We start from the raw sequence: 55,797 nt of genomic DNA, 5'->3' as shown, positions 1-55,797 counted from the left end.
CTCTTTGTACATGTTAAGCCGGAAACACTTGATTTAGACCTGTTTTCAGTCAGCGACAAGACCATTTACGCTCCGGCAACCGTAGAAGATCAAAAAGCCACAGAGGAAAAAAAGCAAGCCGCTGAGGACGCGGTTGAAGATCAATATACATTAAAAAAAGAATATACAGACAATCGGATTGACCTTGTGTCATCAATATTCGACAGTATTAGTGAAGTGAAAAAATCATCGGAAGAAGGCAGTAAATCACCATCGGAAAAATCAATGGTCAAATCTGTAAAGGACAAATTGACATCAGATGTGAATGATTCTATATCGGAGGATTCCATCAAGACATTGCTGAAAGCAGACAGTGAAGACTTTTCTTTTGTCAGAGATACGGTCATTACCGCAGTAAATACGGTGATGAGCAGTGAAATCCCTTCGGATAAACTATCTGATGCAAAGGATAAGGTAGAAAAAGAGCTAAAGAGCAATTCTATTCCGTCTAAATACTTGGGAGCCGCGACAGAAATCGGACGTTTTGCTATTATTCCGAATTACGTCTTCGATCCGAAAGCAACAGAGGCAAAACGGCAGGAAGCCTCAGATAATGTCCAGCAGGTTCAAATCAAACAGGGGCAAGTGCTCGTGGAAGAAAATGACCTCATTGATCGGGAAGTGTACAGGAAACTTGAGCTGACCGGGTTATTAAATAACTCAAATCTCTTTAAACCGATCAGCGGGCTATTGATTATGATCGGACTTTTCATTGCAACACTTGTATATTATTTTGAAAAACAGAAACAAAATCTGAAGTTTAAAAATCAATCCATTCTGTTATTCTCGATTATCACAACACTTTTGCTTGTGATCATGGAGGTTGTCAGTTTGTTTCAGAAGATGGAGTATAATAATATCGGCTATCTGGTCCCCATTGCGGCCGGCGCCATCTTAATCAAACTGCTGATGAATGAACGCATTGCCATTTTGGGAAGTATCATTCTTGCGATTTGCGGAAGTATGATGTTTAATCAGGGTGTGACAGGAACATTCAATTATGTCATAGGGATTTATTATTTGATCAGCGGCATTTCAGGTGTATTATTTTTAGGAAAGCACAATGCCAGATCAAAGATTTTGCAGACCGGGCTTTTCGTAGCGTTTATCAATATGGTTGTCGTTCTTTCTTTATTATTGATCCAAAACACTGCACTGTCGAGTCTTGAAATCGGAACATTAATGCTGATGGGGGTTGTATCAGGATTTGCTTCGTCTGTACTGATCATCGGCTTGATGCCGTTTTTTGAGACGGGCTTTGGCATTTTATCCACAATGAGGCTGCTTGAGCTGTCTAATCCTAACCATCCGCTTTTGCGCAAAATACTGACAGAAACACCAGGTACATATCATCACAGTGTAATGGTTGCCAATTTATCAGAGGCAGCCTGTGAAGCGGTTGGGGCTAATGGTTTGCTTGCAAGAGTCGGCGCATATTATCACGATCTCGGAAAAACAAAGCGCCCGCAATATTTTATTGAAAACCAAATGAATATTGACAATCCGCATGACAAGCTGTCACCTCAGTTGAGTAAAAATATTATTATCTCGCATACGACAGACGGTGCGAATATGCTGAGAAGCTATAAATTTCCGAAAGAGCTTGTCGATATTGCTGAGCAGCATCATGGAACCTCGCTTTTAAAGTTTTTTTACTATAAAGCGAAGGAAAAAGGCGACCAGATTACAGAGGAAGAGTTCCGTTATCCGGGGCCGAAGCCGCAGTCAAAGGAAGCCGCAATTATATCAGTGGCCGACAGTGTTGAAGCGGCCGTCAGATCCATGCACAATCCAAATCCTGAACGAATTGAAAAGCTTGTCCGGGGTATTATATCCGATAAGCTTCAGGACGGACAGTTCAGTGAATGCGATTTGACATTTAAAGAGCTGGATACAATCGCAAAAACGCTCTGTGCAACATTAAAAGGAATTTTCCACTCCCGGATTGAATATCCGGAGGCTACTAAGAAGGTGAAATAGATGAGTTTACTGATTGATATCGTTGATGAAACGGGAAGCGTCTCAGAAGAGATGCTCAAAGAAGTAGAAAATCTGCTTCAATTTGCCGCTGAGCGTGAAGGCGTTCAGGATCAGGCTGAAGTTTCTGTCACGATTGTTTCCAATGATGACATACATCAGATTAACAAAGAATACCGGGGAAAGGATGCTCCGACAGATGTCATCTCATTTGCTCTTGAAGAAGAGGGAGAAGGCGAGATCGAAATCGTGGGCGCCGAAATGCCTCCGGTTTTAGGCGATATTATCATCAGTGCCGATCGCACAAGAGAGCAGGCAGAGGAGTATAATCATTCTTTTAAAAGAGAGCTCGGATTTCTAGCTGTACACGGATTTCTGCACCTTTTAGGATATGACCATATGACGAAAGAGGAAGAAGAGGAGATGTTTACTAAGCAAAAGGAATTGCTGGACGCTTATGGACTCAAAAGATCATAGAAATGAGCTGAAGCGGTTCTTCAAAAGCTTCGTGCATGCAGGCCGGGGCATCTGGGAAACAGCGCGGACGGAGCGGAATTTCCAATTTCATGCCGCAGCCGCCTGCGCTGTTCTCATTTGCGGCTTCCTTGTAGAGCTCAGCATGATTGAGTGGATGATTATATTCCTTTTGATAGGCGGTATGTTTTCGCTTGAGCTTTTAAATACAGCCATTGAACATACGGTTGATTTAATAACTGACAAACATCACCCTCTTGCTAAAGCGGCCAAGGACGCTGCCGCCGGGGCTGTTTGCGTTTTTGCCGTGATTTCGTGTATCATTGGTTTACTTATTTTTTTGCCAAAGCTGTAATGGCTGAAAATTCTTACATTTATTTTACATTTTTAGAAATGGGCGTGAAAAAAAGCGCGCGATTATGTAAAATATAAAGTGATAGCGGTACCATTATAGGTAAGAGAGGAATGTACACATGAACAGACAAGAATTAATAACAGAAGCTTTAAAAGCGCGTGATATGGCATATGCGCCGTATTCCAAATTCCAAGTAGGAGCCGCTCTTCTTACCAAGGATGGAAAAGTGTACAGAGGCTGCAACATTGAGAACGCGGCATACAGCATGTGCAATTGCGCCGAGCGTACCGCTTTATTTAAAGCTGTTTCTGAAGGGGATACAGAGTTTCAGATGCTGGCCGTTGCGGCTGACACCCCTGGACCGGTATCTCCGTGCGGAGCCTGCCGCCAGGTGATTTCTGAGCTTTGCACAAAAGACGTTATTGTCGTACTGACTAATTTACAAGGACAAATAAAAGAAATGACTGTGGAAGAATTATTGCCAGGCGCATTTTCATCGGAGGATTTACATGACGAACGAAAGCTTTAAATCAGGATTTGTATCCATTATTGGAAGACCAAACGTAGGAAAATCTACATTTTTGAACAGAGTCATTGGACAAAAAATCGCGATCATGAGCGATAAGCCCCAAACGACGAGAAACAAGGTGCAAGGAGTACTGACGACAGGCACATCACAAACAATTTTTATTGACACACCAGGGATTCATAAACCTAAGCATAAGCTTGGGGACTTTATGATGAAAGTGGCGCAAAATACATTAAAAGAAGTCGATTTGATCTTGTTTATGATCAATGCTGAGGAAGGCTACGGGAAGGGCGACGAATTCATCATTGAGAAATTGCAGACGATGTCTACGCCTGTATTCTTAATCGTAAACAAAATCGATAAAATTCATCCCGACCAATTGCTTCTGCTAATTGACGAATACCGCAAACGTTATCCTTTTAAGGAAATTGTTCCGATTTCTGCTTTAGAAGGAAATAACATCGAAACCTTGCTCGCTCAGATTGAAGCGTATTTGCCGGAAGGGCCGCAATTCTATCCGAGTGACCAGGTAACTGACCACCCTGAGCGATTTATCATTTCTGAATTAATCAGGGAAAAGGTGCTGCATTTGACGAGAGAAGAAATCCCGCACAGCATTGCGGTGGCCATCGAATCCATCAAAGGGCAGGACAACGGTTCTGTGCACGTAGCGGCAACGATTGTGGTCGAGCGGGATTCTCAGAAAGGCATCGTGATCGGTAAAAAAGGAAGCCTTCTAAAAGAGGTTGGAAAAAGAGCGAGAGCGGATATTGAAGCACTTTTGGGCTCCCGTGTCTACCTTGAATTGTGGGTGAAAGTGCAGAAGGACTGGCGTAATAAAATGTCCCAGCTTCGCGATTTTGGCTTTAAAGAGGACGAATATTAATCTCTTCCCGTGTGTGTCATTATCTCACAGGAACAGGGATACATTAGCAAATTTTGTTTAACATGAAATGGAGGACATCTGGTCAAGATAAAGGTAAGAATTTGGAGTTTAGGTAAGCTAGTTTAACTACAGAAAGGTGGGTTTCTTGTGTTGAATTTTACCTGGAACGTATTTTCTCAAACAGGAAATGTTGATACGTATCTTCTTTTTAAAGAACTGGAAAAAGAGAACATGGAAAGACCCGAAGAACTAGAAGATGAGCTAGCCCGATTTGATTATCCAATTTTATAAACCTCTTGGCCGCTCCTGCTTGAGGAAGGTGCGGAAATGCTGACAAAATGTGAAGGAATCGTTCTTCGCACAAATGATTACGGAGAGACGAATAAAATCGTAACATTACTGACAAGAGAACACGGAAAAATAGGTGTTATGGCACGAGGCGCCAAAAAACCGAACAGCCGTTTATCAGCAGTCAGCCAGCCCTTTTTGTATGGTGCTTTCTTAATGCAAAAAACATCGGGCCTCGGAACGCTTCAGCAGGGGGAAATGATCCTCAGCATGAGAGGCATCAGGGAAGATTTGTTTTTAACAGCATATGCTGCCTATATTGCTGAGTTAGTCGACAGAGGCACAGAAGAAAAAAAGCCAAATCCTTATTTATTTGAATTCATATTAGAATCATTAAAACAGCTGAATGAAGGAACAGATCCGGATGTTATCACCTTCATTGTTCAAATGAAGATGCTCGGTGTCATGGGCCTGTATCCTGAGCTAAATCATTGTGTTCATTGTAAAAGCCAAGACGGAACCTTTCATTTCTCTGTTCGTGATAATGGTTTTATATGCCACCGCTGTTTTGAAAAAGATCCTTACAGGATACCGATTAAACCGCAAACGGCAAGGCTGTTAAGACTCTTTTACTATTTTGATCTGTCGAGGCTCGGCAATGTGTCCTTAAAAGAGGAAACAAAAGCTGAATTAAAGCAAGTGATTGATTTATATTACGAAGAATATTCGGGATTGTATTTAAAATCAAAGCGCTTTTTAGATCAAATGGAAAGCATGAAACATCTTATGGGTGAAAACAAAAGTTGACATTTGGTCCATCTTTTTATATGATCATTTATTATAAAATATGTTGCAGTGAGAGAAAGAAGTACTTGCGTTTACCTCATGAAAGCGACCTTAGGGCGGTGTAAGCTAAGGATGAGCACGCAACGAAAGGCATTCTTGAGCAATTTTAAAAAAAGAGGCTGGGATTTTGTTCTCAGCAACTAGGGTGGAACCGCGGGAGAACTCTCGTCCCTATGTTTGCGGCTGGCAAGCATAGAGACGGGAGTTTTTTGGTTGCTGCCGCAGTAACTTATGAAAGAAAAGTGGAGGTGCTTGAAATGAATATTCAAGACATGATTCTAACCTTGCAAAAGCATTGGTCCAGTCAGGGCTGTGTGCTTATGCAGGCTTACGATGTAGAAAAAGGAGCCGGCACGATGAGCCCGTATACATTTTTGCGCAGTATCGGTCCTGAGCCGTGGAAAGTGGCTTATGTAGAGCCTTCCAGACGTCCTGCAGACGGCCGCTACGGGGAGAACCCGAACAGACTGTATCAGCATCATCAGTTCCAGGTCATTATTAAACCGTCTCCTGATAACATTCAAGAACTGTATTTAGATTCCTTGCGTGCTCTTGGAATTGATCCACTTGAGCACGATATTCGCTTTGTTGAAGACAACTGGGAGAATCCGTCTTTAGGCTGTGCGGGTCTAGGCTGGGAAGTTTGGCTTGACGGAATGGAAATAACTCAATTTACGTATTTCCAGCAGGTCGGGGGATTAGAGTGTAAACCCGTTTCTGTAGAGATTACGTATGGAATTGAGCGTCTCGCGTCTTATATCCAAGATAAAGAAAACGTGTTTGACTTGGAATGGACGTCAGGGTTTACAGTAAAAGATTTATTCATGATGGCTGAATATGAGCATTCTGTTTATACGTTTGAAACATCAGACGTCGATATGCTGTTCCAATTGTTCAGCACATATGAAAAAGAAGCGATCAAGCAAATGGACAACGGACTTGTTCATCCAGCATATGACTATGTGCTGAAATGCTCGCACACTTTCAACCTGCTTGATGCCAAAGGTGCGATCTCTGTTACCGAGCGGACGGGCTATATCGCAAGAGTGCGGAATTTAGCTAGAAAAGTAGCAAAAACCTACTATGAGGAACGAGAAAAACTAGGGTTCCCAATGCTTAAAGGGGAGGGTTCTTCTCATGAGTAAACAGGATTTACTTTTAGAGATCGGATTAGAGGAAATGCCGGCGCGCTTTTTGAATGAAAGCATGGTTCAGCTTGGCGACAAGCTGACAGGCTGGCTTAAAGAAAAAAATATTACTCACGGTGAAGTGAAACTCTTCAATACACCGAGACGTCTTGCTGTGTTCGTTAAGGATGTCGCAGAAAAGCAGGATGATATAAAAGAAGAAGCAAAAGGGCCTGCGAAAAAAATTGCCCTTGATGCGGACGGGAACTGGACAAAAGCGGCAATCGGCTTTTCAAAAGGCCAAGGCGCGAATGTGGAAGACCTGTACATCAAAGAAGTAAAAGGCATAGAGTATGTATTCGTGCAAAAATTCCAAGCCGGCCAAGAAACGAAGTCGCTTCTGCCAGAATTGAGTGGTTTAATTACAAGCTTGCATTTCCCGAAAAACATGCGCTGGGGAAATGAAGATTTGCGTTATATCCGACCGATCAAATGGATTGTCGCATTATTTGGACAGGATGTCATTCCATTTTCGATCACAAACGTTGAGTCTGGACGGACAACACAGGGACATCGTTTCCTCGGACATGAAGTGTCAATTGAATCACCTTCAGCTTATGAAGAGCAGCTCAAAGGACAGCATGTTATTGCTGATCCTAGCGTCCGAAAGCAAATGATTCAATCTCAGCTGGAAGCAATGGCTGCTGAAAACAATTGGAGCATTCCAGTTGACGAAGACCTTCTTGATGAAGTGAATCATTTAGTAGAATACCCGACAGCTCTTTACGGTTCATTTGAATCCGAGTTTCTGTCAATTCCTGAAGAAGTGCTTGTCACAACAATGAAAGAGCATCAGCGCTACTTCCCTGTCAAAGACAAAAACGGTGACCTGCTGCCTCACTTTATCACAGTCCGAAACGGCAACAGCCACGCGATTGAAAATGTGGCCCGAGGTAATGAAAAAGTGCTGCGCGCACGTTTATCTGATGCTTCATTCTTCTACAAAGAAGATCAGAAACTAAACATTGATGCAAATGTGAAGAAGCTTGAAAATATCGTTTTCCATGAAGAGCTTGGTTCTCTTGCTGATAAGGTTAGAAGAGTCACATCAATCGCAGAGAAACTTGCCGTTCGTCTTCAGGCTGATGAAGATACATTAAAACATGTGAAGCGGGCTGCTGAAATTTCTAAATTCGACCTTGTGACGCATATGATATATGAATTCCCTGAACTTCAAGGAATTATGGGCGAAAAGTATGCGAGAATGCTTGGCGAAGATGAAGCTGTGGCGGCGGCAGTTAATGAACATTATATGCCTAGATCAGCGGGCGGAGAAACGCCTTCTACTTTCACCGGAGCTGTTGTAGCAATGGCGGATAAGCTTGACACAATCGCTTCATTCTTCTCTATCGGCGTAATTCCGACCGGTTCCCAGGACCCTTACGGACTGCGCCGCCAAGCAAGCGGTATTGTTGCGATTCTTCTTGACCGCAACTGGGGAATTTCATTTGAAGAGCTGCTTACTTTCGTTCAAACCGATAAAGAAAATGAACTGCTGGATTTCTTCACTCAGCGCTTGAAATATGTCTTGAATGCTGAACAAATCAGACATGATGTCATTGACGCCGTGCTGGAAAGCTCTGAGCTTGAGCCGTACTCTGCGCTGCATAAAGCACAAGTACTGGAGCAAAAGCTTGGTGCACCTGGCTTTAAGGAAACAGCCGAAGCGTTAGGCCGAGTGATCTCTATCAGCAAAAAAGGAGTCCGCGGAGACATTCAGCCTGATCTGTTTGAAAATGAATACGAAGCAAAACTGTTTGATGCCTACCAAACAGCGAAGAAAAATCTGCAGGAAAACTTCAGCAAAAAAGATTATGAGGCGGCGCTTGCTTCACTTGCAGCCTTAAAAGAACCGATCGATGCTTACTTCGATCATACAATGGTTATAGCGGATAATGAGTCATTAAAGGCAAATCGTTTAGCGCAAATGGTAAGCTTGGCGGATGAGATCAAGTCCTTTGCGAATATGAATGCCCTTATTGTAAAATAAAGAGAGAAAAGGCGGTTGCTGTGTGATCGGTAATCGTCTTTTCCCCATTTATAAGTTTTTTGTTTGATTACAAGATATTTACGTTATAATATGGATTATTATTTCTTTACATAGCTATGAAGTGAAAAGGTGGTGAGTACGATCGAACTAAATAAACGGCAAGAACATATTTTGCAGATTGTAAAAGAAAACGGGCCGATTACAGGGGAGCATATTGCAGAAAAGCTGAACCTAACCAGGGCGACATTGCGCCCGGATTTAGCCATACTCACCATGTCAGGATTCCTCGAGGCGCGCCCGAGAGTCGGTTATTTCTATACGGGAAAAACCGGCACGCAGCTTTTGGCGGATAAACTCAAAAAGCTTCAGGTGAAAGACTTTCAATCTATCCCCGTAGTGATTCACGAAAACGTTTCTGTGTACGATGCGATTTGCACCATGTTTTTAGAAGATGTAGGTACTCTGTTTGTGGTGGACCGCGATGCTGTTTTAGTCGGGGTGCTTTCACGAAAAGACTTGCTCAGAGCGAGCATTGGCCAGCAGGAGCTTACATCGGTCCCTGTTCACATCATCATGACAAGGATGCCGAACATTACGGTGTGCAGACGCGAGGATTATGTGATGGACATTGCAAAGCACTTAATAGAAAAACAAATTGATGCACTTCCTGTCATCAAAGACACCGATAAAGGCTTTGAAGTGATCGGCAGAGTGACAAAAACAAATATGACCAAAATACTTGTCAGTTTATCTGAAAATGAAATCCTATAAGATTGCAAACTAACGGGGGGATAATATGAATAACCGCATCATCTATGTTGTATCGGATTCCGTCGGTGAAACGGCTGAATTGGTAGTAAAAGCAGCACTCAGCCAATTTAACGGATCAGCGGATGATACTCATGTAAGAAGAATTCCTTATGTTGAAGATATAGGCACTATCAATGAAGTGATTTCACTTGCAAAGGCAGACGGCGGCATTATCTGTTTTACACTCGTGGTGCCGGAAATCAGAGAATATTTGATAGCCGAAGCGGAAAAAGCAAATGTTTTATATTATGATATTATCGGCCCGTTGATTGATAAAATGGAAACAGCCTACGGTTTAACAGCGAAATACGAACCGGGGCGGGTGCGCCAGCTTGATGAAGATTATTTCAAAAAAGTGGAGGCCATCGAGTTTGCAGTTAAATACGATGATGGACGTGATCCAAGAGGAATTTTAAAAGCTGATATCGTTTTGATCGGCGTGTCAAGAACGTCTAAAACACCGCTGTCTCAATATCTCGCACACAAACGCCTGAAGGTTGCCAATGTTCCGATTGTACCGGAGGTTGATCCGCCGGAAGAACTCTTTAACGTTGATCCGAAAAAATGCATCGGTTTAAAGATTAGCCCTGATAAACTGAATCATATCAGAAAAGAACGTTTAAAATCACTCGGGCTTAATGATAAAGCGATTTATGCAAATATCAACAGAATCAAAGAGGAACTCGAGTATTTCGAAAAGATTGTGGATCGGATCGGCTGCCAGGTTGTTGATGTTTCAAATAAAGCGGTTGAGGAAACAGCAAATATTATCCATCATCTCAAAACAAAAAACATATAACTCAGGACGCTCTATCCTGGGTTTTTGGCTGTGCCAAAAGGGAATAATGAAAAACAATAGCATCTTTGTGAAGTTTGTATTATAATAAAAAATTGTGATAAAATGATTAATTTTAGGTTTAAGGATCGTGTGATACGAATAAACTATTATGGGTAAGATGTCAAGAATTTCTCCCGGAAATTTTTCGACAAATTCATATACATCCACAATAATAAAGGATGTGCGATTTTGCTTGCTTTTATGCAGGAGTTTAATGGAGGGATGGAGAATTACTCTTCTTAATGAACAAGAAAAGACGATTTTTGTCGATGCTGATGCTTGTCCGGTAAAAGATGAAATTTTACAAACAGCATCCGAGTATGAAGTTCAAGTTCTTTTTGTCGCTTCATTTGAACATTATCAGCTTTCCAGAAGCAATGAAGAAAAATGGAAGTATGTTGATCCTCATAAAGAAGCTGCTGATTTATATATCGCAAATCACGTGAAACCGGGAGATATTGTTGTGACGCAGGACATCGGATTAGCATCTCTGCTGTTGAACAGAAATGTCTCCGTTATGTCGGAAAGAGGTCGTCTTTACAAAGAAGACACGATTGATTTTGCTCTAGAGGGCCGTCATTTTTCCGGCAAACAAAGAAGAAAAGGCGTATATGCCAAAGGGCCTAAAAAATTGAATAAAGAAGATCGAGATCGATTTATTACACTGCTGCAAAAAATCCTGTCGAACGATGAAGGGATTTTGCACTAAAGCATCGAATAATGTACGACGGAGTGTTATAAGATGGGAAATCGGATACCAGATGAAATTGTGGATCAGGTGCAAAAGTCGGCAGATATCGTTGAAGTCATAGGTGATTATGTTCAATTAAAGAAGCAAGGCCGAAACTACTTTGGACTCTGTCCTTTTCATGGAGAAAGCACACCTTCGTTTTCCGTATCGCCCGACAAACAGATTTTTCATTGCTTTGGCTGCGGAGCGGGCGGCAATGTTTTCTCTTTTTTAAGGCAGATGGAAGGCTACTCATTTGCCGAGTCGGTTTCTCACCTTGCTGACAAATACCAAATTGATTTTCCAGATGATATAACAGTCCATTCCGGAGCCCGGCCAGAGTCTTCTGGAGAACAAAAAATGGCTGAGGCACATGAGCTCCTGAAGAAATTTTACCATCATTTGTTAATAAATACAAAAGAAGGTCAAGAGGCACTGGATTATCTGCTTTCTAGGGGCTTTACGAAAGAGCTGATTGATGAATTTCAGATTGGCTATGCTCTTGATTCTTGGGACTTTATCACGAAATTCCTTGTAAAGAGGGGATTTAGTGAGGCACAAATGGAAAAAGCGGGTCTCCTGATCAGACGCGAAGACGGAAGCGGATATTTCGACCGCTTCAGAAACCGTGTCATGTTTCCGATCCATGATCATCACGGGGCTGTTGTTGCTTTCTCGGGCAGGGCTCTTGGCAGTCAGCAGCCTAAGTATATGAACAGTCCTGAAACCCCGCTCTTTCATAAAAGTAAACTGCTTTACAATTTTTATAAGGCCCGCCTTCATATCAGAAAGCAGGAAAGAGCAGTCTTATTTGAAGGGTTTGCTGATGTCATATCGGCTGTAAGCTCGGGTGTAAAAGAAAGCATAGCCACGATGGGAACGTCTCTTACAGATGATCATGTCAAGATCCTGAGAAGAAACGTCGAAGAAATCATTCTTTGCTATGACTCTGATAAAGCCGGTTATGAAGCCACCTTAAAAGCTTCGGAGCTTCTGCAAAAAAAAGGCTGCAAAGTCAGAGTTGCAATGATTCCTGACGGATTGGACCCTGATGATTACATCAAAAAATTCGGCGGGGAAAAATTTAAAAACGACATTATTGACGCCAGTGTCACCGTAATGGCGTTCAAAATGCAATATTTCCGAAAAGGAAAGAACCTGTCCGATGAAGGCGACCGCCTGGCTTACATTAAAGACGTACTGAAAGAAATCAGCACGCTTTCAGGGTCTCTAGAGCAGGAAGTCTATGTAAAGCAGCTTGCTTCAGAGTTTTCGCTTTCACAGGAGTCTTTAACTGAGCAGCTGTCTGTTTTCAGCAAGCAAAACAAACCTGCTGACAATAGCGGTGAAACAAAAACGCGGCGAGCGCATCTGACGACAAAAGCAAGGCAAAAACGTTTGCGTCCGGCGTATGAAAATGCAGAAAGGCTGTTACTCGCTCACATGCTTCGAGATCGGAGCGTCATCAAAAAAGTGATTGACCGGGTAGGGTTTCAATTTAATATTGATGAGCACCGGGCATTAGCCGCCTATCTTTATGCTTTTTATGAAGAGGGAGCCGAGCTGACGCCTCAGCATCTGATGGCCAGGGTGACGGATGATCATATAAGCCAGCTCTTGTCTGATATATTAATGCTTCAGGTTAATCAAGAGCTTAGCGAAGCCGAGTTATCAGATTATGTAAAAAAAGTGTTGAATCAAAGAAATTGGTCAATGATAAAAGAAAAAGAGGCGGAAAGAGCCGAAGCCGAAAGGCAAAAAGATTTTTTAAGAGCTGCTTCTCTGGCTCAAGAAATCGTTACATTGAACCGATCTTTAAAATAACTGGAGAACTGATGAGGAGCATTTATTGGCAATGATTCCTTGCGGAGGAGCAAATAGATCGCTTAACCTCATCATGAATTGTCATTTCATTATTCGCACATTGTTAAAGGCAGTTCACATAGAAAACGCCTGAATGGACCGAATAAGAATCATACCGCTTATAGAATTCGTTGCAAGCTTTGGAAGGAGGGATCCATAATGGCTGATAAACAAACCCACGAGACAGAATTAACATTCGACCAAGTAAAAGAGCAATTAACAGAGTCTGGTAAAAAACGTGGCGTTTTGACATATGAAGAAATTGCTGAGCGTATGTCCAGCTTTGAAATTGAATCAGACCAAATGGATGAGTATTATGAATTTTTAGGTGAACAAGGTGTTGAATTAATTAGTGAGAATGAAGAAACAGAAGATCCTAATATTCAGCAGCTTGCCAAAGCCGAAGAAGAATTTGACCTTAATGACCTAAGTGTACCGCCTGGCGTTAAAATCAATGACCCAGTTCGTATGTATTTAAAGGAAATCGGTCGGGTTAACCTTCTTTCTGCAAAAGAAGAAATCGCCTACGCTCAAAAGATTGAAGAAGGTGACGAAGAATCTAAACGCAGATTGGCTGAAGCGAACCTGCGGCTTGTTGTCAGTATCGCAAAACGGTATGTCGGACGCGGTATGCTGTTCCTTGATCTGATTCAGGAAGGAAACATGGGCCTGATGAAAGCCGTTGAAAAATTTGATTATCGCAAAGGTTATAAATTCAGTACGTATGCTACGTGGTGGATCAGACAGGCGATTACACGCGCCATTGCCGATCAGGCGAGAACGATCCGGATTCCCGTTCATATGGTTGAAACCATTAATAAATTAATTCGTGTGCAGCGTCAATTACTGCAAGACTTAGGCAGAGAACCAACACCTGAAGAAATTGCGGAAGATATGGATTTAACGCCTGAAAAAGTACGCGAAATCTTAAAGATTGCTCAAGAGCCGGTATCTCTGGAAACACCGATCGGTGAAGAGGATGACTCGCACCTTGGTGATTTCATTGAAGACCAAGAAGCAACTTCACCTTCTGACCACGCCGCATACGAGCTATTGAAAGAGCAGCTGGAAGATGTGCTTGATACGTTAACTGATCGTGAAGAAAATGTATTGCGTCTTCGATTCGGTCTTGATGACGGGCGTACAAGAACATTAGAAGAGGTCGGCAAAGTATTTGGAGTAACGAGAGAGCGTATTCGACAAATCGAAGCCAAAGCGTTGCGGAAACTAAGACATCCTAGCAGAAGTAAACGTTTGAAAGATTTCCTCGAATAAGATGGAACGGGTCTTGAAGATCCGTTCTTCTTTTTTTAAAAAGATATATGGATAATATGCCTTTATTTTACTGAAAAATGATGTCATTTGCAAATGAACATTGTGGTGAAAAATTTCAAAATCTAATTCCATATTTTCTATTGTAAGCGTATACAATACATTATACAATAGAATAAAAAGGATATTAGAGATTTAGGCATGTTTCTATTCAATTTTGTATAAAGTGTGAATAAAAAACTTTTGTATAGCAATCCATTTACTTTTTGTAAAAATAAGTTAGAATTAGAAGTGTTTACATAGGGGGAAGGATCAAAAAGGGGGAAGGGAAATGAAATGGAACCCGCTTATTCCATTTTTGCTGATCGCTGTTTTAGGAATTGGTCTAACTTTCTTTTTATCAGTAAAAGGACTTGATGACTCTCGGGAGATTGCGAGCGGAGGAGAAAGCAAATCTGCTGAAAAGAAAGATGCGAACGCTTCACCAGAAGAAATTTACAAGGCAAACTGCATCGCATGCCACGGAGAAAATTATGAAGGTGTTTCGGGTCCGAGCTTAAAAGGTGTAGGGGATAAGAAAGATGTCGCTGAAATTAAAACAAAGATCGAAAAAGGCGGTAATGGAATGCCTTCCGGTCTTGTTCCGGCCGATAAGCTGGATGATATGGCAGAGTGGGTGTCAAAAATTAAATAAAAGAACTATTTTTCTCTTTATACATTCACAGGCCGCCGAGATGTTCTCGACAGCCTTTTATTTTTGACTGCCGCGTGCAGACCCGCATCAAAAGAAATAATTTCAAAATCATTTGCTTCAGCTTGGATTCCGGGCTGATTTTTTATATGATAGTAAAGGAAAAAATGATTGAGAAAAGTTGTGATGACAAGTGAACGAATTAAAATTATCTAAACGATTGCAAACAGTAGCGGAGTACATACCGAATGGAGCGGTGATGGCCGATATCGGCTCTGACCACGCCTACCTTCCTTGTTATGCGGTGCTGAATCATAAAGCCAGCGGGGCGATTGTCGGAGAAATAACAGACGGCCCATTTTTGTCTGCAAAGCGGCAGGTTGAAAAATCAGGCTTAAACTCGCACATTTCTGTAAGGCAGGGAGACGGACTGGAAGTGATTAAAAAAGGTGAAGCTGATGCCATTACGATTGCCGGAATGGGCGGGGCTTTGATCGCTCACATTTTAGAAGCGGGCAAAGACAAATTAACGGGGAAGGAACGGCTCATTTTACAGCCGAATATTCATGCTGTTCATATCAGGGAGTGGCTTTATAAAGAAGGATATGCGCTGATAGATGAGGTAATCCTTGAAGAGGACGGAAAGTGCTATGAGGTGCTGGTAGCAGAAGAGGGAGACAGGGATGCGGCTTATGACGGTATTTCTTTATCAGCCGGGATGCTCGTCGGCCCTTTCTTGGCAAAAGAAAAAAATGCTGTCTTTTTGAAAAAGTGGACACAAGAGCTTCAGCACACTCAAAGCATCTATGAACAGATCAGCCAAGCGGCAGATACAGAGCAAAACAAACAAAAATTAAAGGAGCTCGCCGATCGAATGGAGCTGTTAAAGGAGGTAATCGATCATGGTTAAAAGTGTAAATGGGCAGCAGATCATCCAGCTGTTTGAACAATTTTCCCCGAAAGCCTATGCGGTTGAAGGAGATAAAATCGGCCTGCAAATCGGCACTTTAAACAAACCAATTAAAAATGTGATGGTTACACTTGATGTGTTAGAGAGCGTTATCGATGAAGCGATTGAAAAAGAGGTTGACTTGATTATTGCACACCATCCTCCTATTTTCAGGCCGCTAAAGCATATTTCAACAGATCAGCCTGCCGGAAGGTTAATTGAAAAGTGTTTGAAGCATGATATTGCTGTTTATGCAGCTCATACAAATTTAGACGTTGCGGACGGCGGCGTGAATGATTTGCTTGCTGAAGCATTAGAGCTGAGGGAGACGGAAGTGCTGGCACCTACTTATACGGATCCTCTGAAAAAGCTGGCAGTTTACGTGCCGAAGGAATATGAAGAGCAGGTCAGAGCCGCGCTCGGAAATGCGGGGGCCGGCCATATCGGTGAATACAGCCATTGCGCGTTTTCATCTGAAGGAATCGGCAGCTTTAAGCCATTAGACGGAGCTAAGCCTTTTATCGGTGAAGTGGGAGAGCTTGAGCTTGTTCATGAAGTAAGGCTTGAGACTGTATTTCCTAAAAGCGTCGAAAAGGCTGTTATCAATGCAATGATAAAAAGCCATCCATATGAAGAAGTTGCTTACGATATCTATCCTGTCGAACAGACTCCCGCCGAAAAAGGACTCGGCCGTGTCGGAACCCTTAAAAATGAGATGACGCTCAAGGAATTCGCTTTATTTGTGAAAGACAAGCTTGACGTCAATGGTGTCAGAATGGTGGGGGATGCTGACAGCATGGTGAAAAAGGTAGCTGTTCTTGGAGGAGATGGAAACAAGTATATTCATCATGCAAAACGAAAGGGAGCCGATGTTTACGTCACAGGAGATTTATACTTCCATGTGGCCCATGATGCCATGATGCTTGGCCTAAATGTGGTTGATCCGGGACACTATGCGGAAAAAATCATGAAAGAAGGCGTCACGAGAAAGCTGACATCAATGTGTAATGATAAAAAGTTTGACGTGAATATCTTTGTTTCTGAAACAGATACAAATCCATTTACATTTCTATAAAAAAACTGAGGCTTTTACAGCCTCAGTTTTTTGCTTTTACTTTTGGAAGTATTTTTTTGAGCGGTATATTATGTTCAGTTGTCCAAGTTGATGGATCTTCGTGATCAAACTGCTCTAAAAAGCGAATGACTTCTTTTGTGATCGGCGTCGGTGTGGAAGCTCCCGCTGTAACTGCAACGGTATTAACGCCTTTCAGCCATTCGAGCTTCAATTCGCTTAAGTCGCCGATCCGGTATGCTTTTGTCCCGGCTATTTCCTCTGACACTTGAGCAAGCCTATTTGAATTGTTGCTTTTCGGGTCTCCGACAACGATTGTTAAGTCCGCTTTTTTTGCCTGCTCTGATACAGCTTCCTGCCGCACTTGAGTAGCGAGGCAAATCTCTTGGTGATATTCGACATGAGGATATTTTTCTTTGACAAGCTCCATAATGTCGTGGACATCCCATTGAGACATTGTTGTTTGATTCGTCACGATTAACTTCTCTGCTTGGATATCAAGGTTCTTTACATCTTCTTCTGTTTCAACTAAGTGAACGATCTCCGGCGCTACGCCAACGGCTCCCTCAGGCTCTGGATGCCCTTTTTTGCCGATATAGATTACGTGATATCCTTTTTCTTTCATCTCTAAGATTAGATTATGAGTTTTCGTCACATCCGGACATGTAGCATCAATTGCGACTAACCCTTTTTCTTCTGCGATTCTTCTGACTTCGGGAGAAACACCGTGCGCAGTGAAAATGACAGTTCCTTTGTCAACCTGCTTTAAGATGTCCAGACGGTTAGAGCCGTCCAATGTAAAAATCCCTTCCTCTTCAAACGCATCAGTGACGTGTTTATTATGAACAATCATCCCGAGTATATAGATGGGTCTTGGCAAGCTTTTATCTAGTGACGCATTTTTGGCAATGACCATAGCATCAACAACACCATAGCAATAGCCGCGCGGTGAAATTTTAATTACGTCCATTTTCGGTTGTCCTCCAATACTGAAGTGAGTAAAGGCAATATAAAAAGCCGTAATCAAACGGCTCTATTCTTGCATTCTTCTGATCTCATTATAGCCAATCTCACTTCAGATATCAAAGAATGTTAAATATATAATCTCGGTTTTGAACTGCCTGATGTTCTTTTCGGAGCAGGAGAGGCAGCTTCCTTTTTCTTCGAGGCAGATGTTTTTGATTCTTGTTCTTTATTGTCAGTTGTTTTAGATTTTTTTGGGAGAGAAGAACTTTTTGGTTTTGATTTTTTGTTCCCATCTGAGGTTTTTGTTTCAGTCTCTTTTTCTTTTTCTGATGATTCTTCTGAAACGGATTGTTTTTCACTTTCCTCATTGGCCTCTGTCTCAGTATCATCACTTTTACTTAATTGGCTGTACAGCTTCATCATTGCTGGCAGATTGCGGACTAATGGGCCGTACTGCTGGATCATAGGGGTGACTTGCTGCGCCATGCCGAGTACTTTTTGCACATTTCCAAGCATACTGGATAATGATGCAGGATTGGCGATATTTTGAATGCCTTGCAGGCCAGCACCTCCGCTCGCTGCGGCACCTGCTCCTGGAACTCCTGGAACTCCGGCACTGCCAGCGCCTCCTCCGCCGGGTAGGAACCTTGACAGCATTCCTTTTAAGCCTCCGCCTGCACCTGCACCATTTCTCGCTCCGGCATTTGCCTGAGGAAGAAATTGTCCGGCTTGCTGAAAACCTTGCTGCTGTGCTCCAAATGAAGGTCCTCGCATATTAGGCGGTCTTCTGCCCATCATTCGCTGATTTGGCATGGGGCGGGGCGGTCCGGGCTGTGGGGAATTTCTCATTGGCTGCTGCGGTGAAAACATACTTGTACCTCCTTTCAGCTCTCTCTGCTATTAGAATATGCATGGGCTGCGGTATTTGCTTTACATAACTGAATAAAACAAACGCCTTGCAAACGTGGTGTTTTTAAGCAAAATCGGGTATAATGTGATGATGGACACATAATGTGCCGCTTTAAGGAGCTGGGAAAAATGAAAGAAACGAAATTTGAACTTTATGAATTGAAACCATTTATTATAGATGCAGTACATCGCCTTGGTTTTTACGAACCGACTGATATCCAGAAAAGGCTGATTCCTGCAGTGTTAAAAAAAGAAAGCGTCATCGGCCAGTCTCAGACGGGTACCGGAAAGACTCACGCTTATTTACTGCCTTTATTAAACAAAATCGATCCTGCTAAGGATGTCGTTCAGGTAGTCATTACGGCTCCGACAAGAGAGCTAGCCAACCAGATTTATCAGGAAGCGCTTAAAATCACGCAGGGTGAGGAAGGCAGTCAGATTCGCTCGAAATGTTTTATCGGAGGCACTGATAAACAAAAATCAATTGATAAATTGAAAATACAGCCGCATCTAGTTGTCGGTACACCCGGACGGATTGCTGACTTAATCAAAGAACAGGCGTTAAGTGTTCATAAAGCGGAATCTCTTGTTATTGATGAAGCGGATTTAATGCTGGACATGGGATTTCTTTCAGATGTAGATTACATCGGTTCCCGCATGCCTGAGGATCTGCAAATGCTTGTGTTCTCAGCGACCATACCGGAAAAGCTGAAACCATTCTTGAAGAAATACATGGAAAATCCGAAATACGCCCATGTGGAGCCAAAACAGGTGACTGCTGCGAAAATCGAGCATATCCTCATTCCTTCGAAACATCGTGACAAGGACAAGCTCCTTTTTGACATCATGTCGCATCTGAATCCATACCTGGGGATTGTGTTTGCCAACACGAAAAATACGGCTGACCATATTGCCCAGTATCTGACTGGCAAAGGCATGAAAATCGGCTTGCTGCACGGCGGATTAACACCACGTGAGCGGAAAAAAGTCATGAAGCAGATCAATGATTTGGAATTCACATATATCATTGCAACTGACCTTGCCGCAAGAGGTATTGATATTAAAGGTGTCAGCCATGTTATCAACTATGAGCTGCCGGATGATCTCGATTTCTATGTTCACCGTGTGGGCAGAACGGCTCGTGCCGGCTCATCAGGACAAGCGATGACCATTTATGAGCTTACTGATGAGGATGCATTAGTAAGACTTGAAAAAATGGGCATCGAATTTGATTACTTAGAGCTTGAAAAGGGCGAATGGAAAAAAGGCGATGACCGTCAGCGCCGCAAAAAGCGTAAAAAAACGCCGAATGAAGCGGATGAAATTGCTCATCGTCTCGTGAAAAAGCCGAAGAAGGTTAAGCCTGGGTATAAAAAGAAAATGAGCTATGAGATGGAGAAAATCAAGAAAAAACAGAGAAGAAACCAATCTAAGAAAAGAAAGTAGGGGAACCTGTTGCTGAGAATAGGCTCACACGTCTCTATGAGCGGAAAACATATGCTTCTGGCTGCAAGCCAGGAAGCAGTCTCTTATGGGGCGAATACGTTTATGATCTATACAGGCGCACCGCAAAATACGCGCCGAAAGAAAATTGAAGACTTAAATATAGAAGCAGGCCGGGCACATATGCAAGAAAATGGCATTGACGAGATTATCGTACACGCGCCTTATATTATTAATATTGGCAACACGACAAATCCGTCCACTTTTGAGCTGGGTGTTGATTTTCTTCGTTCAGAAATTGAACGGACAGCGGCCATCGGAGCGAAGCAAATTGTCCTTCATCCTGGCGCTCACGTAGGGGCAGGAGCTGAAGCTGGCATCAAAAAAATTATTGAAGGCTTAAATGAAGTGATTGATCCGAATCAAAATGTCCAGATTGCATTAGAAACAATGGCTGGAAAAGGATCAGAATGCGGCAGAAGCTTTGAGGAGCTTGCGCAGATTATCGAAGGCGTTACACACAATGAGCAGCTGTCAGTTTGCTTTGACACGTGCCATACACATGATGCCGGGTATAACATTGTCGAAGACTTTGACGGAGTGCTAAATGAGTTCGATAAAATCATTGGCATTGACCGTATTAAAGTGCTTCATATCAATGACAGCAAAAATGTCAAAGGTGCGAGAAAAGACCGCCATGAAAATATTGGCTTTGGTGAAATAGGTTTTGACGCACTGCAATATGTTGTTCACCATGAGCAGTTAAAAGACATTCCAAAAATTCTTGAAACACCATACGTCGGTGAAGATAAAAAGAACAAAAAACCGCCATACCGTTTTGAGATTGAAATGCTGAAAGAAAAACAATTTGATGATACATTGCTCGAAAAGATTTTACAGCAATAAAAAATGGGGGATAACACCCCCATTTTTTAGCTTGTAAATTGTTTGAATAGTTCATTAACTGTTTGAGCTGTTTCTTTCGATGTAATCGTCTCTACTTGTTTCAGCAGCCGCATTCGTTCACTCTCATTAAAGATGTTTACATTTTTCCCGTATAACAGGTTCGCTACTTCAACGGCCTGCGATCTTGTTAAGCTGATTCCGTATTGTTTTGAGTACTTCAGCAAATCATCAGCAGTAGCCTGATTAAGCCGCTGTAAAATAATTCTTTGAAATAAAATCATCGGTCAATCCACCTCCAGACTTAATGTATGGGCAAATCAGTAAAATGTGTCAGTGTTTAATGGTAAAATAGATTTATAATGTATTTAAAATAGTTATTGCAGGAAAGGAGATTTTATGACCCCAACAAAACAACATAAGAAAGAAACATTTACCCATTTTATTTTCAGGGTCTTTATGATTCTGGTAGGAGCTGCATCTGCGGCTGTAAGTATTGAATTATTTTTAATCCCCAATGATTTTATTGATGGCGGGATTATCGGTGTATCACTTATTTTAGACCACCTCTTTATGTCAAACCCCTTTCTGAATTTCGCTTTTTTCGTTGTCATATTAAATATTCCTTTTATGATCTTCGGATATAAATATATCGGTAAGACCTTTCTAGTCTCTACGTTTATAGGGATTGTCGGGCTTGCCGTTATTGAATCCTCACTTCACCATGTAGAAGCCATTACAACCCAGCCTATTTTGGCTACTGTGTTCGGAGGTCTTTTACTCGGCTTTGGCGTCGGGCTTGTTATTCGAAACGGAGGTTCAATGGATGGTACAGAAATTCTCGGTATTTTGCTGACCAAAAAACTCCCGTTTTCAGTAGGTGAGTTCGTTATGTTCATCAATGTGTTCATTTTCATTTGGGCAGTTTTTGTGTTCGGTCCTGAGCAAGCGATGTACTCATTCATGACTTATTATATTGCGATGAAAACGATTGATGCCGTGATCCAAGGGCTTGATGAAACAAAAGCTGTCATTATTGTGTCTGAGCAGTATGATGAGATCTCCGACGCGATTTTGCACCGTCTCGGTCGGGGCACAACGAAGCTGAAGGGGAAAGGCGGATATACGGACGAAGAAAAAGACGTAATTTACGCGGTTGTCACAAGGCTGGAAGTGACAAAGCTCAAATCGATCGTGTTTGAAGTTGACCAAAATGCATTCATAACAATTATGAATACTCATGAAACGAGAGGCGGAAAATTCAAAAACGCAATCCACTAGGCTTTCATTTACTTTTATTCATTTTATGGGTATAATTTTATCTGCAGTAAAGAAAATGGCTTGCTGGACAGACAGCTGCCATTTTCTTTTTCATACATGTGATACGTTCTTAAGCAAAGCGAAAAGGGGGACCCTTCATGAACGTACAAGAAGCGTTGAACCTACTAAAAGAAAACGGATATAAATATACAAACAAACGGGAGGATATGCTGCAGCTTTTTGCTGATTCAGACAGATATCTTACCGCTAAAAACGTACTGTCTGCACTGAATAATGATTATCCAGGCTTAAGCTTTGATACAATCTACAGAAATCTTTCTTTATATGAAGAACTTGGGATTTTGGAAACAACTGAGCTGTCCGGTGAAAAGCTCTTCCGATTTAAGTGTTCATTCACCCATCACCACCATCATTTTATTTGTCTTGCCTGCGGCAAAACAAAGGAAATTGAATCATGTCCGATGGACAAGCTTTGTGATGATTTGGATGGCTATCAGGTCAGCGGGCATAAATTTGAGATTTATGGCACATGCCCTGATTGTACAGCGGAAAACCAAGAAAACACTACTGCGTAAAATGCGTATATATGAAAAAGGGGCCCGGTTTGGGCTCCTTTTTCAGTTATTGATGCGTATTAAATGATGCTTGTTGTTGTTCATCCATTGAACGGCTTCTAGCCAGTTGTTTACTCTGATGATGTTTGAATCAATCGGAAGCTGATTATAAGGGGAATTGAACAAAATCACCGGTATCCCGGCTTCTTTCGCAATCATCATGGCGTTCCCGTGATGATCCTCAAAAAACAGGTCGATGTTATGATTCTTGACCGCTTCAACTTTGTGATGACCGCCAACGAGTTCGATGTAGTCATAATGAATGTTTTGTCTCTCAAACCATTCATAGGTAATATCAGTTAAATGAGTCCGTCTCGCTGTAATATAAATAAGCTTGTGCTCCTCTTTGAGAAGATCAAGTGACTGTTTCGCATGCTGTGCAAGCAATGCTTCCTTATATATGATCGCTTCATTTTGATTCATCCAATCCCAAAATTCTTCCTGGGTAATGTTTAACAGCTTTGTTAAATCATAATCCGTCATATCGTTTAATGAAATGGAAAGATTAAACGAACGGTTCAAATAAGGGACGAATGTATCCTGAGCCGTGATTGTGCCGTCAATATCTATTCCTAAGCGTAACATGCCCACACTCCTTCAGTTTCATCCCTTCAAGTGTAACATAAACAATTGACATTAACAGAAAAGTTTAGCAAACATGAATCAGGCAAAATGGATCAAACTATAAAAGCTCCTTTAATAAAACAGAAGGGGGAATTGAAGGTGGCAAACGATTACGAAAAGCGTGATAACAACAGTTACTATGTTGATCATGGATCTGAAGGGACAAATATTACCCGCGACAATGACGGTTTTTTTGAGGAAACAGCTGCTGAAATCGCAGAGCCTTATCGTGCTGCTGACCGCAGCAATGACCAAGACAATGATCGCAGCGGCGGCAATGTCAATGAAGGACGGGGAATAGGGTACATCGCTTTAGCCTTGTCCATCATTTCATTGTTTGTACTGCCTGTTTTATTGGGAGCTGCCGGTATTATTGTCGGCTATATCGCAAGAAGAAGAGGTGCTCAAGGCCTTGGAGCCTGGGCAATGGGTATCGGTGTCGTTTCATTAGTGCTTGGAATATTTATTATTCCATTTTTCTAACACAAAAAAGCTTGACGGGTTCCCGTCAAGCTTTTTGTGTTTCTTCTTTTAATTTTGCTTTTTCAGCTTCAAGTTTTGCGTAGTGTTCCTCAGCAAGAATGTCAATTTCTTTTTTGAGTTCTTCTACCATCGTTTCCTCTGGAACCTTACGGACAATTTTCCCTTTCCGGAACAGCAGTCCTTCACCGCGTGCGCCGGCGATTCCGATATCAGCTTCTCTCGCTTCACCAGGTCCGTTTACAGCGCAGCCGAGAACAGCAACTTTAATCGGCGCTTTTATCTTAGAAATATACTCTTCCACTTCATTGGCAATGCTGATTAGATCAATCTCAATACGGCCGCAAGTCGGACATGAGATGAGCGTGGCAGCATTGGAGGCTAAGCCGAAAGATTTCAGAAGCTCCCTTGCTACTTTTACCTCTTCTACAGGGTCTGCGCTTAGTGAAATGCGCATGGTGTTCCCGATGCCTTTGCTTAAAATGGCGCCGAGTCCTGCTGCGCTCTTTACTGTGCCGGCAAACAGCGTTCCTGACTCGGTGATCCCGAGGTGAAGCGGGTAGTCAAACGCTTTCGCCGCTTTTTCATAAGCCTCGATTGCAAGGTTCACGTCAGAGGCCTTCATGCTGACAATAATATCGTGAAAATCAAGATCCTCAAGAATTTTAATGTGATGAAGTGCGCTTTCTACCATTCCATCGGCAGTCGGATAACCGTATTTTTCTAAAATACGTTTTTCCAATGAACCGGCGTTTACTCCGATTCTGATCGGAATGCCTTTGTCTTTGGCCGCTTTAACAACCGCTTCAACTTTTTCGCGTCGGCCGATGTTGCCGGGGTTGATGCGGATTTTATCTGCGCCGCCTTCAATGGCTTTCAACGCAAGTTTATAATCGAAATGTATGTCAACAACGAGAGGAATGGAAATGCGCTTTTTAATATCCGCAATGGCGTTTGCTGCTCGTTCATCCGGACATGCTACCCGAACGATTTGGCATCCGGCTTCAGCCAAACGGTTAATTTCCGCAACCGTTGCTTCTACATCATGTGTTTTTGTTGTTGTCATGCTTTGGATGACAACTTCATTGTTGCCGCCTATTGTTAAAGGTCCCACTTTGACGGGACGCGTTTTTGTACGATGTGTGATTTCACTCACTTGCAATCGCTCCTTAATTGTAGTTGCCGCTTCTAGATATAACAATTCTAGTATGGTTTATGTGAATTTATTTTACAAATTACATTGTAACAGTGTCTTCGCCGAACTGACAAGAAATTAACGTTAAATTAAGGGTAGACCGGGAATTTATACGCTGTTCCCGCTTGAATGTCATTGGCTTTCACATTTGGATTCAGTGCTTCAAAATCCTTTACAATGTCATCCGGAGAACCTGCTGATCCGACTATCGACATAACCGTATCACCCGGCTTTACCTTCACCGTTTTATAAGCCGGTTCTTGTGCAGCCGTTTTTGCTGATGCTTCATAGACAGGGAGGTCCTGAATGGGTATTGTTCCAATTTTAAGGTCATAAAAAAGAATAAAAAGTATAAAAACAATGCTGCATACTAAGGTGAGACGCTTCATCGCTTTTCCTCCCGCATACGAAATTTTATATCATAGTATGCTTGTCCATTTCGATTCATGACAAAAGAAAAGAGACTGCGAATGCAGCCTCGGTTTATACAGCAGCTTTTTTGGACGGAATCTCTTTTAAAACGAGAAACAGGATGACAAAATTGACAAACCAGTTTAGTAAAAATTCACTTGGTACGGTTGCTTCTAATGCCCGCATGATTGTAAAGAATACAGTTGAAAGGGTGATGGAATAAGCAGAAAGCTTCCAGAGCTGATGATAGGATAAATGTTTTTTCTGCGAATTCTTAATGATTAACCCGATAAGCGCTAAAAACGATACTTCAATAAATTTTCCCGCTGCTGTTACGAGAAAAATAAGAGCTGAGAGAACAGTTACAATCATCGCTTTATTTTGGTTTAACCCTGCAATGACATCTTTTTTCTGTAACTCTGACGGCATCATTGAGTAAGACATTTCTTGGGCTTGTCCGTCAATGGCCAAAACAAATTTGTTCTGAAGGATGCCGATCGCGTTTTGCTTTGCTTCAATTTGTTCAGTGCCATAGGAGTCTGTCGGATCGAACACGATAACGAAACCATTTGCTTGAGATTCCGTGGCTTTTTTCTCATCCGTTTGAAGTTTGCCGTTTGAAATTGTGAAATCAGGGAAATCTTTGTTTAAAACAGTTTTAAAGCCGTTCATTGATTTTACGGTCCCTGTACTTACATAATAAGCGGTAGGGATTGCAAACAGGACAGAGAGCAAAAATACATAAAGAATCGCTTTTCCGATTCCTTGAAATCTTGTTTTTGCAATATCACGGGGAGAGTATGTACTTTTAATGAAAAGCTGAAACACATTCACTATCTTCACTTCCTAGCTAAACTAATATATGTTGCTTATTGTATCGTTGCATGCGTGTGAATACAAGGAAGACATGAAGAAGACAGAGTAAAATGGGAGGATGGAAGCTATGGATATGTTGTATTGGCTGTTGATTGCAGCGGTTTTTATCATTGCCTTTATCGGGCTGGTGTATCCTGTTATTCCGAGCGTAGTATTTATTGTTGCCGGATTTGTATTGTACGGATTTTTATTTTCATTCAGTCCGTATTCATATATGTTCTGGCTTGTTGAGGCAGTTTTTGCCGCAGTATTATTCGCAGCAGATTACGTGTCGAATCTGCTTGGAGTAAAAAGGTTCGGAGGAAGCAAAGCTGCCATATGGGGAAGCACGATCGGTTTATTAATCGGGCCTTTTGTCATTCCGGTTGCAGGGATCATATTGGGGCCGTTTATCGGGGCTGTTTGCGCAGAACTTATCGTCCATCAGAAGGACTTAAAGTCAGCGTTTAAAATTGGCCTCGGCTCACTCATTGGTTTTTTAACAGGAGTTATTGCAAAGGGCATCATACAGCTTTTGATGATCGGATACTTTTTATGGACAGTCCTATAAGAAATGCTGGCGGCAGGTTTAATGGGGCGGATTATCGGTTAAAGTGAAATATGTCCGCTGAAATGAGCCAAATCGTGAGCTTTTTCATTGATTACAAAGCATTCTTTTGTTACATTGAATGAAGAAAGGCTCGCTGTGAAGCGGCATTTCAGTACATATATACTAAGGAGGAATTATCATGGCTTACGAACTTCCAGAATTACCTTATGCGTACGATGCTTTAGAACCGCATATCGACAAGGAAACTATGACTATTCACCATACGAAACACCACAACACATACGTGACAAATTTAAACAAAGCGGTTGAAGGAAACACTGCTCTTGCCAACAAATCAGTTGAAGAGCTTGTTGCAGATCTTGATTCTGTTCCTGAAAACATCCGCACTGCAGTCCGCAACAACGGCGGCGGGCACGCGAACCACAAATTATTCTGGACACTTTTATCTCCAAACGGCGGAGGCGAACCGACTGGCGCGCTTGCTGAAGAGATCAACAGTGTATTTGGAAGCTTTGACAAATTCAAAGAGCAATTCGCAGCAGCAGCAGCTGGACGCTTCGGTTCTGGCTGGGCATGGCTTGTTGTGAACAACGGGAAACTTGAAATCACAAGCACGCCAAACCAAGATTCTCCGCTTTCAGAAGGCAAAACGCCTATCTTAGGTCTTGACGTTTGGGAGCATGCTTACTACCTTAACTATCAAAACCGCCGTCCTGATTACATTTCAGCTTTCTGGAATGTTGTAAACTGGGACGAAGTGGCTCGTCTATACAGCGAAGCAAAATAATGGCACAAACAAGGTCCTCATTATGGGGCCTTGTTTTTTTATGTCTTCTTTTTACATATCTCGGTTTGAGTGAGACAGACTAAGGGATAGTAAAGGGGAGTCAGTAATGAGCAAACTAAAAAAAGTGATAGGCGATGTAGACGTAAACAAAGGGTTACTCTTTCTGCTGACCATTGGCGGGCTTTACTCGCTGGGAATTGCACTGTCCAATACATTTGTTAATGTGTATCTTTGGAAGCAGTCAGGGAAATTTATTGATTTGGCGATATATAATTTATCCATTGTGACAATGCAGCCGATAACCTTTTATTTGGCTGGACGGTTAGCCAAAAAAATAGACAGGGTATTCATTTTAAGGTTCGGCGTCATTTTTTTAGCTGCCTTTTATTTAAGTGTGCTTTTAGCCGGAGAAACGGCGGCCAGCCGTCTCGTGCTAATCGGCACGGTGCTCGGAGTTGGCTATGGCTTTTATTGGCTAGCGTTTAACGTACTGACCTTTGAAATAACAGAGCCGGATACACGAGACTTTTTCAACGGGTTTATGGGCATTCTGTCTTCCTCTGCAGGAATGATCGGCCCGATTGTAGCCGGATTCGTGATCTCAAGGCTTGAAAATAATACGGGTTATACAGTGATTTTCAGTCTCTCCCTCAGTTTATTTGCCCTGGCTGTCGTGATGAGCTTTTTCTTAAAACGGAGAGAATCAAAGGGCCGTTTTATGCTGAGCAAAGTATTTGGAGAGCGCCATAGCAATATGAATTGGCGGAGAATTACGAATGCGCATTTTTTTCAGGGTTTGAGAGAAGGGATTTTTGTCTTTTTAATCAGTGTGTTTGTATTTATTGAGACAAACAGCGAACTTGCTCTCGGTACATTCGGTCTTGTCAATTCAGCTGTTTCCTTCTTTGCCTACTACTTTGCATCCAGGCTGATTAAGAAAAAGGCGAGAAAAAAATCGATTTTGCTGGGCGGACTTATTTTGTATGGGGCGCTGTTTTTGATTCTGTTTCATATGAGCTTTTCGACATTATTAACGTACGGCGTTTTTATTGCCATCGGCTATCCTCTGTTGCTTGTGCCATATGTATCACTTACATATGATGTGATAGGGCGGGCGAGGCATGCCAGAAAAGCAAGAATTGAATATATCGTGCTTAGAGAAATGTTCTTGAACGCCGGCAGAATTGTTTCCATTTTGTGCTTTCTCCTGATTGTGGCCCTTCTGAAAGAGGATGTGGGAATTCCTTTGTCACTTGCGATATTGGGTATAGGACATCCTTTGATTTATTACTTTGTCAAGGATATCCGTTTTAAGGAGAAAGAAGGGGAAAATGAAACCATGGAAGAAGATGGCCAAAAACGGGTAACAGAACCTACCCTGTTAAAAGGCGAGAGATAATTTTTTTGCCAAAAAGGGGTTATCTGTAGAAAAAAGTCGAAAAAACCTTTAAAATGAAAACTGGCACTCTTACTTGAGTGTCTTTTCTTTCTGTAAATAGAAAAGGTGATGTTATGAGGAGAAATAAACCAAAAAAGCAAAATCATAAAGAGAAAAAGAAGTCGCTTCCGATCCGGCTGAATATTTTATTTTTAGCTGCCTTTGTTATATTTACCTGGATTATTGTGGAACTGGGCATCAAGCAGATCGTGCAAGGCGATGATTACAAAAACCAAGCGAATAAGCAGGAACAAAGTGAAGTCAGCTCAGCGGTACCACGCGGGAAAATTTATGATCGAAACTTTAATGCCATTGTGACAAATAAGGCTTTAAATGCAATCACATACACGAGATCTAAATCGACCACGCAAGAACAGCGCTTAAAGATCGCAAAAAAGCTGTCTGACATGATCAAAGTCGATACAAAAAAAGTAACAGAACGGGATAAAAAAGATTATTGGATTTTGACTAGACCGAAAGAAGCGAAAAAGCTCATTAGCTCTAAAGAAAGACAGCAGGTTGAAGACAAAAAAATATCCGATGACGATTTATACCAGCTTCAGCTAAAACGGATTACTGATAAGCAGCTGAATGAATTGACGGATAAAGATATGCAGATCCTCGCTATCAAAAGACAGATGGATTCGGGCTATGCATTGACCCCTCAATATATCAAAAACGAAGATGTATCAGCGAAGGAAATGGCAGTGGTAAGTGAACATTTAGACGAACTGCCAGGTGTTGATGTCACGTCCGATTGGGAACGTGAATATCCGTATAAAAACCTTCTTCGCTCAGTGCTCGGAAGTGTGTCCAGCTCTAATGAAGGATTGCCGTCCAACTTGCTCGACCATTATCTGTCGCTTGGCTACAGCCGAAATGACAGGGTCGGAAAAAGTTATCTGGAATACCAATACGAAAGCCTTCTGCAGGGCCAAAAAGCCAAAGTCGAAAATATCACAGATTCAAACGGCAATGTCACGGGAACAAAAACGGTATCTGAAGGCAAAGCCGGTAAAGATCTCGTCCTTACGATTGACATTGATTTGCAAAAAGAAGTGGAAAAAATCATTGAGAAGAACCTCAAATCTGCTAAAGCAAGACCAAGCACGCAATTGTTAGACCGGGCATTCGTTGTCATGATGGACCCAAGAAACGGTGAAGTGCTTTCAATGGCGGGCAAGCAGATTAAACAAGAAAATGGGAAATATAAAATTGATGATTACGCTTTAGGTACAATGACGTCATCTTACGCCATGGGTTCAGCAGTCAAAGGCGCAACAGTCTTGACAGGCCTTCAAACCGGAGCCATCAATCTGAATACTGTTTTTCAAGATGAACCTTTATATATTGGTCAGGATAAACGCGGTAAAAAGTCATGGACTAACTTAGGACCGGTCAATATTCAAAGAGCCTTAGAGCAGTCTTCTAACGTATTTATGTTTAAAACAGCGATCGCGCTCGGAAAAGGTGAATATAAACCGCACCAAGCTTTACCGATTGATACGACGGCCTTTGATACGTTCCGTAATTATTTCAGCCAATTTGGATTAGGTGTCAAAACTGGAATTGATCTTCCGAATGAAATGACAGGCTATAAAGGAACAGACAGATTGACGGGATTCTTGCTTGACTATGCAATCGGCCAATACGACACATATACACCGCTGGAACTGGCGCAATACGTATCAACGATTGCAAACGGCGGGTATCGCTTAAAACCTCAGCTTGTGAAAGAAGTCAGGGATCCTAATCCTGAAAAAGGAATCGGTGCTGTCGTACAATCCGTTCAGCCGGAAGTGCTGAATAAAATTGACATGAAGAGTGAATATATTAAAGAGGTTCAGGCCGGATTCAGACGGGTGATGACAAAAGGGACAGCTGCCAGCCAATTTGCTTCAGCGTCATATCAGCCTGCCGGTAAAACAGGAACAGCACAATCGTTCTATGATGGACCTGATAAATCAAAAACAGGAACAGCGACTTATAATACGACACTTGTTGCCTATGCACCGGCTGATAATCCTGAGATTGCGATCTCTGTAGTAGTCCCTTGGGCTTATATTGATTACAGCGCTAAATATACCATTACAAACGAAATCGGCAGGGAAGTAATGGATAAATATTTTGAGCTGAAATCGAAGCAGGACAAAGAAGATACTCAGCAAAAGAATAAAGACAAAATTGAAGAAAATGCAGAAAACACAACGTCTTCTGATAACTAAAAAGATACGCTCACATGATGTGGGCGTTTTTTTTATACAAAAAAACGCACTGATTTACAAAACCTTAACATTCGGTTCAAACCCTTTTTACATAGAACCTTTACTCTATACGTGTAGGACAAATTACACATTATACGCAGGGGGAATTCAGGAAATGAAAAAAAACAAATTGATGCTTATGCTTCTGATGGCTGCTTTTATGATGATTGCAGCTGCATGCGGAAATGCAGGAGAAAGTAAAAAATCGAATAGCGATTCTGCAAAAGGAGAAGAAAAGGCATCAGGTTCTTTAACCATTTCTGGTTCATCGGCAATGCAGCCACTAGTACTTGCAGCCGCGGAAAAATTTATGGAAGAAAACCCTGATGCTGATATACAGGTACAAGCTGGCGGTTCTGGAACAGGGCTTTCTCAAGTCTCTGAAGGAGCTGTTCAGATCGGGAATTCAGACGTTTTTGCTGAAGAAAAAGAAGGCATCGATGCAAAAGCGCTTGTCGATCATCAAGTCGCTGTAGTTGGTATGGCAGCAGCTGTAAACCCTGATGCTGGTGTGAAGGATATTTCAAAAGATGAATTGAAAAAAATCTTCACTGGCAAAATTAAAAACTGGAAAGAGCTCGGCGGCAAAGACCAAAAGATTACACTTGTAAACCGTCCTGATTCTTCCGGCACACGTGCTACATTTGTGAAATATGCGCTTGACGGAGAAGAACCTGCAGAAGGCATTACTGAAGATTCCTCCAACACGGTGAAAAAAATTATTGCTGATACTCCTGGAGCGATTGGATATCTTGCATTCTCATATTTAACAGATGACAAAGTAACTGCTCTATCAATTGATGGTGTAAAACCTGAAGCGAAAAATGTCACAACTGGCGAGTATCCGATCTGGGCTTATCAGCATTCTTATACAAAAGGTGAAGCGACAGGTTTAGCTAAAGAATTTCTTGATTATCTAAAGAGTGAAGACATTCAAAAAAGCATTGTTACTGACCAAGGCTACATTCCAGTTACTGATATGAAAGTGACACGTGATGCCAACGGGAAGCAAAGCTGATCTTAATAAAAAGAGGAGTGCGGGGACAACCGTTTCTCCTCTTAACACATTCATAGGAGTGTAAAACAATGATAAACAATAGAGAAAATATGTCTGTGAGCGAGCGCTTAATCAGCTCTAGGCAAAATCGGCAATTGGATGAAGTTCGGGGAAGAATGATAGTCACAGCTTGTGCACTGATTATGATTGCGGCATCTGTTGCAATCACCATTTTCCTCGGCGTGAAGGGGCTGCAATCTTTTCTTGTAAATGGTGTAAGCCCAATTGAATTCTTAACGAGCTTAAATTGGAATCCTACAGATAGTGATCCAAAATACGGAGTGCTGCCATTTATTTTTGGCTCATTTGCAGTAACGATTCTTTCTGCTCTAATCGCTGCGCCGCTTGGCATTGCAGGTGCGATTTTTATGACAGAGATTGCCCCGAATTGGGGAAAGAAAGTGCTGCAGCCGGTGATTGAGCTTTTAGTCGGTATTCCATCTGTTGTTTATGGATTCATAGGTCTTACAGTATTGGTGCCGTTTATCGCCCAGTTCAAATCGAGCGGAACAGGGCACAGTTTATTGGCGGGAACGATTGTCCTTTCCGTCATGATTCTGCCGACGATCACATCGATTTCTGCTGATGCAATGGCTTCTCTTCCGAAGAGTTTACGAGAGGGTTCTTACGCGCTCGGTGCGACAAGATGGCAGACGATCAGAAAAGTACTTGTGCCTGCAGCTTTTCCAACATTGATGACAGCTGTTGTGTTAGGCATGGCTCGGGCGTTCGGTGAAGCTTTGGCTGTTCAGATGGTCATTGGAAATACAAGAGTATTGCCGGAAAGCCTGTTTGACACTGCGGGAACGCTGACAACGATCATCACGCTGAATATGGGCCACACCACATACGGAAGTGTTGAAAACAATACGCTGTGGTCAATGGGGCTTGTGCTTCTGGTGATGTCATTCTTGTTCATCCTGCTTATTCGCTACTTGTCATCTAGGAGGAAAGTGTAATGAACCGCAAAATAACAGATAAACTGGCGACCGGAATGTTTGGTTTGTGTGCAGCCATTATCGCTGCCATTTTAGTAGGTTTGTTTTCCTATATTATTATAAACGGTGTTTCTCAGCTCAGTTTGCAATTTATTACAACAAAATCGAGCGCCATTGCAGCTGGAGGAGGCATACGAGATCAGCTGTTTAACTCCTTTTATATTTTGTTTATTACAATGCTGATTACAATCCCGCTCGGTGTGGGCGGCGGAGTCTTCATGGCTGAATACGCGCCTAATAACAAAGTAACTGACTTCATCAGAACATGTATAGAGGTGCTTTCATCTCTTCCGTCTATTGTCATTGGGATGTTTGGATTATTGATGTTTGTCAACTTAACAGGCTGGGGATATACGATCATAGGCGGGGCGCTTGCGTTAACTGTTTTTAACCTTCCTGTCATGGTGCGTGTGACAGAAGACGCGATCCGTTCAGTCCCTAAAGATCTGAAGGAAGCCTCTCTCGCTTTAGGTGTATCACGCTGGCATACCGTAAAAACGGTTTTAATTCCAAGTGCGATTCCTTCTATTATCACAGGAGCAATTTTAGCGTCAGGAAGGGTGTTCGGGGAAGCGGCCGCATTATTATTTACGGCAGGCCTGACAACACCGCGTCTTAATTTTACGGAGTGGAACCCGTTTTCGGAAACATCACCGCTTAATATTTTCAGGCCCGCTGAAACACTTGCGGTCCACATTTGGAACGTCAATACACAAGGAATGATTCCGGATGCTGAAGCGATTGCCAACGGTGGTTCTGCCGTGCTGGTGATTTCTGTTCTTGTGTTTAATCTCGCAGCGAGATGGCTTGGCACGATGATCTACAAAAAGCTTACGGCAAATTAGAACGGAAAGAGGCGAAAAACATGTCTGAACAAATGGTAAAAGAAAAACCTGAGCGAGCTGTTATTGTTCCGAAGCAGAACCACGTGCTTGAGGTCAAAGATCTGTCTATTTTTTACGGAAATAAACAAGCCGTTCATCATGTAAACATGGATATTGAAAAAAATGCGGTGACTGCTTTAATTGGGCCGTCGGGATGCGGAAAATCTACTTTTTTGAGAAATATTAACCGAATGAACGATTTAATTCCATCTGCAAGAGCGGAAGGTGAAATCCTTTATGAAGGATTAAATATATTGGGCGGCAATATTAACGTTGTCAGCTTGAGAAGAGAAATCGGAATGGTTTTTCAAAAACCAAATCCATTTCCGAAATCGATCTATGCGAATATCACACATGCATTGAAATATGCCGGAGAGCGGAATAAAGCTGTTTTAGATGAAATTGTGGAAGAAAGTTTAACAAAAGCGGCTCTCTGGGATGAGGTGAAGGATCGTTTACATTCATCCGCACTCTCGTTATCCGGCGGCCAGCAGCAGCGTTTATGCATCGCGAGAACGCTTGCGATGAAGCCGGCTGTTCTTCTGCTTGATGAACCAGCTTCAGCGCTTGATCCGATTTCAAATGCGAAAATAGAGGAATTAATTACAGGATTGAAAAGAGAATACTCAATTATTATTGTCACGCACAATATGCAGCAGGCTCTGCGGGTTTCTGACCGGACGGCATTCTTTTTAAACGGCGAGCTTGTAGAATACGGACAGACCGAACAGATTTTCACGAGTCCGAAAAAGCAAAAGACAGAGGATTATATTAATGGGAAATTCGGATAGGAGGGCGGCAATGAGTATTGCTACCGAAGCTGTAATGAAACAGGAAGTCTATCAAGTCAATGGAATGAACTTATGGTATGGACAGCATCATGCTTTAAAAAATATCAATTTGAGCATTTATGAAAATGAGGTTACGGCGATTATCGGTCCATCCGGATGCGGGAAATCGACCTTTATCAAGACATTGAATTTAATGATTCAAATGACGCCAAATGTAAAGCTTGCAGGTGAGCTGAACTATAATGGCAGCAACATTTTAAAGGATAAAGTGGACATCGTGGATTTACGGAAAAATATCGGCATGGTATTCCAAAAAGGGAACCCGTTTCCGCAATCTATTTTTGATAATGTGGCTTACGGACCGAGAGTCCACGGCACCAAAAATAAGAAGAAGCTTCAGGAAATTGTGGAAAAGTCATTAAAAGACGTGGCGTTATGGGATGAGGTGAAGGATCGATTGCATACGTCCGCTCTTTCGCTGTCAGGGGGCCAGCAGCAGCGTCTTTGCATCGCCAGAGCACTTGCGACCAATCCTGATATTTTGCTGATGGATGAACCGACATCTGCACTAGATCCAATCTCAACGAGAAAAATTGAAGAACTCATTCTAGAGCTGAAAAATAAATATACAATTGTCATTGTCACGCATAACATGCAGCAGGCAGCAAGGGTTTCTGATCAAACCGCCTTTTTCTACATGGGCGAGCTTGTTGAATGCGACAATACGAATAAAATGTTCTCTAACCCGAAGGACCAAAGAACGCTCGATTACATTTCAGGAAAGTTTGGATGAAAAAAACAGGCTGAGTCAGCCTGTTTTTTATCGTGTTAACGTTTTTACGATCTTTTTGAAACTCATGTCTGATTTTACTTTAAACTCGCCGGCACGAATTTCTTTGTGATAGCCGGCATCAATGACATAGTCATTAAAGTCTTGAGCCGAAGAGATAATGCCCTCTTTTTCAAGAATAGCAGATACATCCGCAGTGCTCATGCCATCTTTAATTTTGAGCTTGTACGTTTTGACTTTGTCTGTTTTCGTGTCTGAGCTGCTGTCATCGGTCAACGATTTCTCTTTTGAATCAAGAAGTTTTTGATATTCATCACGGTTCACAGAAACCATTTTTTTAGAATCAAGGTAATTGTTCACGTCTTGTTCAGTTACTGTTTTATTATCTTTTACAGCAGCGGCCTGGTCTTCGTCAGTCAGATAAAAAACAGCTGCAAGAACGGCTGTCGCTAAAATGATGCCGCCAGCAAATGCCTGAATGCCCCGTTTTGTCATACGAGCACCTTCTCATTATCTTTGATAATCGTATTCACGTCTTCCACTGATACATGCTCAGCTTTAGCAATTGCTTCAGCTGACATACCGTTATTATATTTAGAAAGTATTTGTTTAGCGATTTTTTGATTGATGTCGTTCTGCTTTGATTTGCGAATGACAAGGTTTGTTTCCAGTAATTCTTCCTCAAGCACTGTCATTTTCTTTTTGAGCTTGTAAATTTCCTGCATCGCAGAAAGCTGCAGTGTTTCGAGCTCCTGTTCTACATCTTTCATCGGGTCTCTTTGAGAATATGAGAATGCAATTAGCGCTATACTGACGATAAACAACGCAATAATAGCAATTTCCACGTTTCATCACCTTCTATTCTTTTTTTATCCTTCTTTTTTATACCATAAAACCAATAGTTTCTAAAGGAATTCGCGAAAAAAACGAGATTTTGTCGAGAAATCTTTCTTTGCTTCTTCTTTATGTAATGGTTTAATAGGAACACGAAGTGAACGATTGGAAAGGAGAATGTTAGGAGTCCATGGATAAACACCCATTTCCCTATAATATACGACATAAGCTTTCCTTTTTTAGGGACACATTCGACATAATCATTCAAAACGCCCACACCTTGACCGTAAGCTGGGAAATCTCAGAAGAAACAATGCGGCTGGCTGAAGCGGTCCTTTTCGAAAAAACGCAGGATATGATAAAAGAATTGCGCATTGTCATCAAAAGAAAAGACATTGAAGCTGTCAGGACAAAACGCACAACGTATGATAAAGGCGAATGGACGATTAGACAGGCGGCTGGTGATGCTGTATATCGGGCTGAATACAGAATTGTGAATTCAATGAATGTCTCTCTCAAGCTTGCCGGTACAGACGACATCTATCTTGATGAAAATGGGATTCGTCATATAAACAGTTTTCAGATTGAAGAAGCGCACACCGGTTGGGAGGCGCAATTTTCTGCATACACCTGTTATGGGAGAGGGGAAAAAGAACGGTGAACATTCTCATGCTTTCACCCGAACATCCCGATGAGCCGAAAAGCGGGCTCGGTGTCCATTTAAACCGCCTCAATTCCTATTTAAACCCTCATATCAACATTACAGTTTGTACTCCGAGCGGGCAGCTGTTTTCGTATGCGAAGTTTGAAGATTACATAGCTGATGCTAACTTTACAATGGTTCGCCATGTGTTATCACACAATAAACGCTTTGATCTGATTCATGCCCATGATGACACAACTGCCCCTGCCGCCCAGTATTTGAAACAACGGCTTGGCCTTCCGCTTACTGCGACAATCCACGGTCTTGAAAGAGAAAGGAAGAAGGTGTGCCGAGAAGCCCCACACCCATACAGGCTCAAGACCGAACGGCTCCTTATAGAATCCGCTGATGCTTTGGTCGTATTAAGCACATTTATGAAGCGGTCTCTTAATAAGGCAGCACATAAAAAAATAACCGTTATCCCAAGCCCTGCATCTATGGAGGAAGAGAAGGGGAAAATCCAAAGAAGCATAAATAGAAGATTCCTCTTTTCATATGGAAGGTTCGTTCCGGAAAAAGGATTTTCGCAGCTGTTAAAGGTATTTGCCATCTTGAAGCAGCGTCAGCCTGACCTCTATCTAGTGCTGGCTGGGGAGGGACCGTCTCTGTCCTCCTATGAGAAATTGGCTGCGGCATATAACCTGAAGGATCGTGTCATGTTCCTGCCGTTTCTCAATAGGAAAGACATCAGAACGTTACTGTCTCAATGTGAAATGGCTGTTTTCCCTAGTTCTTATGAACCGTTTGGGCTTGCCGCGCAAGAAAGCATGGAACAAGGTGTGCTGACTGTCGTTTCTCAGTCGGGTGGTTTTTGTGATTATGCCGTTCATGACAAAACGGCAATCATCGCTAATTTTACGCTCGTACAGGAAGCGGCTGATCTGCTGGACAGCTTTTTAAAAGACCGGGAAAAAGCCCGCCGGATAAAAGAAGCTGGCAGACAGCAAGTGTTCAAGCTCCACCACCCCCGACTCATTATGTCATCATATTTGCAGCTTTATGAGCGTATCTTCAATAATTCAGCAATTCATTGAAAAACAGCCTAGCATTCCGTCCATTATAGTGGTATTATATATAAGTCTGAATAAGTAAATGATTTTAGTTTGGAGGGAAAATAATGCGCGTTAATATTACTTTGGCTTGCACTGAATGTGGTGAGCGTAACTATATTTCTAAAAAGAACAAACGCAACAATCCAGACCGCGTTGAATTTAAAAAATATTGCCCACGTGATAAAAAATCTACGTTACACCGTGAAACAAAATAACAGCTTTGCTGTTTGAGGTGTAAGAAAAAAGCCAGAGCTTTGAAAAAGGTTCTGGCTTTTTTTCTATTCCGAGGGGGATGAGAGATGAAATCACAATTAAGAAAAAAGACGCTGGAGGCACTGTCTGCTTTATCAAATGAAGATATTCTTCAAAAAACGGAACGTATGTATAAGTACTTGTTTTCTCTGCCGGAGTGGCAAAATGCCGGCACCATTGCCGTCACTATTTCCAGAGGATTAGAGATACCGACGCGTCCTGTCATTGAGCAGGCTTGGGAAGAAGGGAAACAAGTTTGCATCCCAAAATGCCATCCGGACACGAAGAAAATGCAATTTCGCACATATCAGACTGATGATCAGCTCGAAACCGTTTACGCCGGACTGCTCGAGCCGGTAATTGAAAAAACAAAAGTAGTAAACCCATCACAAATTGACTTGATGATCGTTCCAGGTGTTTGTTTTGATGTTAACGGGTTTAGGGTCGGCTTTGGAGGCGGCTATTATGATCGCTATTTAAGTGAATATGAAGGGAAGACAGTCTCATTGCTTTTGGAGTGCCAGTTGTATGCGCACGTACCCAGTCTGCCACATGACATCCCGGTACAAAAGCTGATAACAGAGGATCGGATTATTTCTTGTTTTTCATAACTTTCCTGTCCCTTATTCGAGAATAAATAAGGTAGAATAACAAACCCTATTGGCAGGAGGGATATCATGAAAAAACTTTTGATTTATGCCATTTTCGCGGTTTCTGCCGTCATGTTTTATCAAAATCGCTACCGTCTTATGAATACTGTACTCAGCCAGCCAGGAATCAGGCGGTCTTTTATCCATTTGTTTTTAAGAATTCCATTTATCCGCAATAAGTTTATACAGCAAGCTTTCTAAAATCCCGTGAAAAACGGGATTTTTTGCTTTCAGTAGGCGTTTCGGAGCGCCAGCTGTTATAATGAAAAAAAACTATTGGAGCGGTAAACATGTTTTTGCTGGAGTATACATATTGGAAAATTGCGGCGCACCTGGTGAATAGCGGGTATGGCGTCATACAAGCCGGTGAGTCAGATGAGATATGGCTGGAAGCTCCGGACAAGTCCTCTCATGATCTAGTTCGTCTTTATAAGCACGATCTTGATTTCCGTCAAGAAATGGTTAGAGACATCGAAGAGCAGGCCGAACGAGTAGAACGAGTCAGACATCAATTGGGCAGACGAAGGATGAAGCTGCTGAATGTGTTTTTTTCAACGGAAGCCCCTGTTGATGACTGGGAAGAGATTGCAAAAAAAACGTTTGAGAAGGGAACTGTGTCAGTTGAGCCGGCGATCGTTAGAGGAACGATGCTTCGAGATGATCTTCAAGCGGTTTTTCCATCATTTCGTACAGAAAATTGTAGAGAGGAACACGCTTCGTTTGAAGACGTGCAAATGGCGCGAGAACGCTTCCTTTCGCTAGTGCTGAAACAAGAAGAACAGAGAAAAACTGAAGCGGCGGTTTTTCAAAATGGAAAACCGATTTTTACATATTTATTTATTGCGCTTCAGATCCTAATGTTTTTCTTGCTCGAAATAAACGGGGGCAGCACAAATACGGAGACGCTGGTCGCTTTTGGAGCAAAAGAAAACAGCCTGATTGCACAAGGAGAATGGTGGCGGCTTCTGACACCGATCGTGCTTCACATCGGCATAGCGCATTTAGCTTTTAATACGCTGGCTTTATGGTCGGTTGGTACAGCGGTTGAGCGGATGTATGGATCGGGGAGATTTTTGCTGATTTATCTGGCTGCTGGCATTACGGGTTCGATTGCGAGTTTTGTGTTCAGCCCGTATCCTTCGGCAGGGGCATCAGGAGCCATATTCGGATGCTTAGGTGCATTACTGTATGTTGCTTTATCTAATCGAAAAATGTTTTTAAGAACCATAGGAACCAATATTATTGTCATTATTATCATCAATCTGGGCTTTGGTTTTGCAGTTTCAAATATTGATAATTCAGGACATATCGGCGGCTTGATTGGCGGCTTTTTCGCTGCAGCGGCATTGGGGTTGCCCAAAGCCAGAGCCTTTGGAAAAAGAGTGTTGTCAGCGGTTTTGCTGATTGCTTTGGCTGCCGGTTTTTTATATTACGGATTGCATTCGCCTTCACACCAGGAGTCAGCGCTGATTCAGCAGGCAAGCGAGTTATATCAGGAAGGAAAGTATGAAGAAGTAACAGAATTGCTGAACGGAGAAGCAGAGCAAAAAGATGCCTCTGCCGATCTTTTGAAAATTCTTGCTGTATCTGATATTCAAATCGGCGAATATGATCAGGCGGTTTCCCTTTTGGAACGAGCAGTGAAAAAAGAACCTAAAGACCATGCTTCCTATTACAATTTAGCCTTATTGTATGCGGAAAAAAATGAGCTTGCACAAGCAGAAAAGGCCATCAGGCTGGCTTTAAAATTGGAGCCGAAGGAGCAGCGCTACAAGGAGCTGCAGCAACAAATTGAAAACAATAAAGAATCATAAAGGTGGAATATGGAAAGGAGGCTGGTTTTTTTGTCAGCGTTTTCTTCTTGACTGACCGCTTTCATATGAATACGCTTATGATAGTTAAGTTCAAGAAATGGTGAGGAAAATGAATACATTTTATGATGTGCAACAGCTGTTAAAAAGGTTTGGCCACATTGTTTATTTTGGAGACAGAGAGCTTGAAATTGAGTTTATGCTGGATGAATTAAAGGAATTATACATGAACCACATGATTGAAAAGGAGCAGTGGGCCAGAGCGGCAGCTGTCCTTCGAAAAGAATTGGAACAAACAAAAAACGGAAGAGATTTCTATAAAGGCTAAGGTGATAAAAATGGACGAGATATGGTTTGCGGGCATTGACCTGGGAGGAACGACGATTAAACTCGCTTTTATTAATCAATATGGTGAAATTCAGCATAAGTGGGAAGTTCCGACTGATAAAACCGGCGACACGATTACTGTCACAATTGCAAAAACAATCGACAGCAAGCTGGATGAGCTGCAAAAACCGAAGCACATCATCAAATACATCGGAATGGGTGCACCAGGCCCTGTAGATATGGCGTCAGGAGTTGTTTATGAAACAGTAAATCTAGGGTGGAAAAATTATGCTTTGAAAAACCATCTGGAGACAGAAACCGGCATCCCAGCTGTTATAGAAAATGACGCGAATATTGCTGCGCTGGGGGAAATGTGGAAGGGAGCGGGTGATGGCGCAAAAGACGTCATTCTCGTGACGCTTGGCACAGGAGTTGGCGGCGGTATCATTGCAAATGGTGAAATTGTACATGGCATAAATGGCGCCGGCGGAGAAATCGGCCATATTTGCAGCATCCCTGAAGGCGGAGCGCCCTGCAACTGCGGCAAAACGGGCTGTATCGAAACAATTGCGTCAGCAACCGGAATTGTAAGAATTGCAAAAGAAAAAATAGCAAATGCTAAAAAGACGACACGTTTACAAGCAACCGAACAATTGTCAGCGCGGGATGTGTTTGAAGCGGCGGGTGAAAATGATGAAATTGCCCTTGAGGTGGTTGATTATGTAGCCAAGCACCTTGGTTTGGTGCTCGGAAATTTGGCAAGCTCGCTTAATCCATCCAAAATCGTTCTTGGCGGCGGCGTATCGAGAGCCGGAGAACTGCTGAGATCAAAAGTTGAGAAAACATTCCGCAAATGCGCGTTTCCGCGGGCTGCCCAAGCTGCTGATATTTCAATCGCAGCACTTGGAAATGATGCCGGCGTTATCGGAGGCGCTTGGATCGCTAAAAATGAATGGCTGAAACATCAAAATTGTTAAAATTGTGTAAATCAAATTGATTTACTGTTGTGTTCAGGTTAAGATTTAATTTGATGTGTTAATGAGAATGTTGGGAATAGACTGATTTTTTTGAGCGTGCTGCATAGGAGGTTGAAATGCGAAAAACGTTTTTTTCGAAGATTTCATTTATGCTGATTGCCATTTTATTGATGTGGCTGAAAACGTATGCTGTTTACAAAACCAGTTTTCATATTAAAATCGACAATCTAACACAGGAATTTATTCTGTTTATCAACCCATTGAGTTTTTTGTTGCTTATTTTTGGCCTCAGCCTGTTTTTAAAAGGCAAAAACAGAAATCGCTATATTATCGCGATGAGCTGTCTTGTCACATTTGTATTGCTGGCAAATATGGTTTTTTACCGTTTTTACAATGATTTCTTAACAATCCCTGTTCTTTTTCAAACGAGCAATATGGGTGATCTCGGAAGCAGCATCGGAACACTTCTTGAGCCGACAGACCTCCTATTAGCTGTAGATATTGCGGTTTTAATATGGCTTCACATCCGGCAAAAAGCTTTTCAATCGGATATTCCCTCAACGAAAAATGAACGGGCGGCTTATTTTTTGTTCGTTGCTTCTGTTTATTTCTTCAACCTGGGCTTGTCTGAGGCGGAAAGACCTCAGCTATTGACACGCTCATTTGACAGAGAAATGCTTGTTAAAAACATTAGCCTGTTTAATTTTCATATTTACGATGGCGTTCTTCAGTCAAAGCAATCCGCACAGAGAGCGTTGGCAGACAGCAACAGCCTGACGGAGATTGAAAACTACGTAACCGCTAATGCGAAGGATGCCAACAAACGCTTATTCGGCGCTGCAAAAGGAAGGAACGTCATTCTCGTATCCTTAGAGTCGACGCAAAGCTTCGTGATTAATGAAAAATTGAATGGAGAAGAAATCACGCCTTTTCTGAATGACTTTATAAAACAGAGCTACAACTTTAATAATGTTTACCACCAAACAGGCCAGGGGAAAACCTCGGATTCTGAATTTATCGTGGACAATTCACTGTATCCGCTTGGACGAGGTGCCGTGTTTTTTACGAATGCGGGCAATCAATATATGGCCGCTCCTGAAATTTTGAAAAACAGCGGATACTATTCAGCGGTGCTCCACGCTAATAATAAGAGCTTTTGGAATCGTGATTTAATGTACGACTCATTTGGGTATGATTCGTTTTTTGATATTAACTCGTATGATGTAACTGACGAAAATTCAGTCGGCTGGGGATTGAAGGATAAAGAATTTTTTGAGCAGTCTTCAGAGCTGATGAAAAATCTGCCTCAGCCGTTTTACTCGAGGCTGATTACACTGACGAACCACTTCCCGTTTGATCTTGATGAAGAGGATCAATTGATTGATGAATATGATTCAAGCAGCCAGACGCTAAATAAATATTTTCCGACAGTGCGTTATCAGGATGAGGCGCTAAAACGGTTTATCGAAAAGCTGAAGGAAGACGGATTATACGACAACTCTGTTATTGTATTATATGGTGACCATTATGGTATATCAGAAAACCATAATGAAGCGATGGGGCAGTTTTTAGGAAAAGAAATAACCCCATTTGAAGAGGTACAGCTCCAAAAAGTGCCGCTGGTCATTCATATTCCGGGTATTACTGATAAAAAGCCGCAAACCATTGAAACAGTAGGTGGGCAGATTGATATCAGGCCGACGCTAATGAATCTTTTAGGGATTGATACGAAAGATCAAATTCAATTCGGCAACGATCTGCTTTCAGACGAAAAACTGGACTTTACGGTGCTCCGGGACGGGAGCTTTATCACAGATCAGGTTGTTTATACAGACGGTGCGTGTTATGACAAAGAGACGGGAAAACCGTTAGAAGAGACAAAACAATGTGAAGCATTTGCTGATAAAGCAAAACAGGAGCTATCACTTTCTGATGAAATCATTTATGGGGATTTGTTGCGATTTTATGACCAGAAAAGGCTGGACAATTCATCAAAACGGAAAGAAAAACAAATGCTTGATCAGGCATCGTAATCACAATGTCTCCCGCGTCAAAGTGAGCGGGAGGCTTTCTTTTTTTAAATAGGCTGTCATATAGTAACAAAAAAGGGGGATGATGATGGCGTTTATTACGGTGAAACCTGAGATCAAGAACAATTTGGCCAGAGTGGCGAAAGAACTGAAGATAGACGAGGAATTGCTTAAAAGTGCAAATCGCTCCGCACAAAAACATCAATTGTATTGCCCTGGTTATGTGATAGAGGAGCATAGCGGCAAAGAGCTTCAAACCATTCAGGACATAAAGCGCTTTTTACAGCCTCGGCAGCTGAAACTTTCTGATAGCTGGATTGAGCAAGAGAAAATCTATGATGATTCAGCTGTTGAAAAGGAAATAAAGAAGATTATTGATGTTTTTCCGTTTGTCTCATGCCGGGAAATTGGCCGTTCTGTACTCGGCAGGCCTATCTGGGAGCTGAAGGCTGGTGGGGAGCATGCCGTAAAAAAGGTCCATATGAACGCGTCATTTCATGCGAATGAGTGGATTACAACGTCTGTCCTGCTAAAATGGTTTAAGGAATACTGTATGTCATTATGCTGCAATTCGCCTTTCTTTGGCTTTTCTCCCATAAAGCTGTTTAACAGCACATCCTTATCCCTCGTTCCTCTTGTCAATCCGGATGGCGTTGATCTTGTTTTAAACGGATCAGAAGTCATGGGAGCCAGAAGAGATGAGCTCGAAAGGCTAAATGAACATCGTCCGAATTTTAATGAATGGAAGGCGAATATAAACGGGGTTGATTTAAATAAACAATTTCCATCATTATGGGAAATTGAAAAATACCGAAAACCGACAGCACCCAGCTACCGCGATTTTCCGGGAATCTCTCCGCTTACGGAGCCGGAATCTATTGCGATGTACCGGCTGATCACGGAGAATCCGCCTGACAGACTACTGGCTCTTCATACTCAAGGAGAAGAAATTTATTGGGGCTATAAAGGCCTTGAGCCTGAGGAATCTGCTGCCGTGATAAAGGATTTTGAGGAGTTAAGCGGGAACATTTATAAGGGAGTAAGGGATATAGACAGCTATGCTGGATTTCGTGATTGGTTTATTCATCATTATTTTAAGGAAGGGTATACGGTGGAACTTGGAAAAGGCCAAAATCCTTTGCCGTTTCAGCAGTTTTTACACATATATAACGCCACAAACGGCATCTTGTGGAGGGCGTTATTTTTTCATGAGTAACTGAAACTTTTTCTTTTTTCTGCCGAAGCAAATATGAGAGAATAAAGATGATCGGAGGGGAATGCTGATGAGATCAGTTTGTTTTATTCTGCTGGCGGTATTGCTGTTTAGTTTATCGGCATGCGAACCATCTCATCAGCAGCAAAAACAGGCATCGGCGGCAAAAGATGAGAAAAAAGACATCATACCGCTTTCCTCGGAAAAAGCGGATGGGGCGGAAGGCTGGCTGAATAACAGCACAATATTATATACTGCGTCTAATCCGACGAAAACAGAGCTTTTTGCGTACCGCATCTTTACAGGCAAAGCGAAAAAGCTCTATCAAACGGATGGTCAAATCGTTGATGTTCAAATCAATGCGAGGGAGCAGATGATTCTGCTGCAAATCACACATAGCCAAAAGACGGCAGTCGTTTTGCTTAATGCAGAAGGAGAGACGCTTTACGAAAAAGATTACGAAACGTATGAGCTTGAGGCTGCTTGGAATCAGTATGATCCTTATCAAATGATGGTGACGGAATTCAATGAAAACTGGGATTTCCATACATATCAGGTGAATGCTAAAAAAGACGAATCTTTCTTAAGCCCAGTACAGGTTCCGTTCATTCATTGGACATCCAAAAATACATTTGATTATGTAAAAGAGGGAAGAGACGATAAAACAGGGCCTTTATATACGTTCGATACAGCTTCTAAGACGGAACAGAAGCTTGAGGATGACGTTCTATTCTTCGATTCTTTCCATCAAATGAGTTTTACTGTCAAATCAGCTTCCGGAGGAAAAGGGACGTATCAGTTTAAAACGCCTCAATCAACATCACCTGTTACAGCGAAATGGCCGCTCCAAGCGAAATATACAAGTTTGGCTCCAATGGAGTATGACTATGATGATGCAGGAGGCATGTTTTATACATTCAAACAAAGCGGCGATGCATATAAGCTCGCAGCAATCAATGTAGCATCGGGAGAGACAAAAGATCTTGTGTCTCTGCGGGAAATGGAGCCGATTCAAATATCTCCGAACGGGAAATATGCGTTATACGGCTTTCATTTTGAGCAAATTATTTTATTGAAATCACATGAAACGAAGCAACTCATCATTGATCAAAAGGAGATGGAATAACGATGGCTATCGCAGATGTAACCATTATCCCAATCGGTACGGAAACACCCAGTGTCAGTGCTTACGTAGCCGATGTGCAAAAGATATTAGAAGGATATCAAGCAGAAGGGAAAATCAAATATCAGCTGACACCGATGAATACGCTGATCGAGGGAGAACTCAGTGACCTTTTTGCAGTCATTCAGGCAATTCACGAAGCGCCATTTCAAAAAGGATTGCACAGAGTGGCAACGAATATCCGTATCGATGACAGGCGTGACAAAAAAACGACGCTTGAGAGCAAAATAGAAAGTGTCAATAAACATTTACAGCCATAAAAATAAACCTGTATCCGATCGGATACAGGTTTTAATGTGCGGTTGGATACCCGCTGTTTATTACGGTCATCACGGTAAACCATCCAAAGACAAATAAGGTGGCACCGGCTAATAAAAACCCGAGTATATTTTTATTTCTAACAGAACGCAAGACTCCCCATAAAGCGAAAAGAGCGACAAGGCCGAAAATCACGACAAGTAACATAACACAGCCCCCTTTACATTGAAAAACCTGCAATTCTTTCCAGTTTTATTCTACCTGTTTTTTATAGGTTTGTCGATAGCGTTTTCATTGCGATTGTTTGAATCTTTTTTAAAAAACCCTCATAATAAGAGCATAAAAAAGAAAGAGGTGATAATAGTGAAATGGAGACGAATGCCAGTAGGGCCGATTCAAGCGAACGCATATTTTCTCATCAGTGATGATCAATGCCTGATTTTTGATCCGGGCGGCGAGGGACATAAAATCAATCAATACATAAAAGAAAAAGGGCTGACGCCTTTAGCCATTTTGCTTACACATGCCCATTTTGACCATATTGGGGCGCTTGATGAAGTGAGAGAAAAATGGGATATCCCTGTTTACCTGCATCAAAATGAAAAAAATTGGCTTACGGATGCTTCTTTAAACGGCTCCGGCATGCTGCGAGGGATAGAAGTCACAGCTAAGCCTGCAGATCATCTAATTGAAGGCGACGGTGAGTTGAATATCGGGCCGTTTCATTTGGAAACATTATTTACGCCGGGACATTCACCAGGCAGTGTGTCTTACTACGTGAAAGATGCAGACTTGGTTATCTCCGGAGATGTCTTGTTCCAAGGCGGTATAGGACGTACGGATTTAATAGGCGGCGATCAAGAGACGCTGCTGACGTCCATTCATGAAAAACTGCTTACGCTTCCGGAACACACGCTGGTGTTAAGCGGCCATGGACCTGAAACAGACGTACTGACTGAGCAGGATCAAAATCCGTTTTTAAATGGGTTTTCATTGTAAAAAAAGAGACAAACCGATAAGGTTTGTCTCTTTTTGCATTTAATGGCCTCCGCCGCCGGGCACCATAATAAAAATTGAGTAATATGTAAAGCCGGCGAAGAAAATCGTTAAATAAGCGCCAAAAATATAAATATACATGCGTTCGGTTAAGTTCAAATACGATAGAAACACAAATAAGATCGTCTGTCCAAAAAATAAAAGGGAAGCATCTTTCATATCACCTAAATAAAACATGACTGCAAAAATTCCCGTCCAAAATCCTAACACCCGGAACATGCGATTCATTTTTATCCCCTCCCGAGAGTCCCTCTGACTGTTATTATAATAGATCACACCTAGAAATGTAAACATTTTCATTATTAATATACAAATGGAATTTGTCCCTTTGATTGTGTTTTCTATTGTATGAATGTTTTTTAAAAAATAATCCGAAAAAAGTTCTGTAAATGGTTTAAATGAAAAATGATCCGGGTAGTTATTCTACAAAGAGATGGTTAACTGAGGAGGAAAAAACGAATGGAACAACAATTAACTTTTTACTCATATCCAAGCTGCACGTCATGCCGAAAAACAAAACATTGGCTTAAAGCACATCAAATTGAATTTAACGAACGGCATTTATTCAGAGAAACCCCGACAAGAGAAGAATTAAAGTACATTTTATCGTTAACGACAGAAGGAATTGATGAAATTTTGGCGACAAGAAGCCAGACTTTCAAAAATTTAAATTTAAACATTGAAGAAATGACGGTAAATGAGGTGCTGGAACTTTTAATCGAGAAGCCGAAGCTTTTGCGACGCCCGATTCTAGTAGACAACAAAAAGCTGGTGATTGGTTATAACCCGGGAGAACTGTTGAAGTTATCGAAGAAGAAAACGGTTCATCAATCTGCATGATGAAAAACCGAAGATCCGCTGATTTATTCGAATCAGCTTATCTTCGGTTTTTCACCTGTTCAGAAACTGGGCTAGCTGGATTCGAACCAACGATCACGGAGTCAAAGTCCATTGCCTTACCGCTTGGCTATAGCCCATTGAATCTAAACATAGTATGTGTAAAGGCAGACGCGTTATACATATATAGCGTACATTTTTCAAAAACAGGAGGGAGCTCATTAAGATGATAGCTCTTGATCAGCACTTAACAGAGCACAAAGAAGATATCACGCAACAATGGCTGGAAGTTTGTACGTCAAAAGGCAGCTGGCTGTATTCAGCGAAAGATCAGCAAAAACTAGAACAAAAGTTAAAAGACCAGCATGAATTATTGGTGACCATCGTAGCAAAATCCCTTAGAAAAGAAGACGTAGAGGATGAGCTCAACCGGTGGTCTCTTCAATGCGCCAGAGACCGTGCCGTTCATGAAGTGACGGTTACACAAAGTGTCGGCCAGTTTAACACCTTCAGGCACATTATGTTTGAATGGATTCAGAAATTCAGCGAAGCTTCTTCTCAAGACATCAGCATTCAGGAATTTTATGAGTGGAGCCGGATCTTGAATCAAAACATTGATGAGATCATCGAAGTGTTTACGGAAGAATATCACCAGGTGACCATGATACAATTAAACGCGCAAAAAGAAATGATTAATGAATTGAGTGCGCCGATTATGCCGATTACTGATGGAATTGGGATTCTTCCGCTTGTCGGTGAAATTGATACGCACAGAGCGAGGACGATTTTGGAGTCTGTGCTGGAGCAGTGCTCAGCGTTAAAGCTCTCGTATTTATTTTTAGATATTTCGGGCGTTCCTATCGTTGATACCATGGTAGCCTATCAAATTTTTAAAGTGATTGACAGCACCAAATTGCTCGGCATTGAGACGATTATTTCAGGAATCAGGCCGGAAATTGCCCAAACTGTCGTGAAGCTGGGTCTGGATTTTTCGAATGTGAAAACCGAGCAAAGTCTTGCTAAAGCCCTGGCCAATAAAGGGTTTAAAATAAAAGAGTGTTGATGCCTTTGCCATGTTTATCTTGAAAGATAGCAGCTGAACAGCCTTTCACGGGCTATTCAGCTTTTTTAACTTCTATAAATAAAATGTGATGGCTGTTGATGTCTTTTACCTTAAAAGAGTAGCCATCATATTCTATGGCACTTTCAGGCTCAGCGTCTATGTTTTGTGTCAAAAACCAGCCGCCCAAGGTGTCTACTTCAGCCTCTGATAAATCGGTTCCAAGCAGGCTGTTAACATCGCTGATTAATAATTTTGCATTTAACAAGTAATGATCCTTTCCAAGTTCGCGGATATGAGGCACTTCATCCGCATCAAATTCATCACGGATTTCCCCTACAATTTCTTCGATAATATCCTCGACAGTGACCAAACCGGACGTCCCGCCATATTCATCTATGAGGATCGCCATATGAGTGCGTTCCTTTTGCATTTTCAGCAGTAGTTTATAAATAGGAATCGTCTCAATGACATGGATAACGGGCTGTACGAAAGGTTCAATTTGATGCTTCTTGATTGAAAAATCTTTCGTCAGCATGGAAAACAGCACTTCTTTCATATTAATCACGCCAATAACGTTATCTTTATCCTCTCTTACAACTGGGTACCGTGTATATTTTGTTTGCTTGACTGTTTCCTGAAGATTTGAAATGGAGTCTTCATCTAGTGACAAACTGACCATTTCATTTCGCGGCACCATAATTTCCTTTGCCATTCGTTTATCAAAGGTAAAGATATTATTCATGTACTTTAATTCACTTTTTCTGATCTCGCCGCTTTTATAGCTTTCAGCCAATAGGACCCGAAGTTCTTCCTCTGTATATGCCAGCTCGTGCTCTGATGCCGGCTTCAGTCCAAACACTCCTGTAATCAATCGGGCAGAGTGGTTCAACAGCCAAATGAATGGAAACATGATCTTATAAAACCAAATAAGCGGTTTAGCGAACAACAAGGTAATGCTTTCTGCTTTTTGAATGGCGAAACTCTTTGGCGCCAGCTCCCCGATAACGACATTTAAATACGTAACCGCTAAAAATGCGATGACGAGTGACAGCAGGTGGGTAAGCGATTCATTTAAGCCTGCTTTATGAAAAAGCGGTCGAAGCAGAGTTTGCACAGTCGGTTCCCCAAGCCATCCCAGTCCTAAGGCTGCGACTGTGATGCCCAGCTGACAGGCTGATAAATATTCATCAAGGTGAGTGATGACATGCTTTGCCGCTTTAGCACCTTTCTTTCCTTTTGCGACAAGCTGATCAATTTTGGACCGCCGCACTTTTACGATTGAAAATTCTACGGCAACAAAAAATCCTGTTAACAAAATAAGAATAGCGACTGCTAGTAAATTGACAAATTCCAAAACAACTGCCTTCTCCAAGGAAGGCATGCACCTCCCTTTTCCGATGTCTTTCTACATTCCATACCACCTGAAAATGCTCATAAAACATGTGTTGAAGCGGCAGACTGGTTTAGTGACGCCGTTATTGGGCAATTAAAGAATAAAGAACAAAAGTTTGGAGGAGCTTGACATGAAGGCACATACGGGAAAGGATTGGTTTTGGTACCAAATGGGGCCTCAAGAAAGAAGTAAGGCAAGGGATCTAATCCATTTTTCTCACTGGCCTCAGTGTGAAAAGTGGTTTGAAAATAACCATCACGTTAATTTTTTGCGAGTAGATACAACTGAAACGGAAAATGAAGCGGTATTTGGGTCGATTGTTTATGATCAGGGGCTTGGTGAAGAAAAAGACCATACTGTTTTTCACTTTTATATCACCAGACAATATTTTTTTACAATCAACTTTGACTTTTCAATTTTGAGAGAGATTAAAGGAAAAGAAGTTGTCCGGCAAATGGAAAGAGCGGACAATGCGATAGAGGGGTTTTTAATTCTTCTCGGCGAACTAATGAATGCGTATTTAATCGGTGTTGATGAATTTGAAGTAAAGCTGAGAAAGCTTAGATGGCAGATTAAAGACGACAATAGCAAAAGCATTTTAAACCGCGTCCATCTCCTGCGCCATGAACTGATGATTTGGAAAAATTTGATACTAAGCGCTAAAAAAATTGAAATGGCGTTGAAAGAAACCTTTTTACCTCAAAATGAAGAGAAAAAGGATTATCAGCGGACACAACTGAAAATTGACAGGGGATTTACATACATCAGCGAATTTGAAGGGGAGCTTAACAATCTGTTGCATTCAGAGGAAGTCATTACCTCACATAGGGGGAATGAAATTGTAAAAGCGCTGACCATTTTCACGACGCTTTTTACGCCGATTACAGCTCTGGGGGCCTTATGGGGGATGAACTTTTCAGTGATGCCGGAACTGAATTGGAAATACGGATATCTCTTTTCTCTCTTATTGATTGTCACATCTACAGTTCTGATCTATCTCTATTTGAGGAAAAAAGGCTGGACGGGAGATATGCTGCAGGAGCGGAAGAAGAAAAAGAAACCTCGAAAAAGGCGGACTCTATAGGATGTTTCATATTTTGTGCAGCGTGCCCCGCTTTTTCACCAGACATATCAGGGTGACCGGATACGATGTCAAGGCGCTTATGACAGAGCATCAAATCCGCAGTTTATCGATTCTTGAAAATGACCAAATGACCAAATGACCAAATGACCGGTATTGTTGCATTAGGCGACCTTTCCGTTGAGAAAGATACTGGTCAAAAAGCGAAAACAGCATAATAAAATGGAATCAAGCAGGCATGGTGACCATGTCTGCTTTTTTATTTATAGGGAAAATTATAATGACAGGGGCACATTCAGTTGAAAGTCTTTTTTTCTTTCCAGAAAGAATTGGTTTTTCAGCATATAACATCTCACAAAATCACGTTTTCCCTGTTTGATTACCGCTCCTTCTTTTTCTACAATATGCGTTGAAAGGAGAGGGAATCAAATTGGATTCAATAGAAAAGGTAAGCAAAAACTTGATTGAAGAGGCATATCTAACAAAGGCTTCTGATATTCACATCGTGCCGAGGGAGCGGGACGCTATCATTCATTTTCGGGTCGATCATGCCTTGCTGAAAAAAAGGGACATGAAAAAAGAAGAGTGCGTAAGACTGATTTCACATTTTAAATTTCTTTCAGCAATGGATATAGGTGAAAGGCGAAAGCCGCAAAACGGTTCGCTTACGTTAAAGCTGAAAGAGGGAAATGTTCATTTAAGAATGTCAACGCTGCCCACAATTAATGAAGAAAGCCTCGTGATCAGAGTGATGCCCCAATACAATATCCCTTCGATTGATAAATTGTCGCTATTTCCAAAGACAGGAGCCACATTACTCTCGTTTTTAAAACATTCCCATGGCATGCTCATTTTTACCGGGCCAACTGGTTCAGGGAAGACTACCACACTATACTCTCTCGTTCAATATGCAAAAAAACACTTTAATCGAAATATTGTCACATTAGAGGACCCTGTTGAAACAAGGGATGAAGATGTTCTTCAGGTTCAGGTGAATGAAAAAGCCGGTGTAACTTATTCTGCAGGTCTGAAAGCAATTTTGCGCCATGATCCCGATATGATTATTTTAGGTGAGATCAGAGACGCGGAAACAGCTGAAATTGCGGTGCGGGCAGCGATGACGGGACATCTGGTACTAACGAGCCTTCATACGAGAGACGCAAAGGGCGCCATTTACAGACTGCTTGAATTCGGTATCAATATGAATGAAATCGAACAGACTGTCATTGCAATAGCGGCTCAGCGCTTGGTTGATTTGGCTTGCCCGTTTTGTGAAAACGGATGTTCATCAGTGTATTGCCGACAGTCACGAAATACCAGGAGAGCTAGCGTTTATGAGCTTCTATACGGGAAAAATCTTCAGCAATGTATCCAGGAGGCAAAAGGAAATCATGCAAATTACCAATATCAAACGCTTCGTCAAATTATCAGAAAAGGAATTGCGCTCGGCTATTTAACGACAAACAACTATGACCGGTGGGTTTATCATGAAAAAGATTAGAAAAGTCTGGTCATTAAAGGATCAAGCCAGGTTATTAAAGCGGCTCGGTGAAATGACTGCGGGGGGATATACGCTTCTGGATGGATTACGCCTGATGGAACTTCAGATGAATAAGAGGCAGGCGGCTGACTTGACTGATACGGTCACTTGTTTGAGGGAAGGGGCTCCGTTTTATCAAGTACTAAAGAGTTTGTCATTTCATAAGGAAGCCGTAGGTATTTGTTATTTTGCTGAAACACATGGTGAACTGCCTGCTTCCATGATCCAGAGCGGAGAGCTGCTGGAACGAAAAATTGCACAGGCAGACCAGCTGAAAAGAGTGCTGCGCTATCCGCTTTTCCTCATCTTTACGGTCGCTGTCATGTTTTATATGTTACAGTCCATCATCATTCCTCAGTTTTCCGGTATCTATCAATCGATGAATATGGAAACCTCACGTTCAACCGATATGCTTTTTGCTTTTTTTCAGCATATTGATCTTGTGATCATTTTGCTTGTTCTTTTTACAGCAGGTATCGGGATTTATTATTGGCTTGTGTTTAAGAAAAAATCACCTGCCCGGCAAATGCTGATTTGTATCAGTATTCCTTTGGTTGGAAAGCTTGTCAAGCTGTTTAACAGCTACTTTTTTTCTTTGCAGCTAAGCAGCCTTTTAAAATCAGGCCTCTCAATTTATGACAGCCTTAATGCATTTAAACATCAAACGTTTCTCCCTTTCTACCGCTGCGAGGCTGAACAATTGATTGAACGGCTAAAAGCCGGTGAGTCAATTGAATCCGCTATTTGTGGAAGCCCTTTTTATGAAACTGATTTATCAAAAGTCATATCTCACGGCCAGCTGAGCGGCCGATTGGATCGGGAGCTTTTCACATACAGCCAATTCATATTACAGCGGCTGGAACACAAAGCGCAAAAATGGACAGGCATCCTTCAGCCAATGATTTATGGATTTGTTGCAGCGATGATCTTACTTGTGTATTTATCTATGCTTGTGCCTATGTATCAGATGATGAATCAAATGTGAAAGGAAGAGGCTGATGAATGAGAAAGGATTTACACTTGTTGAAATGTTAATCGTGCTCTTTATTATTTCGATTTTGCTTTTAATTACGATACCGAACGTCACGAAACATAACCAAACCATTCAAAAAAAGGGCTGTGAAGGCTTACAAAACATGGTTAAGGCACAAATGACTGCATTTGAGCTTGATCATGAAGGACAAACTCCGAGCCTTGCCGATTTACAGTCAGAGGGCTATGTGAAAAAGGATGCTGTCTGTCCAAATGGTAAGCGCATTATCATCACCGGCGGAGAAGTTAAGGTTGAACATTAAATTAAACGAGGAGGAGGGGTTTACCCTTTTAGAAAGTTTGCTTGTGTTAAGCCTTGCCTCTATCCTCCTGGTGGCCATCTTCACTACACTTCCTCCTGCTTATGACAATACAGCTGTCCGACAGGCAGCAAGGCAGCTGAAAAATGATATTATGCTCACACAGCAGGCTGCTATTTCCCGTCAAC

64 protein-coding genes and 1 tRNA gene (2 of these 65 only partly in view) are annotated in these 55,797 nt (G+C 41.9%); 52 read left to right on the top strand and 13 right to left on the bottom strand.

The annotated features are described in order from the left end of the window. The 17 genes from pgpH to KXZ66_RS13235 form a co-directional block, all read left to right on the top strand. Positions 1–2,019: the 3' portion of a cyclic-di-AMP phosphodiesterase PgpH gene (pgpH, locus tag KXZ66_RS13315; protein ID WP_072175800.1), read on the top strand. 117 nt of this gene lie to the left of the window's left edge; the window shows 2,019 of its 2,136 coding nt (coding positions 118–2,136); the start codon falls outside the window, past its left edge; its stop codon occupies positions 2,017–2,019. Further along, positions 2,020–2,493, top strand: a complete 474-nt coding sequence (gene ybeY, locus KXZ66_RS13310; RefSeq protein ID WP_003230039.1) for an rRNA maturation RNase YbeY — start codon at positions 2,020–2,022, stop codon at positions 2,491–2,493. Continuing rightward, entirely contained in the window at positions 2,474–2,845 is a 372-nt protein-coding gene (locus KXZ66_RS13305; protein ID WP_015384119.1) for a diacylglycerol kinase family protein, read from the top strand. The genes ybeY and KXZ66_RS13305 overlap by 20 nt, the downstream gene beginning before the upstream one ends. 118 nt (positions 2,846–2,963) lie before the next feature. Then, positions 2,964–3,374, top strand: coding sequence for a cytidine deaminase (locus KXZ66_RS13300; RefSeq protein ID WP_003230049.1), 411 nt, complete (start codon positions 2,964–2,966; stop codon positions 3,372–3,374). Beyond that, positions 3,355–4,260 (top strand): GTPase Era, encoded by a 906-nt coding sequence (era, locus tag KXZ66_RS13295; protein WP_003230051.1) that lies wholly within the window; start codon positions 3,355–3,357, stop codon positions 4,258–4,260. The genes KXZ66_RS13300 and era overlap by 20 nt, the downstream gene beginning before the upstream one ends. A 147-nt stretch (positions 4,261–4,407) precedes the next feature. Next, positions 4,408–4,551 carry a YqzL family protein gene (locus tag KXZ66_RS13290; RefSeq protein ID WP_003230053.1) on the top strand — a complete coding sequence of 48 codons (144 nt, stop codon included), beginning with the start codon at positions 4,408–4,410 and terminating at the stop codon, positions 4,549–4,551. A gap of 36 nt (positions 4,552–4,587) precedes the next feature. Beyond that, the gene (gene recO / locus KXZ66_RS13285; protein WP_049141200.1) at positions 4,588–5,355 is read left to right on the top strand and encodes a DNA repair protein RecO; all 768 of its coding nucleotides are present in this window, start codon (positions 4,588–4,590) and stop codon (positions 5,353–5,355) included. A gap of 296 nt (positions 5,356–5,651) precedes the next feature. Further along, on the top strand, positions 5,652–6,539 hold the full coding sequence (gene glyQ / locus KXZ66_RS13280; protein ID WP_003226213.1) for a glycine--tRNA ligase subunit alpha: 888 nt from the start codon (positions 5,652–5,654) through the stop codon (positions 6,537–6,539). Continuing rightward, complete coding sequence (glyS, locus tag KXZ66_RS13275; RefSeq protein WP_128441734.1) at positions 6,532–8,571, top strand: glycine--tRNA ligase subunit beta; 2,040 nt, start codon at positions 6,532–6,534, stop codon at positions 8,569–8,571. Before glyQ ends, glyS begins: the two co-directional genes overlap by 8 nt. A gap of 132 nt (positions 8,572–8,703) precedes the next feature. Further along, positions 8,704–9,342 (top strand): transcriptional regulator CcpN, encoded by a 639-nt coding sequence (ccpN, locus tag KXZ66_RS13270; RefSeq protein ID WP_003237058.1) that lies wholly within the window; start codon positions 8,704–8,706, stop codon positions 9,340–9,342. A gap of 25 nt (positions 9,343–9,367) precedes the next feature. After that, a complete protein-coding gene (locus KXZ66_RS13265; protein ID WP_003230064.1) occupies positions 9,368–10,180 on the top strand; it encodes a pyruvate, water dikinase regulatory protein in 813 nt (270 codons plus the stop codon). Between the two features lie 253 nt (positions 10,181–10,433). Next, positions 10,434–10,928, top strand: a complete 495-nt coding sequence (locus tag KXZ66_RS13260) for a YaiI/YqxD family protein (protein WP_041351684.1) — start codon at positions 10,434–10,436, stop codon at positions 10,926–10,928. A gap of 33 nt (positions 10,929–10,961) precedes the next feature. Beyond that, complete coding sequence (gene dnaG, locus KXZ66_RS13255) at positions 10,962–12,773, top strand: DNA primase (protein ID WP_014480290.1); 1,812 nt, start codon at positions 10,962–10,964, stop codon at positions 12,771–12,773. A gap of 198 nt (positions 12,774–12,971) precedes the next feature. Beyond that, positions 12,972–14,087, top strand: a complete 1,116-nt coding sequence (gene rpoD / locus KXZ66_RS13250) for an RNA polymerase sigma factor RpoD (protein ID WP_003226225.1) — start codon at positions 12,972–12,974, stop codon at positions 14,085–14,087. A 328-nt stretch (positions 14,088–14,415) separates the two neighbouring features. Next, a complete protein-coding gene (gene cccA / locus KXZ66_RS13245) occupies positions 14,416–14,778 on the top strand; it encodes a cytochrome c550 (protein ID WP_003230068.1) in 363 nt (120 codons plus the stop codon). A gap of 256 nt (positions 14,779–15,034) precedes the next feature. Beyond that, positions 15,035–15,685: a tRNA (adenine(22)-N(1))-methyltransferase TrmK gene (trmK, locus tag KXZ66_RS13240; RefSeq protein WP_249385614.1), complete on the top strand. Its 651-nt coding sequence runs from the start codon at positions 15,035–15,037 to the stop codon at positions 15,683–15,685. Next, positions 15,678–16,799, top strand: a complete 1,122-nt coding sequence (locus tag KXZ66_RS13235) for a Nif3-like dinuclear metal center hexameric protein (protein WP_072175797.1) — start codon at positions 15,678–15,680, stop codon at positions 16,797–16,799. The genes trmK and KXZ66_RS13235 overlap by 8 nt, the downstream gene beginning before the upstream one ends. 22 nt (positions 16,800–16,821) lie before the next feature. Here KXZ66_RS13235 and KXZ66_RS13230 read toward each other — a convergent pair whose 3' ends face one another. After that, positions 16,822–17,766 carry a 4-hydroxy-3-methylbut-2-enyl diphosphate reductase gene (locus KXZ66_RS13230; protein ID WP_014477361.1) on the bottom strand — a complete coding sequence of 315 codons (945 nt, stop codon included), beginning with the start codon at positions 17,764–17,766 and terminating at the stop codon, positions 16,822–16,824. Positions 17,767–17,888: 122 nt separating this feature from the next. Further along, positions 17,889–18,632, bottom strand: a complete 744-nt coding sequence (gene vrrA / locus KXZ66_RS13225) for a VrrA/YqfQ family protein (protein WP_072175796.1) — start codon at positions 18,630–18,632, stop codon at positions 17,889–17,891. 168 nt (positions 18,633–18,800) lie between these two features. On the opposite strand from vrrA, the gene cshB reads away from it, so the two are divergent. Next, positions 18,801–20,117, top strand: coding sequence for a DEAD-box ATP-dependent RNA helicase CshB (cshB, locus tag KXZ66_RS13220; protein WP_128441732.1), 1,317 nt, complete (start codon positions 18,801–18,803; stop codon positions 20,115–20,117). A 9-nt stretch (positions 20,118–20,126) separates the two neighbouring features. Next, entirely contained in the window at positions 20,127–21,020 is an 894-nt protein-coding gene (locus KXZ66_RS13215) for a deoxyribonuclease IV (protein ID WP_009967756.1), read from the top strand. A gap of 26 nt (positions 21,021–21,046) precedes the next feature. On the opposite strand, the gene KXZ66_RS13210 is transcribed toward KXZ66_RS13215, so the two are convergent. Continuing rightward, the gene (locus KXZ66_RS13210; RefSeq protein ID WP_003230076.1) at positions 21,047–21,301 is read right to left on the bottom strand and encodes a DUF2624 domain-containing protein; all 255 of its coding nucleotides are present in this window, start codon (positions 21,299–21,301) and stop codon (positions 21,047–21,049) included. Between the two features lie 115 nt (positions 21,302–21,416). Here KXZ66_RS13210 and KXZ66_RS13205 point away from each other — a divergent pair, with 115 nt between their 5' ends. Together KXZ66_RS13205 and zur are read left to right on the top strand one after the other, a co-directional pair. Beyond that, positions 21,417–22,298, top strand: a complete 882-nt coding sequence (locus KXZ66_RS13205; RefSeq protein ID WP_003230077.1) for a YitT family protein — start codon at positions 21,417–21,419, stop codon at positions 22,296–22,298. A gap of 137 nt (positions 22,299–22,435) precedes the next feature. Further along, on the top strand, positions 22,436–22,873 hold the full coding sequence (zur, locus tag KXZ66_RS13200; RefSeq protein WP_021480043.1) for a zinc uptake transcriptional repressor Zur: 438 nt from the start codon (positions 22,436–22,438) through the stop codon (positions 22,871–22,873). A 42-nt stretch (positions 22,874–22,915) separates the two neighbouring features. Here zur and KXZ66_RS13195 read toward each other — a convergent pair whose 3' ends face one another. Further along, positions 22,916–23,497: a hypothetical protein gene (locus tag KXZ66_RS13195; RefSeq protein WP_128441730.1), complete on the bottom strand. Its 582-nt coding sequence runs from the start codon at positions 23,495–23,497 to the stop codon at positions 22,916–22,918. Between the two features lie 132 nt (positions 23,498–23,629). Between KXZ66_RS13195 and KXZ66_RS13190 the strand changes: the two genes are divergently transcribed. After that, the gene (locus KXZ66_RS13190) at positions 23,630–24,019 is read left to right on the top strand and encodes a DUF308 domain-containing protein (RefSeq protein ID WP_010886568.1); all 390 of its coding nucleotides are present in this window, start codon (positions 23,630–23,632) and stop codon (positions 24,017–24,019) included. A gap of 25 nt (positions 24,020–24,044) precedes the next feature. Here KXZ66_RS13190 and ispG read toward each other — a convergent pair whose 3' ends face one another. From ispG to KXZ66_RS13175, 3 genes are all read right to left on the bottom strand, one after another. After that, a complete protein-coding gene (gene ispG, locus KXZ66_RS13185; protein ID WP_010886567.1) occupies positions 24,045–25,178 on the bottom strand; it encodes a flavodoxin-dependent (E)-4-hydroxy-3-methylbut-2-enyl-diphosphate synthase in 1,134 nt (377 codons plus the stop codon). Between the two features lie 122 nt (positions 25,179–25,300). Continuing rightward, a complete protein-coding gene (locus tag KXZ66_RS13180; RefSeq protein WP_021480041.1) occupies positions 25,301–25,600 on the bottom strand; it encodes a LysM peptidoglycan-binding domain-containing protein in 300 nt (99 codons plus the stop codon). Positions 25,601–25,694: 94 nt separating this feature from the next. Continuing rightward, positions 25,695–26,456: a DUF1189 domain-containing protein gene (locus tag KXZ66_RS13175; RefSeq protein ID WP_015384107.1), complete on the bottom strand. Its 762-nt coding sequence runs from the start codon at positions 26,454–26,456 to the stop codon at positions 25,695–25,697. Positions 26,457–26,565: 109 nt separating this feature from the next. Between KXZ66_RS13175 and KXZ66_RS13170 the strand changes: the two genes are divergently transcribed. The 9 genes from KXZ66_RS13170 to pstB (KXZ66_RS13130) all read left to right on the top strand — a co-directional run bounded on the left by KXZ66_RS13170 (position 26,566) and on the right by pstB (KXZ66_RS13130) (position 36,060). Next, entirely contained in the window at positions 26,566–27,048 is a 483-nt protein-coding gene (locus tag KXZ66_RS13170) for a DUF456 domain-containing protein (protein WP_004398518.1), read from the top strand. Between the two features lie 178 nt (positions 27,049–27,226). After that, entirely contained in the window at positions 27,227–27,835 is a 609-nt protein-coding gene (gene sodA / locus KXZ66_RS13165; RefSeq protein ID WP_004398583.1) for a superoxide dismutase SodA, read from the top strand. Between the two features lie 106 nt (positions 27,836–27,941). Next, the gene (locus tag KXZ66_RS13160; RefSeq protein WP_072175795.1) at positions 27,942–29,234 is read left to right on the top strand and encodes an MFS transporter; all 1,293 of its coding nucleotides are present in this window, start codon (positions 27,942–27,944) and stop codon (positions 29,232–29,234) included. Positions 29,235–29,347: 113 nt separating this feature from the next. Then, on the top strand, positions 29,348–31,498 hold the full coding sequence (gene pbpA, locus KXZ66_RS13155; protein WP_219144589.1) for a penicillin-binding protein 2A: 2,151 nt from the start codon (positions 29,348–29,350) through the stop codon (positions 31,496–31,498). 154 nt (positions 31,499–31,652) lie between these two features. Beyond that, the gene (locus KXZ66_RS13150; protein ID WP_031315217.1) at positions 31,653–32,555 is read left to right on the top strand and encodes a phosphate ABC transporter substrate-binding protein; all 903 of its coding nucleotides are present in this window, start codon (positions 31,653–31,655) and stop codon (positions 32,553–32,555) included. Positions 32,556–32,623: 68 nt separating this feature from the next. Further along, on the top strand, positions 32,624–33,553 hold the full coding sequence (gene pstC / locus KXZ66_RS13145; protein WP_014477352.1) for a phosphate ABC transporter permease subunit PstC: 930 nt from the start codon (positions 32,624–32,626) through the stop codon (positions 33,551–33,553). Next, complete coding sequence (gene pstA, locus KXZ66_RS13140; protein ID WP_029317900.1) at positions 33,553–34,437, top strand: phosphate ABC transporter permease PstA; 885 nt, start codon at positions 33,553–33,555, stop codon at positions 34,435–34,437. The genes pstC and pstA overlap by 1 nt, the downstream gene beginning before the upstream one ends. A gap of 20 nt (positions 34,438–34,457) precedes the next feature. Then, positions 34,458–35,267, top strand: coding sequence for a phosphate ABC transporter ATP-binding protein PstB (gene pstB, locus KXZ66_RS13135; RefSeq protein ID WP_015384102.1), 810 nt, complete (start codon positions 34,458–34,460; stop codon positions 35,265–35,267). A gap of 10 nt (positions 35,268–35,277) precedes the next feature. Then, entirely contained in the window at positions 35,278–36,060 is a 783-nt protein-coding gene (gene pstB / locus KXZ66_RS13130) for a phosphate ABC transporter ATP-binding protein PstB (RefSeq protein WP_014480273.1), read from the top strand. A gap of 27 nt (positions 36,061–36,087) precedes the next feature. Here the strand turns inward: pstB (KXZ66_RS13130) and KXZ66_RS13125 are convergent, their stop codons facing one another. Continuing rightward, entirely contained in the window at positions 36,088–36,552 is a 465-nt protein-coding gene (locus KXZ66_RS13125) for an endolytic transglycosylase MltG (protein WP_014480272.1), read from the bottom strand. After that, a complete protein-coding gene (locus KXZ66_RS13120) occupies positions 36,549–36,902 on the bottom strand; it encodes a hypothetical protein (protein WP_003245993.1) in 354 nt (117 codons plus the stop codon). The genes KXZ66_RS13125 and KXZ66_RS13120 overlap by 4 nt, the downstream gene beginning before the upstream one ends. A gap of 179 nt (positions 36,903–37,081) precedes the next feature. Between KXZ66_RS13120 and KXZ66_RS13115 the strand changes: the two genes are divergently transcribed. The 12 genes from KXZ66_RS13115 to KXZ66_RS13060 all read left to right on the top strand — a co-directional run bounded on the left by KXZ66_RS13115 (position 37,082) and on the right by KXZ66_RS13060 (position 47,349). After that, complete coding sequence (locus tag KXZ66_RS13115; RefSeq protein ID WP_049141208.1) at positions 37,082–37,552, top strand: hypothetical protein; 471 nt, start codon at positions 37,082–37,084, stop codon at positions 37,550–37,552. Then, complete coding sequence (locus KXZ66_RS13110) at positions 37,549–38,628, top strand: glycosyltransferase family 4 protein (protein ID WP_219144588.1); 1,080 nt, start codon at positions 37,549–37,551, stop codon at positions 38,626–38,628. The genes KXZ66_RS13115 and KXZ66_RS13110 overlap by 4 nt, the downstream gene beginning before the upstream one ends. 83 nt (positions 38,629–38,711) lie before the next feature. Continuing rightward, positions 38,712–38,861: a 50S ribosomal protein L33 gene (gene rpmG, locus KXZ66_RS13105; RefSeq protein WP_003153056.1), complete on the top strand. Its 150-nt coding sequence runs from the start codon at positions 38,712–38,714 to the stop codon at positions 38,859–38,861. 84 nt (positions 38,862–38,945) lie between these two features. Continuing rightward, positions 38,946–39,509 (top strand): 5-formyltetrahydrofolate cyclo-ligase, encoded by a 564-nt coding sequence (locus tag KXZ66_RS13100; RefSeq protein ID WP_038829725.1) that lies wholly within the window; start codon positions 38,946–38,948, stop codon positions 39,507–39,509. A gap of 66 nt (positions 39,510–39,575) precedes the next feature. Further along, entirely contained in the window at positions 39,576–39,749 is a 174-nt protein-coding gene (locus KXZ66_RS13095) for a hypothetical protein (protein WP_003230126.1), read from the top strand. An 89-nt stretch (positions 39,750–39,838) separates the two neighbouring features. Next, positions 39,839–41,362: a rhomboid protease YqgP gene (gene yqgP / locus KXZ66_RS13090; protein ID WP_049141211.1), complete on the top strand. Its 1,524-nt coding sequence runs from the start codon at positions 39,839–39,841 to the stop codon at positions 41,360–41,362. 109 nt (positions 41,363–41,471) lie between these two features. Further along, complete coding sequence (locus tag KXZ66_RS13085) at positions 41,472–41,687, top strand: YqgQ family protein (protein WP_077671435.1); 216 nt, start codon at positions 41,472–41,474, stop codon at positions 41,685–41,687. 10 nt (positions 41,688–41,697) lie between these two features. Beyond that, positions 41,698–42,663, top strand: a complete 966-nt coding sequence (gene glcK, locus KXZ66_RS13080; RefSeq protein ID WP_046160589.1) for a glucose kinase GlcK — start codon at positions 41,698–41,700, stop codon at positions 42,661–42,663. A 116-nt stretch (positions 42,664–42,779) separates the two neighbouring features. Then, positions 42,780–44,696, top strand: a complete 1,917-nt coding sequence (locus KXZ66_RS13075; protein WP_003230133.1) for an LTA synthase family protein — start codon at positions 42,780–42,782, stop codon at positions 44,694–44,696. An 82-nt stretch (positions 44,697–44,778) separates the two neighbouring features. Further along, complete coding sequence (locus KXZ66_RS13070; RefSeq protein ID WP_080474435.1) at positions 44,779–45,909, top strand: M14 family metallopeptidase; 1,131 nt, start codon at positions 44,779–44,781, stop codon at positions 45,907–45,909. A 61-nt stretch (positions 45,910–45,970) separates the two neighbouring features. After that, positions 45,971–47,032 (top strand): YqgU-like beta propeller domain-containing protein, encoded by a 1,062-nt coding sequence (locus KXZ66_RS13065; RefSeq protein ID WP_128441725.1) that lies wholly within the window; start codon positions 45,971–45,973, stop codon positions 47,030–47,032. A 2-nt stretch (positions 47,033–47,034) separates the two neighbouring features. Continuing rightward, the gene (locus KXZ66_RS13060; protein ID WP_003230139.1) at positions 47,035–47,349 is read left to right on the top strand and encodes an MTH1187 family thiamine-binding protein; all 315 of its coding nucleotides are present in this window, start codon (positions 47,035–47,037) and stop codon (positions 47,347–47,349) included. Between the two features lie 31 nt (positions 47,350–47,380). Here KXZ66_RS13060 and KXZ66_RS13055 read toward each other — a convergent pair whose 3' ends face one another. Beyond that, on the bottom strand, positions 47,381–47,554 hold the full coding sequence (locus KXZ66_RS13055) for a DUF2759 domain-containing protein (RefSeq protein ID WP_003230141.1): 174 nt from the start codon (positions 47,552–47,554) through the stop codon (positions 47,381–47,383). A 156-nt stretch (positions 47,555–47,710) separates the two neighbouring features. On the opposite strand from KXZ66_RS13055, the gene KXZ66_RS13050 reads away from it, so the two are divergent. Next, positions 47,711–48,346, top strand: coding sequence for an MBL fold metallo-hydrolase (locus KXZ66_RS13050; protein WP_014480263.1), 636 nt, complete (start codon positions 47,711–47,713; stop codon positions 48,344–48,346). Between the two features lie 39 nt (positions 48,347–48,385). On the opposite strand, the gene KXZ66_RS13045 is transcribed toward KXZ66_RS13050, so the two are convergent. Then, positions 48,386–48,631, bottom strand: coding sequence for a DUF2626 domain-containing protein (locus tag KXZ66_RS13045; protein WP_003226300.1), 246 nt, complete (start codon positions 48,629–48,631; stop codon positions 48,386–48,388). A 231-nt stretch (positions 48,632–48,862) separates the two neighbouring features. Between KXZ66_RS13045 and mgsR the strand changes: the two genes are divergently transcribed. After that, on the top strand, positions 48,863–49,243 hold the full coding sequence (gene mgsR / locus KXZ66_RS13040) for a transcriptional regulator MgsR (RefSeq protein WP_003230147.1): 381 nt from the start codon (positions 48,863–48,865) through the stop codon (positions 49,241–49,243). Positions 49,244–49,309: 66 nt separating this feature from the next. Here mgsR and KXZ66_RS13035 read toward each other — a convergent pair. Continuing rightward, a tRNA-Gln gene (locus tag KXZ66_RS13035) sits at positions 49,310–49,380 on the bottom strand. A gap of 86 nt (positions 49,381–49,466) precedes the next feature. Here KXZ66_RS13035 and rsbRD point away from each other — a divergent pair. Further along, positions 49,467–50,303, top strand: coding sequence for an RsbT co-antagonist protein RsbRD (gene rsbRD, locus KXZ66_RS13030; protein WP_021480027.1), 837 nt, complete (start codon positions 49,467–49,469; stop codon positions 50,301–50,303). Between the two features lie 52 nt (positions 50,304–50,355). Here rsbRD and KXZ66_RS13025 read toward each other — a convergent pair whose 3' ends face one another. Next, on the bottom strand, positions 50,356–51,684 hold the full coding sequence (locus tag KXZ66_RS13025) for a hemolysin family protein (RefSeq protein ID WP_021480026.1): 1,329 nt from the start codon (positions 51,682–51,684) through the stop codon (positions 50,356–50,358). 142 nt (positions 51,685–51,826) lie between these two features. Here KXZ66_RS13025 and corA point away from each other — a divergent pair, with 142 nt between their 5' ends. From corA to comGD, 6 genes are all read left to right on the top strand, one after another. Then, positions 51,827–52,780 (top strand): magnesium transporter CorA, encoded by a 954-nt coding sequence (corA, locus tag KXZ66_RS13020; RefSeq protein WP_015483432.1) that lies wholly within the window; start codon positions 51,827–51,829, stop codon positions 52,778–52,780. A 1-nt stretch (position 52,781) separates the two neighbouring features. Further along, positions 52,782–52,919 (top strand): hypothetical protein, encoded by a 138-nt coding sequence (locus KXZ66_RS22600; RefSeq protein ID WP_021480024.1) that lies wholly within the window; start codon positions 52,782–52,784, stop codon positions 52,917–52,919. Between the two features lie 288 nt (positions 52,920–53,207). Continuing rightward, complete coding sequence (gene comGA, locus KXZ66_RS13010; RefSeq protein ID WP_004399124.1) at positions 53,208–54,278, top strand: competence protein ComGA; 1,071 nt, start codon at positions 53,208–53,210, stop codon at positions 54,276–54,278. Beyond that, positions 54,265–55,302 carry a comG operon protein ComGB gene (gene comGB, locus KXZ66_RS13005; RefSeq protein ID WP_021480022.1) on the top strand — a complete coding sequence of 346 codons (1,038 nt, stop codon included), beginning with the start codon at positions 54,265–54,267 and terminating at the stop codon, positions 55,300–55,302. The genes comGA and comGB overlap by 14 nt, the downstream gene beginning before the upstream one ends. Before the next feature lie 13 nt (positions 55,303–55,315). Then, positions 55,316–55,612 carry a comG operon protein ComGC gene (gene comGC / locus KXZ66_RS13000; RefSeq protein ID WP_003230162.1) on the top strand — a complete coding sequence of 99 codons (297 nt, stop codon included), beginning with the start codon at positions 55,316–55,318 and terminating at the stop codon, positions 55,610–55,612. Next, positions 55,602–55,797 carry the 5' end (the start) of a comG operon protein ComGD gene (gene comGD, locus KXZ66_RS12995; RefSeq protein ID WP_021480021.1) on the top strand. The gene runs 236 nt beyond the window's last position, so the window shows 196 of its 432 coding nt (coding positions 1–196); the start codon lies at positions 55,602–55,604; its stop codon lies off the right edge, out of view. The genes comGC and comGD overlap by 11 nt, the downstream gene beginning before the upstream one ends.

Source organism: Bacillus sp. LJBS17 (genome assembly GCF_019334685.1).
GTDB lineage: Bacteria > Bacillota > Bacilli > Bacillales > Bacillaceae > Bacillus > Bacillus subtilis.
Note: the sequence above shows the minus strand (reverse complement) of the source record. Positions and strands in the feature narration are given on the sequence as shown.

What these genes read in the sequence shown, in the direction of transcription:
- dnaG (WP_014480290.1), top strand. Translation starts at nt 10,962, where the DNA reads ATGGGAAATCGGATACCAGATGAAATTGTGGATCAGGTGCAAAAGTCG.
- KXZ66_RS13065 (WP_128441725.1), top strand. Translation starts at nt 45,971, where the DNA reads ATGCTGATGAGATCAGTTTGTTTTATTCTGCTGGCGGTATTGCTGTTT.
- yqgP (WP_049141211.1), top strand. Translation starts at nt 39,839, where the DNA reads ATGTTTTTGCTGGAGTATACATATTGGAAAATTGCGGCGCACCTGGTG.
- KXZ66_RS13205 (WP_003230077.1), top strand. Translation starts at nt 21,417, where the DNA reads ATGACCCCAACAAAACAACATAAGAAAGAAACATTTACCCATTTTATT.
- vrrA (WP_072175796.1), bottom strand. Translation starts at nt 18,632, where the DNA reads ATGTTTTCACCGCAGCAGCCAATGAGAAATTCCCCACAGCCCGGACCG.
- KXZ66_RS13115 (WP_049141208.1), top strand. Translation starts at nt 37,082, where the DNA reads ATGGATAAACACCCATTTCCCTATAATATACGACATAAGCTTTCCTTT.
- KXZ66_RS13075 (WP_003230133.1), top strand. Translation starts at nt 42,780, where the DNA reads ATGCGAAAAACGTTTTTTTCGAAGATTTCATTTATGCTGATTGCCATT.
- KXZ66_RS13150 (WP_031315217.1), top strand. Translation starts at nt 31,653, where the DNA reads ATGAAAAAAAACAAATTGATGCTTATGCTTCTGATGGCTGCTTTTATG.
- glyS (WP_128441734.1), top strand. Translation starts at nt 6,532, where the DNA reads ATGAGTAAACAGGATTTACTTTTAGAGATCGGATTAGAGGAAATGCCG.
- KXZ66_RS13300 (WP_003230049.1), top strand. Translation starts at nt 2,964, where the DNA reads ATGAACAGACAAGAATTAATAACAGAAGCTTTAAAAGCGCGTGATATG.
- cshB (WP_128441732.1), top strand. Translation starts at nt 18,801, where the DNA reads ATGAAAGAAACGAAATTTGAACTTTATGAATTGAAACCATTTATTATA.
- KXZ66_RS13235 (WP_072175797.1), top strand. Translation starts at nt 15,678, where the DNA reads ATGGTTAAAAGTGTAAATGGGCAGCAGATCATCCAGCTGTTTGAACAA.
- KXZ66_RS13025 (WP_021480026.1), bottom strand. Translation starts at nt 51,684, where the DNA reads ATGCCTTCCTTGGAGAAGGCAGTTGTTTTGGAATTTGTCAATTTACTA.
- KXZ66_RS13265 (WP_003230064.1), top strand. Translation starts at nt 9,368, where the DNA reads ATGAATAACCGCATCATCTATGTTGTATCGGATTCCGTCGGTGAAACG.
- KXZ66_RS13305 (WP_015384119.1), top strand. Translation starts at nt 2,474, where the DNA reads ATGGACTCAAAAGATCATAGAAATGAGCTGAAGCGGTTCTTCAAAAGC.
- sodA (WP_004398583.1), top strand. Translation starts at nt 27,227, where the DNA reads ATGGCTTACGAACTTCCAGAATTACCTTATGCGTACGATGCTTTAGAA.
- KXZ66_RS13125 (WP_014480272.1), bottom strand. Translation starts at nt 36,552, where the DNA reads ATGACAAAACGGGGCATTCAGGCATTTGCTGGCGGCATCATTTTAGCG.
- pstB (WP_015384102.1), top strand. Translation starts at nt 34,458, where the DNA reads ATGTCTGAACAAATGGTAAAAGAAAAACCTGAGCGAGCTGTTATTGTT.
- rpoD (WP_003226225.1), top strand. Translation starts at nt 12,972, where the DNA reads ATGGCTGATAAACAAACCCACGAGACAGAATTAACATTCGACCAAGTA.
- KXZ66_RS13095 (WP_003230126.1), top strand. Translation starts at nt 39,576, where the DNA reads ATGAAAAAACTTTTGATTTATGCCATTTTCGCGGTTTCTGCCGTCATG.
- KXZ66_RS13195 (WP_128441730.1), bottom strand. Translation starts at nt 23,497, where the DNA reads ATGTTACGCTTAGGAATAGATATTGACGGCACAATCACGGCTCAGGAT.
- KXZ66_RS22600 (WP_021480024.1), top strand. Translation starts at nt 52,782, where the DNA reads ATGTTTCATATTTTGTGCAGCGTGCCCCGCTTTTTCACCAGACATATC.
- KXZ66_RS13100 (WP_038829725.1), top strand. Translation starts at nt 38,946, where the DNA reads ATGAAATCACAATTAAGAAAAAAGACGCTGGAGGCACTGTCTGCTTTA.
- mgsR (WP_003230147.1), top strand. Translation starts at nt 48,863, where the DNA reads ATGGAACAACAATTAACTTTTTACTCATATCCAAGCTGCACGTCATGC.
- cccA (WP_003230068.1), top strand. Translation starts at nt 14,416, where the DNA reads ATGAAATGGAACCCGCTTATTCCATTTTTGCTGATCGCTGTTTTAGGA.
- glyQ (WP_003226213.1), top strand. Translation starts at nt 5,652, where the DNA reads ATGAATATTCAAGACATGATTCTAACCTTGCAAAAGCATTGGTCCAGT.
- rsbRD (WP_021480027.1), top strand. Translation starts at nt 49,467, where the DNA reads ATGATAGCTCTTGATCAGCACTTAACAGAGCACAAAGAAGATATCACG.
- KXZ66_RS13055 (WP_003230141.1), bottom strand. Translation starts at nt 47,554, where the DNA reads ATGTTACTTGTCGTGATTTTCGGCCTTGTCGCTCTTTTCGCTTTATGG.
- corA (WP_015483432.1), top strand. Translation starts at nt 51,827, where the DNA reads ATGAAGGCACATACGGGAAAGGATTGGTTTTGGTACCAAATGGGGCCT.
- pstB (WP_014480273.1), top strand. Translation starts at nt 35,278, where the DNA reads ATGAGTATTGCTACCGAAGCTGTAATGAAACAGGAAGTCTATCAAGTC.
- zur (WP_021480043.1), top strand. Translation starts at nt 22,436, where the DNA reads ATGAACGTACAAGAAGCGTTGAACCTACTAAAAGAAAACGGATATAAA.
- comGC (WP_003230162.1), top strand. Translation starts at nt 55,316, where the DNA reads ATGAATGAGAAAGGATTTACACTTGTTGAAATGTTAATCGTGCTCTTT.
- KXZ66_RS13045 (WP_003226300.1), bottom strand. Translation starts at nt 48,631, where the DNA reads ATGAATCGCATGTTCCGGGTGTTAGGATTTTGGACGGGAATTTTTGCA.
- KXZ66_RS13070 (WP_080474435.1), top strand. Translation starts at nt 44,779, where the DNA reads ATGATGGCGTTTATTACGGTGAAACCTGAGATCAAGAACAATTTGGCC.
- glcK (WP_046160589.1), top strand. Translation starts at nt 41,698, where the DNA reads ATGGACGAGATATGGTTTGCGGGCATTGACCTGGGAGGAACGACGATT.
- pbpA (WP_219144589.1), top strand. Translation starts at nt 29,348, where the DNA reads ATGAGGAGAAATAAACCAAAAAAGCAAAATCATAAAGAGAAAAAGAAG.
- KXZ66_RS13260 (WP_041351684.1), top strand. Translation starts at nt 10,434, where the DNA reads ATGGAGGGATGGAGAATTACTCTTCTTAATGAACAAGAAAAGACGATT.
- KXZ66_RS13060 (WP_003230139.1), top strand. Translation starts at nt 47,035, where the DNA reads ATGGCTATCGCAGATGTAACCATTATCCCAATCGGTACGGAAACACCC.
- comGB (WP_021480022.1), top strand. Translation starts at nt 54,265, where the DNA reads ATGAAAAAGATTAGAAAAGTCTGGTCATTAAAGGATCAAGCCAGGTTA.
- pstA (WP_029317900.1), top strand. Translation starts at nt 33,553, where the DNA reads ATGAACCGCAAAATAACAGATAAACTGGCGACCGGAATGTTTGGTTTG.
- ybeY (WP_003230039.1), top strand. Translation starts at nt 2,020, where the DNA reads ATGAGTTTACTGATTGATATCGTTGATGAAACGGGAAGCGTCTCAGAA.
- KXZ66_RS13180 (WP_021480041.1), bottom strand. Translation starts at nt 25,600, where the DNA reads ATGAAGCGTCTCACCTTAGTATGCAGCATTGTTTTTATACTTTTTATT.
- KXZ66_RS13210 (WP_003230076.1), bottom strand. Translation starts at nt 21,301, where the DNA reads ATGATTTTATTTCAAAGAATTATTTTACAGCGGCTTAATCAGGCTACT.
- pstC (WP_014477352.1), top strand. Translation starts at nt 32,624, where the DNA reads ATGATAAACAATAGAGAAAATATGTCTGTGAGCGAGCGCTTAATCAGC.
- trmK (WP_249385614.1), top strand. Translation starts at nt 15,035, where the DNA reads ATGGCCGATATCGGCTCTGACCACGCCTACCTTCCTTGTTATGCGGTG.
- era (WP_003230051.1), top strand. Translation starts at nt 3,355, where the DNA reads ATGACGAACGAAAGCTTTAAATCAGGATTTGTATCCATTATTGGAAGA.
- KXZ66_RS13085 (WP_077671435.1), top strand. Translation starts at nt 41,472, where the DNA reads ATGAATACATTTTATGATGTGCAACAGCTGTTAAAAAGGTTTGGCCAC.
- KXZ66_RS13230 (WP_014477361.1), bottom strand. Translation starts at nt 17,766, where the DNA reads ATGGACGTAATTAAAATTTCACCGCGCGGCTATTGCTATGGTGTTGTT.
- recO (WP_049141200.1), top strand. Translation starts at nt 4,588, where the DNA reads ATGCTGACAAAATGTGAAGGAATCGTTCTTCGCACAAATGATTACGGA.
- KXZ66_RS13170 (WP_004398518.1), top strand. Translation starts at nt 26,566, where the DNA reads ATGGATATGTTGTATTGGCTGTTGATTGCAGCGGTTTTTATCATTGCC.
- rpmG (WP_003153056.1), top strand. Translation starts at nt 38,712, where the DNA reads ATGCGCGTTAATATTACTTTGGCTTGCACTGAATGTGGTGAGCGTAAC.
- KXZ66_RS13160 (WP_072175795.1), top strand. Translation starts at nt 27,942, where the DNA reads ATGAGCAAACTAAAAAAAGTGATAGGCGATGTAGACGTAAACAAAGGG.